The 56347-nt window shown below is 70.6% G+C and carries 54 protein-coding genes and 2 pseudogenes (1 of these 56 cut by a window edge); 24 read left to right on the top strand and 32 right to left on the bottom strand.

All coding sequences use genetic code 11. The annotated features are described in order from the left end of the window. From BIV24_RS11145 to BIV24_RS11135, 3 genes are all read right to left on the bottom strand, one after another. Positions 1-145, bottom strand: the beginning of a protein-coding gene (locus BIV24_RS11145; RefSeq protein ID WP_071366085.1) for a DUF6299 family protein. 275 nt of this gene lie to the left of the window's left edge; only the first 145 of its 420 coding nucleotides appear in the window; it begins with the start codon at positions 143-145; the stop codon falls past the left edge of the window. A 170-nt stretch (positions 146-315) separates the two neighbouring features. Next, a complete protein-coding gene (locus BIV24_RS11140; protein ID WP_071366084.1) occupies positions 316-738 on the bottom strand; it encodes a RidA family protein in 423 nt (140 codons plus the stop codon). Further along, the gene (locus BIV24_RS11135) at positions 735-1973 is read right to left on the bottom strand and encodes an acyl-CoA dehydrogenase family protein (protein ID WP_071366083.1); all 1239 of its coding nucleotides are present in this window, start codon (positions 1971-1973) and stop codon (positions 735-737) included. The genes BIV24_RS11140 and BIV24_RS11135 overlap by 4 nt, the downstream gene beginning before the upstream one ends. Before the next feature lie 99 nt (positions 1974-2072). Between BIV24_RS11135 and BIV24_RS11130 the strand changes: the two genes are divergently transcribed. Beyond that, positions 2073-3824: an AMP-binding protein gene (locus BIV24_RS11130; protein WP_177198683.1), complete on the top strand. Its 1752-nt coding sequence runs from the start codon at positions 2073-2075 to the stop codon at positions 3822-3824. Between the two features lie 14 nt (positions 3825-3838). Then, the gene (locus BIV24_RS11125) at positions 3839-4651 is read left to right on the top strand and encodes a PaaX family transcriptional regulator (protein ID WP_071366082.1); all 813 of its coding nucleotides are present in this window, start codon (positions 3839-3841) and stop codon (positions 4649-4651) included. 301 nt (positions 4652-4952) lie between these two features. On the opposite strand, the gene BIV24_RS11120 is transcribed toward BIV24_RS11125, so the two are convergent. Beyond that, positions 4953-7304, bottom strand: coding sequence for a bifunctional salicylyl-CoA 5-hydroxylase/oxidoreductase (locus BIV24_RS11120; protein ID WP_071366081.1), 2352 nt, complete (start codon positions 7302-7304; stop codon positions 4953-4955). Continuing rightward, entirely contained in the window at positions 7289-8116 is an 828-nt protein-coding gene (locus BIV24_RS11115) for an enoyl-CoA hydratase family protein (RefSeq protein ID WP_071366080.1), read from the bottom strand. Before BIV24_RS11115 ends, BIV24_RS11120 begins: the two co-directional genes overlap by 16 nt. A gap of 313 nt (positions 8117-8429) precedes the next feature. Here BIV24_RS11115 and BIV24_RS11110 point away from each other — a divergent pair, with 313 nt between their 5' ends. After that, positions 8430-8864, top strand: a complete 435-nt coding sequence (locus tag BIV24_RS11110; protein ID WP_245766755.1) for an ATP-binding protein — start codon at positions 8430-8432, stop codon at positions 8862-8864. On the opposite strand, the gene BIV24_RS11105 is transcribed toward BIV24_RS11110, so the two are convergent. From BIV24_RS11105 to BIV24_RS11055, 11 genes are all read right to left on the bottom strand, one after another. Beyond that, positions 8824-10284, bottom strand: a complete 1461-nt coding sequence (locus BIV24_RS11105; protein WP_071366079.1) for an amino acid permease — start codon at positions 10282-10284, stop codon at positions 8824-8826. The genes BIV24_RS11110 and BIV24_RS11105 overlap by 41 nt on opposite strands. A 207-nt stretch (positions 10285-10491) precedes the next feature. Continuing rightward, a complete protein-coding gene (gene argF / locus BIV24_RS11100) occupies positions 10492-11499 on the bottom strand; it encodes an ornithine carbamoyltransferase (RefSeq protein ID WP_071366092.1) in 1008 nt (335 codons plus the stop codon). Positions 11500-11582: 83 nt separating this feature from the next. Continuing rightward, entirely contained in the window at positions 11583-12812 is a 1230-nt protein-coding gene (locus tag BIV24_RS11095; protein WP_071366078.1) for an arginine deiminase, read from the bottom strand. Between the two features lie 184 nt (positions 12813-12996). Continuing rightward, on the bottom strand, positions 12997-15534 hold the full coding sequence (locus BIV24_RS11090) for a polynucleotide kinase-phosphatase (protein WP_071366077.1): 2538 nt from the start codon (positions 15532-15534) through the stop codon (positions 12997-12999). Next, complete coding sequence (locus BIV24_RS11085) at positions 15531-17081, bottom strand: 3' terminal RNA ribose 2'-O-methyltransferase Hen1 (protein ID WP_071366076.1); 1551 nt, start codon at positions 17079-17081, stop codon at positions 15531-15533. The genes BIV24_RS11090 and BIV24_RS11085 overlap by 4 nt, the downstream gene beginning before the upstream one ends. A 284-nt stretch (positions 17082-17365) precedes the next feature. Further along, positions 17366-18289, bottom strand: coding sequence for an LLM class F420-dependent oxidoreductase (locus BIV24_RS11080; protein WP_071366075.1), 924 nt, complete (start codon positions 18287-18289; stop codon positions 17366-17368). Positions 18290-18398: 109 nt separating this feature from the next. Further along, entirely contained in the window at positions 18399-18875 is a 477-nt protein-coding gene (locus BIV24_RS11075; RefSeq protein WP_071366091.1) for a DUF6099 family protein, read from the bottom strand. A gap of 222 nt (positions 18876-19097) precedes the next feature. Continuing rightward, complete coding sequence (locus BIV24_RS11070) at positions 19098-19454, bottom strand: nucleotide pyrophosphohydrolase (protein ID WP_071366074.1); 357 nt, start codon at positions 19452-19454, stop codon at positions 19098-19100. 350 nt (positions 19455-19804) lie between these two features. Beyond that, positions 19805-20197: a cell division protein SepF gene (locus BIV24_RS11065; RefSeq protein ID WP_071366073.1), complete on the bottom strand. Its 393-nt coding sequence runs from the start codon at positions 20195-20197 to the stop codon at positions 19805-19807. Between the two features lie 307 nt (positions 20198-20504). Further along, a complete protein-coding gene (locus tag BIV24_RS11060; RefSeq protein WP_071366072.1) occupies positions 20505-21254 on the bottom strand; it encodes a YcnI family protein in 750 nt (249 codons plus the stop codon). A gap of 38 nt (positions 21255-21292) precedes the next feature. Next, positions 21293-21880 (bottom strand): hypothetical protein, encoded by a 588-nt coding sequence (locus tag BIV24_RS11055; protein WP_071366071.1) that lies wholly within the window; start codon positions 21878-21880, stop codon positions 21293-21295. Between the two features lie 120 nt (positions 21881-22000). On the opposite strand from BIV24_RS11055, the gene BIV24_RS11050 reads away from it, so the two are divergent. The 7 genes and pseudogenes from BIV24_RS11050 to BIV24_RS11025 all read left to right on the top strand — a co-directional run bounded on the left by BIV24_RS11050 (position 22001) and on the right by BIV24_RS11025 (position 26530). Then, positions 22001-22399 (top strand): TOBE domain-containing protein, encoded by a 399-nt coding sequence (locus BIV24_RS11050; protein ID WP_071366070.1) that lies wholly within the window; start codon positions 22001-22003, stop codon positions 22397-22399. A gap of 7 nt (positions 22400-22406) precedes the next feature. After that, positions 22407-22515 (top strand): annotated as a pseudogene (locus tag BIV24_RS36400) (ATP-binding cassette domain-containing protein); the annotation flags it as partial. A 157-nt stretch (positions 22516-22672) separates the two neighbouring features. After that, a complete protein-coding gene (locus tag BIV24_RS11045; protein WP_071366069.1) occupies positions 22673-22852 on the top strand; it encodes a TOBE domain-containing protein in 180 nt (59 codons plus the stop codon). A 231-nt stretch (positions 22853-23083) separates the two neighbouring features. After that, complete coding sequence (locus BIV24_RS11040) at positions 23084-23749, top strand: DedA family protein (RefSeq protein WP_071366068.1); 666 nt, start codon at positions 23084-23086, stop codon at positions 23747-23749. Continuing rightward, positions 23746-24396 (top strand): phosphatase PAP2 family protein, encoded by a 651-nt coding sequence (locus BIV24_RS11035; protein ID WP_071366067.1) that lies wholly within the window; start codon positions 23746-23748, stop codon positions 24394-24396. Before BIV24_RS11040 ends, BIV24_RS11035 begins: the two co-directional genes overlap by 4 nt. 65 nt (positions 24397-24461) lie before the next feature. Continuing rightward, positions 24462-25124, top strand: coding sequence for a response regulator transcription factor (locus tag BIV24_RS11030; protein WP_071366066.1), 663 nt, complete (start codon positions 24462-24464; stop codon positions 25122-25124). Continuing rightward, on the top strand, positions 25121-26530 hold the full coding sequence (locus BIV24_RS11025) for a sensor histidine kinase (RefSeq protein WP_071366065.1): 1410 nt from the start codon (positions 25121-25123) through the stop codon (positions 26528-26530). Before BIV24_RS11030 ends, BIV24_RS11025 begins: the two co-directional genes overlap by 4 nt. On the opposite strand, the gene BIV24_RS11020 is transcribed toward BIV24_RS11025, so the two are convergent. From BIV24_RS11020 to BIV24_RS11010, 3 genes are all read right to left on the bottom strand, one after another. Beyond that, the gene (locus BIV24_RS11020) at positions 26511-27410 is read right to left on the bottom strand and encodes a COG4705 family protein (RefSeq protein ID WP_071366064.1); all 900 of its coding nucleotides are present in this window, start codon (positions 27408-27410) and stop codon (positions 26511-26513) included. The genes BIV24_RS11025 and BIV24_RS11020 overlap by 20 nt on opposite strands. A gap of 143 nt (positions 27411-27553) precedes the next feature. Then, positions 27554-28387, bottom strand: coding sequence for a COG4705 family protein (locus BIV24_RS11015; protein ID WP_071366090.1), 834 nt, complete (start codon positions 28385-28387; stop codon positions 27554-27556). Positions 28388-28694: 307 nt separating this feature from the next. After that, positions 28695-30203: a hypothetical protein gene (locus BIV24_RS11010; protein WP_071366063.1), complete on the bottom strand. Its 1509-nt coding sequence runs from the start codon at positions 30201-30203 to the stop codon at positions 28695-28697. A 250-nt stretch (positions 30204-30453) separates the two neighbouring features. On the opposite strand from BIV24_RS11010, the gene BIV24_RS11005 reads away from it, so the two are divergent. Further along, positions 30454-30864: a BlaI/MecI/CopY family transcriptional regulator gene (locus BIV24_RS11005; RefSeq protein ID WP_071366062.1), complete on the top strand. Its 411-nt coding sequence runs from the start codon at positions 30454-30456 to the stop codon at positions 30862-30864. A gap of 262 nt (positions 30865-31126) precedes the next feature. Here BIV24_RS11005 and BIV24_RS11000 read toward each other — a convergent pair whose 3' ends face one another. The 7 genes from BIV24_RS11000 to BIV24_RS35990 all read right to left on the bottom strand — a co-directional run bounded on the left by BIV24_RS11000 (position 31127) and on the right by BIV24_RS35990 (position 36169). After that, complete coding sequence (locus BIV24_RS11000) at positions 31127-31570, bottom strand: PIN domain-containing protein (RefSeq protein WP_071366061.1); 444 nt, start codon at positions 31568-31570, stop codon at positions 31127-31129. After that, a complete protein-coding gene (locus BIV24_RS10995) occupies positions 31567-31827 on the bottom strand; it encodes a ribbon-helix-helix domain-containing protein (RefSeq protein ID WP_071366060.1) in 261 nt (86 codons plus the stop codon). The genes BIV24_RS11000 and BIV24_RS10995 overlap by 4 nt, the downstream gene beginning before the upstream one ends. A 229-nt stretch (positions 31828-32056) precedes the next feature. Beyond that, positions 32057-32731 (bottom strand): response regulator, encoded by a 675-nt coding sequence (locus tag BIV24_RS10990; protein ID WP_071366059.1) that lies wholly within the window; start codon positions 32729-32731, stop codon positions 32057-32059. A 237-nt stretch (positions 32732-32968) separates the two neighbouring features. After that, entirely contained in the window at positions 32969-33721 is a 753-nt protein-coding gene (locus BIV24_RS10985) for an ABC transporter permease (RefSeq protein ID WP_071366058.1), read from the bottom strand. After that, positions 33714-34676: an ABC transporter ATP-binding protein gene (locus BIV24_RS10980; RefSeq protein WP_071366057.1), complete on the bottom strand. Its 963-nt coding sequence runs from the start codon at positions 34674-34676 to the stop codon at positions 33714-33716. The genes BIV24_RS10985 and BIV24_RS10980 overlap by 8 nt, the downstream gene beginning before the upstream one ends. Positions 34677-34805: 129 nt before the next feature. Then, positions 34806-35939, bottom strand: a complete 1134-nt coding sequence (locus BIV24_RS10975; RefSeq protein ID WP_245766754.1) for a sensor histidine kinase — start codon at positions 35937-35939, stop codon at positions 34806-34808. A 98-nt stretch (positions 35940-36037) separates the two neighbouring features. Continuing rightward, entirely contained in the window at positions 36038-36169 is a 132-nt protein-coding gene (locus BIV24_RS35990; RefSeq protein ID WP_281247725.1) for a hypothetical protein, read from the bottom strand. Positions 36170-36824: 655 nt separating this feature from the next. Between BIV24_RS35990 and BIV24_RS10970 the strand changes: the two genes are divergently transcribed. Then, a complete protein-coding gene (locus BIV24_RS10970; protein ID WP_071366056.1) occupies positions 36825-37250 on the top strand; it encodes a hypothetical protein in 426 nt (141 codons plus the stop codon). On the opposite strand, the gene BIV24_RS10965 is transcribed toward BIV24_RS10970, so the two are convergent. The 3 genes from BIV24_RS10965 to BIV24_RS10955 are packed head-to-tail and all read right to left on the bottom strand — an operon-like array spanning position 37159 to position 39084. Then, the gene (locus BIV24_RS10965; protein ID WP_245766753.1) at positions 37159-37929 is read right to left on the bottom strand and encodes an NAD(P)/FAD-dependent oxidoreductase; all 771 of its coding nucleotides are present in this window, start codon (positions 37927-37929) and stop codon (positions 37159-37161) included. The two genes, BIV24_RS10970 and BIV24_RS10965, sit on opposite strands and share 92 nt — an antisense overlap. 40 nt (positions 37930-37969) lie before the next feature. Next, positions 37970-38836 carry an SAM-dependent methyltransferase gene (locus tag BIV24_RS10960; protein ID WP_071366055.1) on the bottom strand — a complete coding sequence of 289 codons (867 nt, stop codon included), beginning with the start codon at positions 38834-38836 and terminating at the stop codon, positions 37970-37972. Continuing rightward, a complete protein-coding gene (locus BIV24_RS10955; protein WP_071366054.1) occupies positions 38833-39084 on the bottom strand; it encodes an acyl carrier protein in 252 nt (83 codons plus the stop codon). The genes BIV24_RS10960 and BIV24_RS10955 overlap by 4 nt, the downstream gene beginning before the upstream one ends. A gap of 408 nt (positions 39085-39492) precedes the next feature. On the opposite strand from BIV24_RS10955, the gene BIV24_RS10950 reads away from it, so the two are divergent. The 6 genes and pseudogenes from BIV24_RS10950 (at position 39493) to BIV24_RS10935 (ending at position 43844) form a co-directional block, all read left to right on the top strand. After that, positions 39493-40344, top strand: a complete 852-nt coding sequence (locus BIV24_RS10950) for an alpha/beta fold hydrolase (protein WP_071366053.1) — start codon at positions 39493-39495, stop codon at positions 40342-40344. A 65-nt stretch (positions 40345-40409) separates the two neighbouring features. Then, a complete protein-coding gene (locus BIV24_RS35215; RefSeq protein WP_245766752.1) occupies positions 40410-41045 on the top strand; it encodes an acyl carrier protein in 636 nt (211 codons plus the stop codon). Next, positions 41009-41260 (top strand): 3-oxoacyl-[acyl-carrier-protein] synthase III C-terminal domain-containing protein, encoded by a 252-nt coding sequence (locus tag BIV24_RS35210; protein ID WP_245766751.1) that lies wholly within the window; start codon positions 41009-41011, stop codon positions 41258-41260. The genes BIV24_RS35215 and BIV24_RS35210 overlap by 37 nt, the downstream gene beginning before the upstream one ends. After that, positions 41257-41769: pseudogene (locus tag BIV24_RS36395) on the top strand (FAD-dependent oxidoreductase); the annotation flags it as partial. The gene BIV24_RS35210 and the pseudogene BIV24_RS36395, both read left to right, overlap by 4 nt. A gap of 154 nt (positions 41770-41923) precedes the next feature. Continuing rightward, positions 41924-42631: an NAD(P)/FAD-dependent oxidoreductase gene (locus BIV24_RS34310; RefSeq protein WP_071366052.1), complete on the top strand. Its 708-nt coding sequence runs from the start codon at positions 41924-41926 to the stop codon at positions 42629-42631. 103 nt (positions 42632-42734) lie between these two features. Next, on the top strand, positions 42735-43844 hold the full coding sequence (locus BIV24_RS10935; protein ID WP_079168159.1) for an NAD(P)/FAD-dependent oxidoreductase: 1110 nt from the start codon (positions 42735-42737) through the stop codon (positions 43842-43844). Positions 43845-44015: 171 nt separating this feature from the next. Here the strand turns inward: BIV24_RS10935 and BIV24_RS10930 are convergent, their stop codons facing one another. From BIV24_RS10930 to BIV24_RS10920, 3 genes are all read right to left on the bottom strand, one after another. Continuing rightward, positions 44016-46223, bottom strand: coding sequence for an MMPL family transporter (locus BIV24_RS10930; RefSeq protein WP_071366088.1), 2208 nt, complete (start codon positions 46221-46223; stop codon positions 44016-44018). Positions 46224-46663: 440 nt separating this feature from the next. Then, entirely contained in the window at positions 46664-47716 is a 1053-nt protein-coding gene (locus tag BIV24_RS10925) for a 2-oxoacid:ferredoxin oxidoreductase subunit beta (protein WP_071366050.1), read from the bottom strand. Further along, positions 47709-49610 carry a 2-oxoacid:acceptor oxidoreductase subunit alpha gene (locus BIV24_RS10920; protein ID WP_071366049.1) on the bottom strand — a complete coding sequence of 634 codons (1902 nt, stop codon included), beginning with the start codon at positions 49608-49610 and terminating at the stop codon, positions 47709-47711. The genes BIV24_RS10925 and BIV24_RS10920 overlap by 8 nt, the downstream gene beginning before the upstream one ends. A 328-nt stretch (positions 49611-49938) precedes the next feature. Between BIV24_RS10920 and BIV24_RS10915 the strand changes: the two genes are divergently transcribed. From BIV24_RS10915 to BIV24_RS10890, 6 genes are all read left to right on the top strand, one after another. Next, entirely contained in the window at positions 49939-50622 is a 684-nt protein-coding gene (locus BIV24_RS10915; RefSeq protein ID WP_071366048.1) for a phosphoadenylyl-sulfate reductase, read from the top strand. Then, complete coding sequence (gene cysD, locus BIV24_RS10910; RefSeq protein ID WP_177198681.1) at positions 50619-51530, top strand: sulfate adenylyltransferase subunit CysD; 912 nt, start codon at positions 50619-50621, stop codon at positions 51528-51530. The genes BIV24_RS10915 and cysD overlap by 4 nt, the downstream gene beginning before the upstream one ends. An 8-nt stretch (positions 51531-51538) precedes the next feature. Then, a complete protein-coding gene (locus tag BIV24_RS10905; RefSeq protein ID WP_071366087.1) occupies positions 51539-52852 on the top strand; it encodes a sulfate adenylyltransferase subunit 1 in 1314 nt (437 codons plus the stop codon). After that, positions 52849-53940 (top strand): ABC transporter substrate-binding protein, encoded by a 1092-nt coding sequence (locus BIV24_RS10900; RefSeq protein WP_071366046.1) that lies wholly within the window; start codon positions 52849-52851, stop codon positions 53938-53940. The genes BIV24_RS10905 and BIV24_RS10900 overlap by 4 nt, the downstream gene beginning before the upstream one ends. A 70-nt stretch (positions 53941-54010) precedes the next feature. Further along, on the top strand, positions 54011-54808 hold the full coding sequence (locus BIV24_RS10895; protein ID WP_071366045.1) for an ABC transporter ATP-binding protein: 798 nt from the start codon (positions 54011-54013) through the stop codon (positions 54806-54808). Next, the gene (locus BIV24_RS10890; protein WP_071366044.1) at positions 54795-55688 is read left to right on the top strand and encodes an ABC transporter permease; all 894 of its coding nucleotides are present in this window, start codon (positions 54795-54797) and stop codon (positions 55686-55688) included. The genes BIV24_RS10895 and BIV24_RS10890 overlap by 14 nt, the downstream gene beginning before the upstream one ends. Positions 55689-56347 lie beyond the last annotated feature (659 nt).

Here is a 56347-nt window from a genome sequence, read left to right as displayed (position 1 = left end):
AGAGGGTGATCGCGCCGCGGGTGAGATGTCCGATCCTGTCGATCGTCAGTCGGCCGTACGGGTCGGAGGAAGCGCCCGCGGCGGGGGCGGCGCCCAGAAGCAGGGTGGCGCCGACGACCGCGCCGGCAACGTGGCGCAAGGACATGGGAATACCTCCTGGAATGGGGAATTCCACAGGTACCGGGACACCGGGCGCTGGGGTGTGATCTTCACCCCTTCGGTGGCGAGTCCGGCCCGGCCGCCTATGGGGTGTCCGGCCTGCCGCCACGTCTGCGGCACCGGCGGTGATCGCCGTGCCGGCGTAGCCCCGCAGGCCTACGCGAGCACGGCGAAGCCGTCGAGTTCCACGAGGGCCTCCTCGTCCCAGAGGCGGGTGATCCCCACGACGGCCATCGCGGGGTAGTCGCGGCCGGCAAGTCTCCGCCAGATGCCACCGAGTTCGCGCGCGTGGATGCGGTAGGCGGCCACGTCGGTCGCGTAGACGGTGATGCGGGCGAGGTCGGTGGGGGTGCCGCCGGCGGCGCGCAGCGCGCCGAGCAGATTGGCCAGGGCCTGCTCGAACTGCTCGGGCAGGGTGTCGCCGACCACCTTGCCGTCCGTGTCGAGGGCGGTCTGGCCGGCCAGGAACACCACGCGGGACCCGGTGGCGACGACGGCGTGCGAGAAGCCCGAGGGCGGGGAGAGGGTGGGCGGGTTGACGCGCGAGAGGGTGGGCGGGTCGGTGTGCTCGGTGGTCACGGGGCCTCCACGGTGGCGTACAACTCCTTGGCGATGATGCCGCGTTGGACTTCGCTCGCGCCCTCGTAGATCCGGGGTGCACGCACCTCGCGGTAGAGGTGTTCGAGGAGGTGGCCGCGGCGCAGGGCGCGGGCGCCGTGCAACTGGACGGCGGCGTCGACGACGTACTGTGCGGTCTCGGTGGCGAGCAGCTTCGCCATGGCAGAGCGCTTCGGTACGTCCGGGTCGCCCGCGTCGTACGCGGTCGCCGCCGCGTAGACCATGAGGCGGGCCGCCTCGGTGCGCAGGGCCATCTCGGCGACACGGTGGGAGACGGCCTGGAGGTCCTTCAGTCTGCCGCCGAAGGCGTGCCGCCCTGCGGTGTGGACGAGTGTCGCGTCCAGGGCCGCCTGCGCCATGCCGACGGCGAAGGCACCGACGCTGGGACGGAAGAGGTTGAGGGTGCCCATGGCGACCCGGAAGCCGCGGTCGGGCTCGCCGAGGATGTCGTCTGTCGTGACGGGCACGCCGTCGAAGGCGAGGGCTCCGATGGGATGCGCGGAGAGCATGTCGAGCGGGGTGCCGGTCAGCCCCGGACGGTCGGCGGGCACCAGAAAGGCGGTCACGCCGCGGGAGCCCGCACCGGGGGTGGTGCGCGCGAAGACGGTGTAGAAGTCGGCCTCGGGCGCGTTGGAGATCCAGCACTTCTCGCCGGTGAGCCGCCAACCGAGGCGGCCGTCGCGCTCGGCGCGCACGAAGCCGCCGTCGTCCGGGCCTGCCGACGTGGCAGGCCCGGCGTCCCCGCCGCCCGCATCCCTCGGAACGTCGCGCCCGGCAGGCGCCGGGCCGTCGGGCTCCGCCCGCAGGGCGAGCGCCCCCGCGTCCGAGCCTGCGCCCGGCTCGGTCAGGGCGAAGGCCGCCACGGTGGAACCGGCGCGGACACCGGGAAGCCAGCGGGCGCGCTGGGCCGGTGTGCCGTACGCGTGCACGGGATGCGCGCCCAGTCCCTGCAGGGCGAGCGCCGTCTCCGCCTCGGTGCAGGCGTATGCGAGGGACTCCCGCATCAGGCACAGGTCGAGCGCGCCGGAGGTGAACAGACGTTCCAGCAGCCCGAGTCGGCCGAGTTCGGCGACGAGTGCGTGGTTGACGCGGCCCGGCTCGCCCTTCTCCGCGAGCGGTCGCAGTCGTTGCTCGGCCGCCTCGCGCAGCTCGGCGCGCCAGGCGGTACGCGCTGGGTCGAGTGAGAATGCGGTCATGGCCGGTCCCCTCTCCCCGTCGGCGCACCGGGGGTGTACGGGCTGTTCGTCCGACCGTATCGCGAACCATTGACTGTCGTCACCAACACGATACGCTCGATGCGCGAGCCCACCACGACGAGGGGGCGAACCGCCATGGACCAGAGGGACGCCGCAAGCGCCACGGACACCGCGGACCCCGCGCCGGCACCGAAGCCGGCCGAGGCCACCCGCACCGCCCATCTCGACACCTTCGCGCGCGACCACCTCCCGCCCCCCGAACAGTGGCCCGAGCTACGCTTCGACCTGCCCGAGCTGCGCTACCCCGAACGGCTGAACGCCGCCGTCGAGCTGCTCGCCCACACCGCCCCCGGGCGCCCCGCCTTCCGTACCGCGGACGGTGAGGTGTGGACGTACGGGGAGCTTCGCGCCCGCGTCGACCGGATCGCCCACGCGCTCACTTCCCGCCTCGGCGTCGTGCCGGGCAATCGGGTCCTGCTGCGCGGTCCCACCACCCCCTGGCTGGCCGCGTGCTGGCTCGCGGCGCTCAAGGCGGGCGCGGTCGCCGTCACCGTGCTGGCCCAGCAGCGTCCGCACGAGCTGCGCACCATATGCGCGATCGCCCAGGTCGGCCACGCACTGTGTGACGTCCGCGCGGTCGACGACCTGGTCAAGGCCGAGGTCCCCGGGCTGCGCATCACCCCATACGGCGGTGACACCTCCGACGACCTGCTGCGCCTGCCGGCCCCCGAGGAGCCGTACGCCCCCGTGGACACGGCGGCGGACGACGTCGCGCTGATCGCCTTCACCTCGGGCACCACCGGTCGTCCGAAGGGCTGTGTGCACTTCCACCGCGATCTGCTCGCCATCGCGGACACCTTCTCCCGGCATGTCCTCAGGCCGCGCCCGGACGACGTCTTCGCGGGCAGCCCTCCGCTCGGCTTCACCTTCGGGCTCGGCGGGCTCGTGATCTTCCCGCTGCGGGCCGGCGCCAGCGCCCTGCTGCTCGAACAGGCAGGCCCCCGGCAGCTGCTGCCCGCGATCGCCGAGCACCGTGTATCCGTGCTGTTCACCGCGCCGACCGCGTATCGCACGATGCTCGACGAACTGGACGGGTCCGACATCACGTCGCTGCGACGCTGTGTGTCGGCCGGCGAGAACCTGCCCGCCGCGACCTGGCGTGCCTGGCACGAGCGCACCGGGCTGCGCGTCATCAACGGCATCGGCGCCACCGAGCTGCTGCACATCTTCATCTCCGCCGCGGACGACCGGATCCGCCCGGGAACCACGGGAGTTCCGGTACCGGGCTGGCAGGCGCGGGTGCAGGACGCGAACGGCACGCCCCTGCCCGACGGCGAACCGGGACTGCTCGCGGTGCGCGGACCGGTCGGCTGCCGCTATCTCGCCGACCCGCGGCAACGGCAGTACGTGCGGGGCGGCTGGAACGTCACCGGCGACACCTACGTCCGTGAACCCGACGGCTACTTCCGCTATGTCGCACGCGCCGACGACATGATCATCTCGGCCGGCTACAACATCGCCGGACCCGAGGTCGAGGACACCCTGCTGCGCCACCCCGACGTCATCGAGACGGCGGTCGTCGGGCGGCCGGACGAGGCCCGCGGGCAGATCGTGGTGGCGTACCTCGTGCTCCGGGCGGGCGCGCCCCGCGACCCGGAGGCGTTACGCGCGTTCCTGACGGCCGAGCTCGCACCGTACAAGTGCCCGCGCGAGTTCCTCTTCGTGGACGCGCTGCCCCGCACGGCGACGGGCAAGCTCCAGCGCTTCCGGCTGCGCGGGGACCGCGCCCTGGACCAGAACGCGGACGCCGGTGCGGGCGTCAAGTCCGCACCCGCGGAAGGTGATCACTGACGCGGCGATCTACAGTGATCACCGTGTCCGATCAGCACGCTCCCCGGTCCCTCATCGTCACGTTCTACGGCGCGTACGGCCGTTTCGCCACCGGCCCGGTGCCGGTGGCCGAGCTGATCCGGCTGCTCGCCGCGGTCGGCGTCGACGCGCCCTCCGTACGGTCGTCGGTGTCGCGGCTGAAGCGGCGCGGGCTGCTCGTACCGGAGCGCACGGCGGCGGGCGCGGCCGGGTACGCGCTGTCCCCCGACGCGCGGCAACTGCTCGAAGACGGCGACCGGCGCGTGTACGCGACGACGTCCCCCGAGGACGAGGGCTGGGTGCTCGCGGTGTTCTCGGTGCCGGAGTCGGAGCGGCAGAAGCGGCACCTGCTGCGCTCCCGGCTCGCCGGGCTCGGCTTCGGTACGGCTGCCCCCGGGGTGTGGATCGCCCCGGCACGCCTGTACGAGGAGTCCCGGCACACCCTGCAGCGGCTGGCCCTCGACCCGTACGTGGACTTCTTCCACGCTGCGCACCTCGGTTTCGCGCCGACCGCGCAGGCCGTGGCACGCTGGTGGGACCTGGATGCGATCGCCGAACGGCACAATGCCTTCCTCGACCGCCACGCGCCGGTGCTGCAGGCCTGGGAAGCCCGCGAGGACACCCCGCCCGAGGAGGCGTACCGCGACTATCTGCTCGCCCTGGACTCCTGGCGTCATCTGCCGTACACCGATCCCGGGCTGCCGGTCGAACTGCTCCCCGAGGACTGGCCGGGCGCCCGCTCGACCGAGGTCTTCCGGGCGCTGCACGAGCGACTACGGGACGCGGGAGCGGTCTTCGCGGGCGTATGAGCCTGCCTGTCGGGACACCAGTGCCCCGACAGGCACCGTCCGTCCCGTCGCGACGCCCGGCACGCTCCCCCACTCTCGGCTTCTCCCCCACTCTCGGCTTCGCTCGAGCGGGGGGACCCCCAGAGCGGGGGGACCCCCAGAGCGGGAGGTGCCCCAGAGCGGGGGGACCCCCAGAGCGGGGGGACCCCCAGAGCGGGAGGTGCCCCAGAGCGGGGGGACCCCCAGAGCGGGGGGACCCCCAGAGCGGGAGGTGCCCCCACGACGCCGCTCCTTCAAGGGCAAACGTTGCCTACCGGGGACATCAGGCTCCGAGTGTGAGCCGGGGTTTCGGGGCGTCGGTGCGTCCGGTCTGCGGGCGCCGACTGCCCGCGCGGTAGGGCGCGGGCCACGGCGCACCCGGCCCTGCGTATTCCTGCTCGGCCGCCGCGTGCAGCGTCCAGTGCGGGTCGTACAGATGCGGCCGGGCGAGCGCGCACAGGTCCGTGCGTCCAGCCAGGATCAGCGAGTTGACGTCGTCCCAGGACGAGATGGCGCCCACGGCGATCACCGGGACACCGGTCTCGTGGCGGATCCGGTCGGCGAACGGCGTCTGGTACGAGCGCCCGAACGCCGGCCGCTCCTCGGCCACCACCTGCCCGGTCGACACATCGATCGCGTCCGCGCCGCGCGCGGCGAAGGCACGGGCGATCTCGACGGCCTCCTCGGCCGTGGTGCCGCCCTCGGCCCAGTCGGTCGCGGAGATCCTTACGGTCATGGGCTTCTGCTCGGGCCACACCGCCCGCACGGCATCGAAGACCTCCAGCGGGAAGCGGAGCCGCTTGGCCAACGTGCCACCGTAGGCGTCCGTACGGTGATTGGTGAGCGGCGAGAGGAATCCGGAGAGCAGATATCCGTGGGCGCAGTGGAGTTCGAGGAGGTCGAATCCGGCGCGGGCGGCCCGCTCAGCGGCGGCCGTGAACTGGTCGCGGATGTCGACCAGTTGGTCCCGGGTCAGCTCGTGGGGTGTCTGGCTCCCCGGCTTGTACGGGAGCGGGGAGGCGGCCACGAGCGGCCAGTTGCCCTCCTGAAGCGGCTCATCCATGCCCTCCCACATCAGCTTGGTGGAGCCCTTGCGGCCGCTGTGTCCGAGCTGTACGCCGATGGCGGTACCCGGCGCCTGCGCGTGCACGAAGCCGGTGATCCGCTGCCATGCCTCGGCCTGGCGCCCGGTGTAGAGCCCGGCGCAGCCCGGGGTGATCCGGCCCTCGGCGCTCACGCACACCATCTCGGTCATCACCAGACCTGCCCCGCCGAGCGCCCGTGCGCCCAGGTGGACGAGGTGGAAGTCGCCCGGAACGCCTTCGGCCGCGGAGTACATGTCCATCGGTGAGACCACCACCCGGTTGCGCAGGGTCAGATCGCGCAGCCGGAAGGGGGTGAACATCGGGGGCGTGCCGGGCGGGCAGCCGAAGTCCCGCTCCACCGCATCGGTGAATCGGACGTCCCGCAGGCGCAGATTGTCGTGGGTGACCCGGCGGCTGCGGGTGAGCAGGTTGAACGCGAACTGCCGGGCGGGCTGGTCGAGGTAGAGGGCGAGGTTCTCGAACCACTCAAGGCTGGCCCGGGCCGCGCGCTGGGTGGAGGCGACGACCGGGCGCCGCTCCTCCTCGTAGGCGACCAGGGCGTCGCGCAGCGAGACGTGTTCCTCCAGGCAGGCGACCAGGGCCAGCGCATCCTCCACCGCCAGCTTGGTGCCGGAGCCGATCGAGAAGTGCGCGGTGTGCGCGGCGTCGCCGAGGAGGACCAGGTTGCCGTGCGACCAGTGCTCGTTGACGACCGTACGGAAGGTGGTCCAGGTGGAGTTGTTGGACCGTAGCGGCCGACCCTGGAGCGCGTCGGCGAAGATCTTGGCGCAGCGCTCGATCGTCTCGGCGGGCTCCAGCTCCGCGAACCCGGCCGCCCGCCATACCTCCTCGCGCATCTCGACGATCACCGTGGAGGCGCCCGCTGGAGTCTGCGCCCCGGAGCCTGGAAACGGGCGGGAGTAGGGGTAGCCGTGCAGCTGCATGACGCCGTGCTCGGTCTCGGCGATCTCGAAACGGAACGCGTCGAAGGCGAAGTCCGCGGCGAGCCAGATGTAGCGGCAGCGGTGCTCCTCGATCGAGGGCCGGAACACCTCGGCGTACGCCGCGCGCGTGGCGCTGTGCACACCGTCGGCGGCGATCACCAGGTCGTATTCCGCCAAGAGCCGGGCCGGATGCGGAGCCTCGGTCCAAAAGCGCAGGTCGACGCCGAGCGAGCGGCAGCGCTCGTGCAGGATCTGCAGCAGCCGCCGCCTGCCGAGCGCGGCGAAACCGTGGCCGCCCGAGGTGTGGCGCACGCCCCGGTGCACGATGTCGATGTCGTCCCAGCGCACGAACTCGTCCTTCAGCGCCGCGTGGACGACGGGGTCGGCATGCTCGATGCCACCGAGGGTCTCGTCGGAGAGGACGACACCGAAGCCGAAGGTGTCGTCGGGGGCGTTGCGCTCCCAGACGGTGATCTCGCGGGCGGGATCGAGGCGCTTGAGCAGGGCGGCGGCGTACAGCCCGCCGGGGCCGCCGCCGATGACGGCCACCCGCAGCGGCCGTCCCGTCTGCGTCCGTACCGCCGCCATGGCTACCGCCCCCGCCATTTCGGGGCGCGCCTCTCGCCGAAGGCCGCGTGGAACTCGGCGTAGTCCTCGCCGGTCATCAGCAGCGCCTGGGTGGAGGCGTCCAGTTCGACCGAGGCGGCCAGCGGCATGTCCAGTTCCGCGGTGAGCAGGGCCTTCGTCTGGGCATGGGCGAGCGCCGGGCCGTCGGCGAGCCTGCGGGCCAGCGCCTGGGCGGCCTCGTCGGCACGGCCGTTCTCGGTCAGCTCACTGATCAGCCCGATCCGCTCCGCCTCGGCGGCCCGCACCGGTTCGCCCAGCATGAGCAGCCGGGTAGCGTGCCCGAGCCCGACGACCCGTGGCAGCAGATAGGCGGCACCCATGTCGCCGCCGGAGAGCCCGACCTGGGTGAAGAGGAACGCGAAGCGGGCGGAGGGGTCCGCCACCCGGAAGTCCGCGGCCAGCGCGAGTACCGCACCCGCGCCCGCGGCCACCCCGTGCACGGCCGCGATCACCGGGAACGGGCACTCCCGCACCGCTCGTACGACCTGCCCGGTCATGCGGTTGAAGTCGAGCAGCCGGCCGGTGTCCATGGACAGCGTGGCGCCGATGATCTCGTCCACGTCGCCGCCGGAGCAGAAGCCGCGCCCCTCGCCGGCCAGCACCAGGGCTCGTACGGACTTCTCGCGGGACAGTTCGGCCAGCAGGTCGCGCAGATCGGCGTAGGCGCCGAAGGTGAGCGCGTTGAGTTTCTCGGGGCGGGCCAGGGTGACGGTGGCGACCCCGTCGGTGCGTTCGCACCGCAGGTGCCGCCAGTCGGAGGTGCGGGCGGCGGAGCCGGTGAAGGGACTCATGGTGTGCGGCCTCCTCGGACGGGCGCGCTGTCCAGACTGCTGCTCTGAGACGAAGCTATCACTTCTTCGTGACCGTCGTCACGATACCGCGATACGATCCTCGGCCGGAGGAAGATCCGGCATCACGTCACACCTTCTCGACAGCCCGGTAACGACGGGCACTGCCGGATCGGGCGGGGCGTCGGTAGGGGTAGCAGCCGTCCCGGGACCGCCGCGGTTCCGGGACGAAACCCGCCGACCACCCCGTAAGGGGCGCGCCGTACCATGCCCTCATATTCACTGCAGGACACCCTGCGCCAGGAACGGACCCGCCTTGTACGAACCCCCCGCGCCCGCCTTCTGGCGCATCGTCCTGCCGCAGACCGCCGCGGCGGTTCCCGTCGCCCGTGCCCTGGTCCGTACGGCGCTGACAGTGCGGGAACACACGGCCGACAGCGATACCGCGGAACTGCTCACCGCGGAGCTGGTCGCGAACGCCGTGGAGCACGCCGCGGGGGACGGCCCGATAGAGCTGGTCGTCGAACTGCTGCCGACGGGCTGCAAGGTCGAGGTGCACGACACCGACCCGGCGCCGCCCGGCGATCTGACCCACCCGGCCGAGGAGGACCCCGACCCGTGGCAGGAGCACGGGCGGGGCCTGCTGCTGATCCGCAGCCTCAGCTCGTCCTGTGGCCACCGCCCCACCGAGTCCGGCAAGGCGGTCTGGTTCAGACTGCCTGTGTTTCCGCGGCAGTGGCGTCCGGCGTGACCTCGGCCGTGGTCGCGACGAGCCGCGAGTGCCGCCGCCCGTAGAGGACATACACGAGGAATCCGGCCGCCAGGAACACCGCGAACTGCACCCAGGTCGTCCAGCCCGTCTCGTAGATCAGGTAGAGGCAGAAGGCGACGCCGAGCAGCGGCATCACGGGGTAGAGCGGCACGCGGAAGGTGCGGGCGAGGCCCGGTGCGCCGCGGCGCAGGGCGATCACCGCGATGTTGACGACGGCCATCGTGGCGAGCGTGCCGATGGTGCACAGGTTGACCACGGAGTCCAGCGAGGCGAAGGCCGCCGGGACCGCGAAGACGACCGCCACGATCAGGGTGCCGGTCACCGGCGTCGAGGTCTTCGGCGAGACGCGTTCGAAGACCCGCGGAATGAGTCCGTCCCGGGACATCGACATGAGGATGCGGGTCTGGCCGTACATCACCGCGAGGACGACCGAGGCGATGGCGATGACCGCGCCGAAGGCGATGACGCCGCCGCCGATGGTGGAGCCGGTGACCTGGTTGACGACGTACGACAGCGCGGCGGACCGCCCGCCCACCTCCGAGCCGCCGATGGCGCCGATCGCGGCGAGCGCGACCGCGCAGTACAGCACGGTCACCACACCGATGCAGACGAGGATGGCGACCGGGATGTCGCGGCGGGGGTTCCTGGCCTCCTCGCCCGCGGTGGTGATCGCGTCGAAGCCGATGTACGAGAAGAAGGCGGCCGTGGTACCTGCGCCGATGCCGCCGAGCCCGGCGGGTGAGAACGGGGTCAGGTTGCCGTGCTTGAAGGCGGTGAAGCCGATGGCGCAGAAGGCGACGAGGATCGCGAGCTTGAGGATGGCCATCGCGGCGGTGGCCCGGGCGCTCTCGCGCACACCGCGCACCAGGAGGACAGCGGCGAGGGCGATCACGATCACGGCGGGCAGGTTGATCACCCCGCCGTCACCCGGCCCGGCGGAGAGGTCCGCGGGCAGTTGCCATCCGGTGAGGCTGTGCAGCAGTTCGTTGACGTACTGGCTCCAGCCGACCGCGACGGCCGACACCGAGATGCCGTACTCCAGGAGCAGGCACCAGCCGACGAGGAAGGCCGTGCCCTCGCCGAGGCCCGCGTAGGCGAAGGAGTACGAGGAGCCCGAGACCGGGATCGCACCACCCAGCTCGGCGAAGGAGAACGCGGTGAAGACGCAGGTGACGGCGGCGAGCACGAAGGAGACGACGACGGCGGGACCGGCCTGGGCGACCGAGTCGGAGAGCCCGACGAAGATGCCGGTGCCGACGATCGCGCCGATGCCGAAGCAGACGAGCTGGTACAGGCCCATGTGGCGCTTGAGGCCGTGACCTTCGAGATCGGCGCCGGCCTCGGCGACGAGCCGTTCGGGGGACTTGATACGGAAACGGTTGGCGGGAGAGCCGGGCATGCGGGTGGTGCTCTTTCGGTGTGTGGGGGGCGACCGTGGGGTGGTCCCGCTCACGGGGTCCCCCACGTCGAGCGGAGCCGGGGGCGGGGAGGGGCCGAGAGCCTTGGGGGCGGTCGCGTGGCGGACAACGGAGGGGGTGGTTCCGAGCCCGCCGGGATGATCGTTCGGGAGGTTTCGGGAGGGGCGCCGCGAGGAGGGCGGGCCCGGTCAGCCGAGGGTGGCGACCAGGACCGCCTTGATCGTGTGCATCCGGTTCTCCGCCTCGTCGAAGACGACGGAGCGCTCGGACTCGAACACCTCGTCGCTGACCTCCAGCTCGGTCAGCCCGTGCCGCTCGTGGATCTCGCGGCCGACGTCGGTGCCGAGGTCGTGGAAGGCCGGCAGGCAGTGCAGGAACTTCACGTCGTCGTTGCCGGTGGCGCGCAGCACGTCCATGGTCACGGCGTACGGGCCGAGCAGCGCTATGCGCTCGTCCCAGACCTGCTTGGGCTCGCCCATCGACACCCACACATCGGTGGCGACGAAGTCGGCGCCGTGCACGCCCTCCTTCACGTCCTCGGTGAGCGTGACCCGGGCGCCGGAGGAACGGGCGAGCTGCTGGGCCACCTCGACGATCGTGTCGTCCGGCCACAGCACCCTGGGGCCGACGATACGGACGTCCATGCCGAGCAGGGCGCCGGTGACGAGGTAGGAGTTGCCCATGTTGTAACGGGCGTCGCCGAGGTAGGCGAAGGCCATCTGACCGAGCGGCTTGTCGCTGTGCTCGGTCATGGTGAGCACGTCGGCGAGCATCTGGGTGGGGTGCCACTCGTCGGTGAGGCCGTTGTAGACGGGCACCCCTGCGTAGGCGGCCAGCTCCTCGACGACGCCCTGGCCGTGCCCGCGGTACTCGATCGCGTCGAACATCCGGCCGAGCACACGGGCGGTGTCCTTGACGGACTCCTTGTGGCCGATCTGCGAACCGACGGGGTCCAGATACGTCGTGTGCGCGCCCTGGTCGGCGGCCGCGACCTCGAAGGCGCAGCGCGTACGGGTGGAGGTCTTCTCGAAGACCAGCGCGATGTTCTTGCCCTGCAGGTACTGCGTCTCCGTCCCGGCCTTCTTGGCCGCCTTCAGCTCGGCGGCCAGCTCGATCAGCGCGCGGAACTCCTCGGCGGTGAAGTCCAGCTCCTTGAGGAAGTGGCGGCCGGCGAGGGCGGTCGGAACTGTCGCCATGGTGGTGCTCCAGGGTACGAAAGGCAGGGCGAACACGTGAATGAATGTAAGTCTATACGACGCTCCACATTTCTATACGAAGCCTATGCCGTGACGGCATCCCTCTGCACCGGACAGCTCATGCACCGGGGCCCTCCCCTCCCCCGGCCCAGCTCACTCCCGGGGATCTCTATCACCTCGATCCCCTGTTTGCGCAGGTGGGTGTTGGTGGTGGAGTTGCGCTCGTAGGCGACGACGACCCCGGGCTCGACCGCGAGGACATTGCATCCGTCGTCCCACTGCTCCCGCTCGGCCGCGTGCACGTCCTGTGTGGCGGTCAGCACCCGCACCTCGTCCAGGCCGAGCGCGGCGGCGATCGCGCGGTGCATGTGCTCCGGAGGATGATCGGTGACCTTCAGCTCCTTCTCTTCGGCGCCCGGCTCGATGGTGTACGAGCGGAGCATGCCGAGCCCCGCGTACTGGGTGAAGGTGTCGCCGTCGACCATGGTCATCACGGTGTCGAGATGCATGAAGGCGCGCCGCTTGGGCATGTCCAGCGCGACGATGGTCCGGGCCGACCCGGCGGCGAAGAGCTTGTGCGCGAGCATCTCGACGGCCTGGGGCGTGGTGCGCTCGCTCATACCGATGAGCACCGCGCCGTTGCCGATGACCAGCACGTCCCCGCCCTCGATGGTGGACGGATAGTCGGCCTGCCCCTCGGACCAGACTTGGAAGGCCTCGTCCCGGAAGAGCGGGTGGTACCGGTAGATCGCCTCGAAGTGGACGGTCTCGCGCTGCCGCGCCGGCCAGCGCATGGCGTTGATGGAGACACCGTCGTAGATCCAGGCGGAGGTGTCACGGGTGAAGAGGTGGTTGGGCAGAGGCCCGAGGAGGAAGTCGTCCAGGTCCATCACATGGAACCGCACCGAGGTGGGCTCCGGGTGGGCGTCCAGGAACTCCCGCTTGGTCATACCGCCGACGAGGACCTCGGCGAGCGCGGTGGCGGGCAGGGTCTCGAAGGCGGCGCGGAGATGGTCGGTGGCGAGCGGCCCGTACTCCTTCTCGTCGAAGACCCGGCTCAGGACGAGGGATCTGGCCGCCGGGATCTCCAGGGCTTCGGTGAGCAGATCACCGAAGAGATGGACGGCGACCCCGCGGTCGCGGAGCACGTCGGCGAACCCGTCGTGCTCCGCGCGCGCCCGCCGTACCCACAGCACGTCGTCGAAGAGGAGCGCGTCCTTGTTGCTCGGGGTGAGCCTTTTGAGTTCGAGATCCGGCCTGTGCAGGATGACGCGGCGCAGCCGCCCGGCCTCGGAGTCGACATGGAGTCCCATGCCTTCATCCTGACCTTCCAGGCACGCGTTCATCCTCCGTTCGGCACGAACCGGACCGTTTGATTTCGTCTTCATGACGAAATCGGATCCCCGGTTTCCGGTCCGTGTCCCCTGCGCGGTGCTGCGGCCGCGCAGGGGAACGCCCGCGCTGGAGTGGGTGAGGGGCGGCCCGCCGGCGGTCCCGTCACAGACGGGGGTCCACCGGCTCCGACTCCAGCGCCAGCACCGCGAACACCGCCTCGTGCACCCGCCACAGCGGCTCGCCCTCCGCCAGCCGGTCCAGGGCCTCCAGCCCGAGCGCGTACTCGCGGATCGCCAGCGACCGCTTGTGGTTCAGGAACCGCTGCCGCAGACGCGCCAGGTTCTCGGGGCGGGTGTACTCCGGACCGTAGATGATCCGCAGGTACTCGCGGCCACGGCACTTGATGCCCGGCTGCACCAGGCGGCCCGCGGCACTGCGTACCACCGCCTGCACCGGCTTGACGACCATCCCCTCGCCGCCGCGCCCCGTCATCTCCAGCCACCAGTCGACACCCGCGCGCACCGACTCCGGGTCGCCGGTGTCCACGAACAGCCGGCGTGTCGTCTGCAGCAGCCCGCTCCCGTCGTGCTCGACCATCCGGTCGATCAGCGCCAGTTGCTCGTCGTGCGGTACGGACGCCAGGCTGCGGCCCTGCACCGCCAGGATCTGGAAGGGGGCCAGGTGGACGCCGTCCAGACCGCGCGTCGGCCAGCAGTAGCGACGGTAGGCCTTGGTGAACGCCCCCGCGGCCGACGCCCTGTCACGCTGTCTCGCCAGCAGCTCCCGTACGTCGACGCCGCGTACCGCCGCCTCCTCGAGCGCGGCCAGCGCCCCCGGGAACGCCGCCCCGGACGCGGCGCCGACCGCCGCGTACTGGGTGCGCAGCAGCCCGGACGCCTTCAACGACCACGGCATCAGCTCCGCGTCCAGCAGCACCCAGTCCGTCTCCAGCTCCCGCCACAGGTCCGCCGACGACACGGCCTCCCGCAGCCGGCCCAGGATCTCCTCCGTCATCGCCGCGTCGTCGAGGAACGGCCGTCCGGTGCGCGTGTACAGCGAGCCGGTCGGGCCGTCCACACCGAAGTGACGGCGCGCCGCCTCCGCGTCCCGGCACACCAGGGCCACCGCTCGCGATCCCATGTGCTTCTCCTCGCACACGACCCGCGCGACCCCGTCCTCCCGGTACTGCGCGAACGCCTCGGCCGGGTGCTCCAGATAGCCCTCGACGCACGAGGTCGCGGTCGGCGCCATCGTCGGCGGCAGGTACGGCAGCAGGCGCGGGTCCACCGCGAAACGGCTCATGACCTCCAGGGCCGCCGCCGCGTTCTCCTCCCGGACCGAGACCCGGCCCGCGTGCCGCGTCTGGACCACCCTGCGGCCGTGCACGTCCGCCAGATCGAGCGGTCGGCCGTCCTGGCCGCCGGGTGCCTCCGTGGCCAGTGGCCGGGTCGGCTCGTACCAGACCCGCTCGGCCGGTACGTCGACCAGCTCTCGCTCCGGCCAGCGCAGCGCGGTCAGCCGGCCGCCGAAGACGGCGCCTGTGTCCAGGCAGATGGTGTTGTTCAGCCAGGTGGCCTGCGGGACGGGTGTGTGGCCGTACACCACTGCCGCACGACCCCGGTAGTCCTCCGCCCACGGGTAGCGCACCGGCAGGCCGAACTCGTCCGTCTCCCCCGTGGTGTCGCCGTACAGCGCGTGTGAGCGGACCCGGCCGGAGGTGCGGCCGTGGTACTTCTCGGGCAGGCCGGCGTGGCAGACGACCAGCCGGCCGCCGTCGAGGACGTAGTGGCTGACCAGGCCGCCGATGAACTCCCGTACCTGCTGCCTGAACTCCTCGCTCTCGCCCTCCATCTGCTCGATCGTCTCGGCGAGTCCGTGCGTGGGCTGGACCTTGCGGCCCCTGAGGTGACGCCCGTACTTGTTCTCGTGGTTGCCCGGCACGCACAGCGCGTTGCCCGACGCCACCATCGACATGACCCGGCGCAGGACGCCCGGGCTGTCCGGGCCGCGGTCCACCAGGTCGCCGACGAAGACGGCCGTGCGGCCCTCCGGGTGCGCGCCGTCGGCATAGCCGAGCTTGCCCAGCAGCGCCTCCAGTTCCGACGAGCAGCCGTGGATGTCACCGATGATGTCGAAGGGACCGGTGAGATGGGTCAGGTCGTTGAAGCGCTTCTCGGTCACGACCGTCGCGTTCTCGACCTCCTCCACGCCCCGCAGGATGTGCACCTTGCGGAAGCCCTCCCGCTCCAGATGCCTGAGGGAGCGGCGCAGTTCGCGCGTGTGCCGCCGGATGACCCGGCGCGGCATGTCGGCCCGGTCGGTGCGGGCCGCGTTGCGCTCGGCGCACACCTCCTCCGGTACGTCGAGCACGATCGCGATGGGCAGCACGTCGTACTGCTTGGCCAGCTCGATCAGCTGACGGCGGCTGTCCTGCTGCACACTGGTCGCGTCGACGACCGTACGGCGGCCCGCCGCGAGGCGCTTGCCCGCGATGTAGTGCAGCACGTCGAAGGCGTCGCGGCTGGCGCTCTGGGCGTTCTCGTCGTCGGCCACCAGGCCGCGGCAGAAGTCCGAGGAGAGGATCTCGGTCGGCTTGAAGTGCCGGCGGGCGAAGGTCGACTTGCCCGATCCGGACGCGCCGATCAGGACCACGAGGGAGAGGTCGGTGACGGGCAGGGTGCGCCCCTTGGTCTCGGTCATGCCGTCTTCTCCTCCTTCGTGGCGAGCGTGGCCGCGTTCCGTTCGAACGTGGCCATCTGCGTGGGCGGTCCCACCTCGGGGTCGTCGGGGCCCACGGGCGTGAACTCCACGATGTAGCCGTGCCGTTCGGCGACCTGACGTGCCCAGGTCCGGAACTCCTCCCGCGTCCATTCGAAGCGGTGGTCGCCGTGGCGGGCGTGGCCGGCCGGGAGGGTCTCCCAGCGGACGTTGTACTCGACGTTCGGGGTCGTCACGAGCACCGTGCGGGGGCGGGCCGAGCCGAACACCGCGTACTCCAGGGCGGACAGCCGGGGCAGGTCGACGTGCTCGACGACCTCGCTCAGCACGGCGGCGTCATACCCCTTGAGCCGGTTGTCGGTGTAGGTGAGCGAGCCCTGGACCAGCGTGACGCGCGACGCCTGCCGCTCCCCCATGCGGTCCAGCTTCAGCCGCCGCGAGGCGATGGTGAGCGCCCGCATCGACACGTCGACGCCCACGATCTCCGTGAACCGCGGGTCCTTGAGCAGTTCCTGTACCAACTGGCCCTGTCCGCAGCCGAGGTCGAGGACCCGTCCGGCATCAAAGGCCCGGAGCGCCGCGGCGATGGCGTCCCGCCGCTGCATGGCGAGGGACGGCGTCCTCTCCTGCGTCCCGGTCTCCTTGCCGGCCCCGGTCGCCTCCTCGGCCTGGGTCACTTCCTCGGCGCCGGACTCCTCTCCGGCCGCGTCGCGGATCTCCTCGACCGCGTTGTCGATCTCCTCGACCTCGCTGTCGTCCGCCTGGGCCAGGCGTACCAGTTCCAGGCGTTCCCTCACCTGCCGGGTCAGGGACCAGCGACGCGACAGATAACGGTTGGTGATCAACTGCTGCTCGGGGTGGTCGGGCAGCCAGCCCTCACCGGCTCGCAGCAGCTTGTCGACCTCGTCAACGGAGACCCAGTAGTGCTTGGCGTCGTCGAGCACCGGCAGGAGGACGTAGAGATGGCGCAGGGCCTCGGCCAGCGTCAGTTCCGAGGACTCCAGCACAAGGCCCACGTAGCGGGAGTCGCCCCATTCCGGGAACTCGGCGTCCAGCGCCACCGGTTCGGCGGTGACCGTCCAGCCGAGCGGTTCGAACAGGCGGCGTACGAGATCAGCGCCGCCGCGCGCGGGCAGCGCCGGTACCTCGATCCGCAACGGCATTGCCATGCCCGCGCGTTCGGGCCGCGCCGCGCAGACGCCCTTCATCGCGCTGGAGAACACGCTGCTCAGGGCCACCGCGAGCAGTGAGGAGGCCGCGTACGGGCGATCGTTGACGTACTGTGCGAGCGCCGCGTCGGGGGCGCCGCCGCGGCCCTTGCCCCTGCCCTTGCGCACCAGCGCCACGGCGTCGACCTCCAGCAGCAGCGCGGCCGTGCAGCGCTCGTCGTCCGCCGCGGGGTAGAGGACGTGCGCCGTGCCGTAGGAGGTGGGGAACGCCTGAGCCCGATCGGGATGCTTGTGCAGCAGGAAGCCGAGGTCGGTGGCCGGACGCGCTGGAGTGCCGGTGGTGGTGATGGTCAGGAACATACGGGTACCCCTCCGACGGGGTGGACGAGTGCTGGCGCCGTACGCGCCAAAGCCCCCAGGAAGGGTGATCCTGGGGGCTCGGCAGGACGACGCTCTCACCTTCGCACACCCCGGCCGACGGTCGCCTTCCTTTATCGCGAAGAGGGCAGTTCGGGCCGGTGACCGGCCGTCAGTCCGGTTGCCATGACGCTCCGCTCGGCCGCTCCCCGGGCCGGGCTGCACCAGCGCCCGGGACGCGGCCGTGGCCGGTCACGTCATCGGGGACCGGACCCGCGAGGAGACCGTCACGCCAGCTGGGACTGGACCTGCGAGGAGATCAGCTCCAGGTGGTCCAGGTCCTCGAGGTCGAGGATCTGGAAGTAGATGCGCCGGCAGCCGATCTCCGCGTACCGGCCGATCTTGTCGACGACCTCGGCCGGGGAACCCGCCAGGCCGTTGGTCTTCAGCTCGTCCACCTCGCGGCCGATCACGGCGGCACGGCGCGCCACCTCCTGGTCGTCCCGGCCGACGCAGGCCACCAGCGCGTTCGAGTACGTCAGGGCGTCCGCGGCACGTCCGGCCTCCTGCGCGGCGGCACGGACCCGGCCGAACTGGCGCTCGCTGTCCTCGATCGACGCGAACGGCATGTTGAACTCGCTCGCGTACTGTGCGGCCAGCCGCGGGGTGCGGGTCGCACCGAAACCGCCGATGAGCACCGGGATCTCGGCCTGGGCGGGCTTGGGCAGCGCGGGCGAGTCGGTGAGGTCGTAGTGCTTCCCGTGGAAGCTGAAGGTCTTGCCGACCTCGGTCGCCCACAGCCCGGTGACGATCGCCAGCTGCTCCTCCAGGCGGGGGAACTTCTCCTTCGGGAACGGGATGCCGTACGCCTTGTGCTCCTCCTCGAACCAGCCCGCGCCCAGGCCCAGCTCGATGCGGCCGCCGGACATCTGGTCGACCTGCGCCACCTGGATGGCGAGGACGCCGGGCAGGCGGAAGGTGGCAGCGGTCATCAGGGTGCCCAGGCGGATGCGCTTGGTCTCGCGGGCGAGGCCGGCAAGGGTGATCCAGGCGTCGGTGGGGCCGGGGAGGCCGTCCACGTCACCCATCTTCAGATAGTGGTCGGACCGGAAAAAGGCGTCGAAGCCCAGGTCCTCGGTGGCCTTGGCGACAGTGAGGAGGGTGTCGTAGGTCGCCCCCTGCTGGGGCTCGGTGAAAATGCGGAGATCCATGCCTCTATCCTGCACGTCCGGCGACCCGTCAGCCCCATCGGTCCCGCCGGTCCCACCGGTCGCCGATCGGGTGAAGATGCGGCGGCCGACCGGGCCGGAGCGCGCGAGCTCAGCCCGCCGTCCTGTTCCGTTCCCTGGTCTCTCCGTCCCTCGCCGCCAGTCTGCGCAGCATCTCTCTGACCCGGTCCCCCGATTCGTCCGCCGCGTCTATGGCCTCCATGCACTGCCAGTACGTGCCCTCGTCGTCCGCCGCGCTCGCGACCGCGACGAGAGCCATGCCCAGCTCCACAAGGAGGGTGCCGAGGTCGAGGAGGGCCTTGCGGGCATCGCCCAGATCCGTCAGCTGGGCGGCGCGCAGGTCGGCCACATCGATGCACGGCGTGTCCAGGACACCGCAGCCCCTGCCCGCAAGCTCCGTCAACCCCAGTGCCTCGCCGCGCAGTTCGGGCGGGCCCGATACCGCGAGGCGGCTACCGATCGCCTGCGCCAGTGCGTACGCCTGCCACGCCTCCGTCATGATCCTCAGCCCGTCGCCGCTCCCCGCCAGGGCGCACCTGCTCGCCATGATGAGCCGCACCGCGTCCATACGCTGCCCCCGCTCCGTCCCGACGCGCACCCGCACGTCTCCCCGAACTCCATTGCTCACTACCCAGAGTGAGGGCAGACGAGACGAAAAGCCAGTGCTAGCCCGAAATCTGTGGATAACTGGGGCGGCATAGGCAACTTCGTAACTCCGGAGAGTGACAATTTGGCGTCCGGGGTCCGGCCGCGGAACTGCCGAGCCACCGCTACTCGGCGCGCTTCCCGATCATTCCGCCCCCGGCTTCGGGAACCTCTCCTCATTGCGGTCGATCTTCGCGTCCAGCGCCGCCAGCGCGTCGATGCCCAGCACCTCGCACAGTTGGAGCAGATACGCGAGCACATCCGCGACCTCGTCGGTCACCCGGCGTGCCGTACCCGGGTCGTCCATCACCCGCGTCGACTCCTCCGGCGTCAACCACTGGAAGATCTCGACCAGTTCGGACGCCTCGACGCTGAGCGCGGCGACCAGGTTCTTGGGGGTGTGGTACGGCTGCCAGTCGCGCGCCGCGGCGAAGTCCGCGAGCCGCCGCTGCAACCGCGCCACGTCCAGGTCTTTCCGCTGCCGTCCGGGTTCCTCTGTCACGGGCTCAGGTCTACCACCGTCACCTCGTCCATCCCGCTGCCCAGGACCTGTCGCTCACCGCATCCACCAGCCGGACATGACCCCGTTCGCACATCCGCGCCACGCAGCGGGAACCCGGGCCCGCCGGTGTCCGAAGCACGATGACAGCCGCAGTGCGGTGACGCGGGGCCGGTGCGGACCCGGGTCCGCGACACCGGCATGGTCCGACGGAGACAGGGCGGAAGGCATGGTCACGGCCGAAACCGTGGGCTCGAGACCGCGGGCCCGAGACCGCAGGCCTGCGGCGTCGGGCGAACCCTTCCGTCCCGCGTTCTCCCCACTATCGGGCGACCGGATTTCCGAGCCGGATCTCAGACGCCGGGGACGCCCACACCCTCCATCAGCCCCCGCACCTCGGTTCCCGGAGGCGTCAGCAGGAAAACATTGCGGTCGACCCGGTGCATTCCGCTGCCCAGACCGAAGACCACCCCGGTGCTGAAGTCCAGCACCCGCTTGGCGACCTCGGTCTCCGCGCCCGTCAGGTCGAGCAGCACGGGCACCCCGGCCATCAGCGTCTCGGCGACCTCACGGGCGTCCGCGAACACGTTGACCCGCAGGACCACGAAACGGCGCCGCCGCGCCTCGGTCTCGGCCTCGGGGATCGATCGGTGGCCGACCGCGGACGGCCAGGCGTCCCGGCCCCGCAACGGAACGACCTGAGCGAGCCCTTCCCACTGTTCGTCGGTGACATCGTGACTGTTCACCGGCCCTCCCCGCACTGGCTCGCACTCAAAGTCTGCACCGCCCAATTCTTACGCACATCACCCGTTCGGCCGAACAGCGACACGGACCGCGGCAGCCCCGAGGGCCTCGTCGGCCGGATGGACGCGTACACCGATGCCGTTGCTGCCCGGCGTGTGGGGACCACGAAGGAAGGCGTCCTCGTCGCCGTCGAGCGCGACCCCACCGTCGCGTGGACGGCCTCTCTCGTACGGGCGGCTCGCGAAGATCGGGAGTGTGGGACTTCCCGTCCCACCGACGGCGATTGACGCCGGTGGGACGGGGATCGGATCACTGGGGCCGGGAGGTGCGGGTGCCACGACCGCGAGCGATCGCGAAGCCCGCGGCGGCCAGGCCCAGGACTCCGACGGCCAGGCCCGCGATGCCGAGCCCACGGGCGGCGGAGTCGCTGGTGGAGGCCGCCTTCGCGGTCGAACTGCCGGACTTCTCCGGTGTGGTGGCGGAGGAGTCGGCGGAACCGCCCTCGCTGTCGGCGCTCTTGGCGGCGAGTTCGAGGACCGGCGCCGGGTTCTCCGGCTCCGCCCCGCCCTTCTGGGCCTCCTCGATCCAGCGGACGACCTTTCCGTCGGAGTAGGTCTGCAGCGTCTTGAAGCTCAACGCATCGACATCTTTGGGAAGTTGACCGAAGGCGACATCGAAGTCCTGGTACTGGCCGGGCCCGATGCGCCCGCCGGTCCAGGTGATCTCGGAGACGGCGTCGGTGAGGGTGCCGTCGTCCGTCTTGACCGGCTTCTTGAGCTTGGTGGTGGTCACCTTCGCGTTCCAGCCGTTCTGCGGGCTGACCATCACGCCCAGGAGCGGGTGGTCGGTGGGCAGGTAGACCTGCACCTTGGTGGTCGCGGCGGTGTCCTCCTCATTGGGCACCCGGAAGGTCAGCACGCCGTCCGTGGCACCCTTGGCGTAGCTCTCGGGGTGGACGCCGACGTGCGCGAAGGCCGCGCCCGCCGCGGTGAGGACGCCGGCGGCGGCGAGGGCGGCGACGGCGGTGGTGCGGCGCAGGGTGGTACGCATCGAAGACATGGGTGATCTAGCTCCGTACTCGTACTCGGGGTTGGGGGTCAGATCGCGTACGGGGCCGACGGGGGCGGGCCACGCCGCGACAACGAGTGGCGGAGCAGCGCCTGCCGGACGAGGCGGCGCCCGCAGGTCCGCTGACGCGGCGATCCGGCGTACGCGGGCAGCGGTGCCGCACGCCACCAGGCGGCGAGGCCCGGGACGAAGGCAACCGCCCTGCGCAGCAGCGACCACAGGGCGGCCTCGCCGCACCGCAGGCACCAAGAGGCGAGCAGGGCGGCGATCAGATGCGCGGCAAGGGCGTTCGAGGTCATCACGTGCGACGGGCCGTCCATGCGCATGCCGTACGACATGCCCGGCATGTGCATCGGCGTCCGAGGCGGCCCGGCCGCGTCGAAGGCGAGGTGCAGTCCGCCCTGCACGGCGAGCATCGCCGTGGCGATCCCGGGCAGCGAGCGCTCACGCCCGGCGAGCGCAGCGGCGGCCGCGAACACGGGCGGGAAGCCGGCCGCCTCCACCCACACCGGGGGTACGGCGCCGGTGGCCAGCGTATGTCCGCTCGCGGCCAACAGCACACACACGACGGCGAACACCGCCGCGCGCAGGCTCCGCACCGCCCAGGACACGCCCATGGGCCCGGATCCTGCCATACGGGGACGGACAACCGAGCCGGTTTCCGCCAGATCCGGCGGGGGAGGAACCCGCCTGGGCGTGTTTCGGCCAGGGCGGCGCGGGCGCCTATCGTGGCGCCCATGCAGTCCTACACAATCGGCCAGGCCGCCCGCCTGCTGGGGGTGAGCCCGGACACCGCGCGGCGGTGGGCGGACGCCGGCCGGGTGGCGACCCGGCGCGACGAGAGCGGGCGCCGGGTCATCGACGGCAAGGATCTGGCCGCGTTCTCGGTCGAGTTGGCCCGCGGCGGCACGGGCGAGGAGGACGCCCCCTCGTACACCTCGGTCCGCAACGCGTTCCCGGGGATCGTCACCGCCGTGAAGCTCGGTGATGTGGCCGCCCAGGTGGAGATCCAGGCGGGGCCGCACCGTCTGGTCTCGCTGCTGACCCGGGAGGCCGTGGAGGAACTGGGGCTGGAGGTCGGGATGGAGGCCACCGCCCGCGTGAAGTCGACGAACGTACACATCGACCGCGCCTGAGCCGCCGCTCGGTCCGAACGGCGCGGGCAAGACCACCGCCCTGCGCGCTCGCCGGTCTCGTCCCGCTCTCCGACGGCCATCTGCGGCTGGACGGCACCCCGCCCGCGAACTGCCCCTCGCCGCGGACCTGACCACCGTCGCCGCGGCCGAGCTGTTCCTGCATCCGGGCGCGGTGGTCTGGGCGACCGTGCAGGCGGCGCGGGCGCACACATACCCGGCCTGACGCGCCCCTGCCCAAGTCCACGGCTGCCGCCCTCGCCGCTCGCCACTGCCATGGAAGCGGGCATTTCCCTCCAGAACCGGCTTCCCGGTACCGTCGAGGACGCCGCCACGGGCGAGGCCATGGCATCGGTCAAGGTCACCATCGTGGGCGTCGCACTGACGGCCGCGATCACGCAGGACGCCGCGCCGACGACCTCGGTCCGACACCAGGCCCCTCGGCCGTGGCCCTGATCAAGGCGACGGAGGTCACGCTCGCGACGACCCAAGCGCGAGGCGCGGTCACCGACGGGATCCGGCCGCTCCACCCGTCACAGTGACCAGTCACGTTCACCCGTCACGGTGAACGGGGAACGCTCGCCACCCGATCATCGTCTACAGTTCGGTAGACGGTCTACGTGTTTGTAGTCAACCGCCGGGCGACGCCGCGTCGCGCCCGGCCCCCTCACGGAAGGGCTCGCGACGATGGCCACATCCCTGTCACTGGGATCACAGCTGGCGGTCAATGTGCTGGACGCCCAGTCCCTGCTCGCCGCCTTCGGCGTGCTGGGAGTGGGCGTCGTGATGTTCGCCGAGACGGGCCTGCTCATCGGCTTCTTCCTGCCCGGCGACTCGCTGCTGTTCACGGCGGGCCTGCTGTGCACGGGCTCGGGCCAGCACGGGGTGAAGCTGTCGCTGCTCCCGCTGCTGGTGGCCGCCGTCGTCGGCGCGCTCACCGGTTCCCAGTGCGGCTATCTGATCGGACGCAAGGCGGGCAGCGCGCTGCTGGCCCACAGCCGCTCGGCCCGGCTCCATGAGGGCGCGAAGCGCGCCGAGGAACTCCTGGAGCGGTACGGACACGCGAAGGCGATCGTCCTGGCCCGCTTCGTCCCCGTGGTGCGCACGGTACTGAACCCGGTGGCCGGCGCCCTGCACGTGCCCGCACGGACGTTCACCCTCTGGCAGGTGATCGGCGGCCTGGTGTGGAGCATCGGCCTGACCCTGGCCGGGTACGCCCTCGGCTCGTCCGTACCGAACGTGGACAAGTACCTGCTGCCGATCATCGCGGTGATCATCGTGGTCTCGCTGATCCCGCTCGGCCTGGAGCTGCTGCGCTCCCGCCGGGCCACCAAGGAGGGTGTCCGCGGATGATGTACGCGTTCGACGGTTCGACGATCGACGGCTCGGCCTACACGGACGTGGTGGACCTGGCCGGTCGCGCCCCCTCCTGGCTGGACTCCGTCGTCTCCGCCTGGTCGACGTACGGGCTCGGGCTGTTCGCCGTCCTGATGGTCCTCGCCTGGTGGCGGGCGCGCCGCAAGGGCTCCGGCGCCGCGCTGGTGGCCCTGGCGGTCCCGCTGGTGGTCGTGCTCGCGTACGCGGTGAACTCCGGGCTGAAACTTCTGGTCCGCGAGGACCGCCCCTGCCAGAGCCTGCACGTGACCACGCTGGAGGCGTGTCCGGCGCCGGGCGACTGGTCGTTCCCCAGCAACCACACGGCGATAGCCGCGGCCGCCGCGGTGGCCCTGTTCTTCGTCTCACGCCGGATCGGTTACGTCGCCCTGGTGGCGGCGGCCGCGATGGCAGCCTCCCGGGTCTGGGTCGGCGCTCACTATCCGCACGACGTGGCGGTGGGGTTCATCGTCGGGGCGCTCGTCGCGGCCGTCACGATGATTCCACTGGGCCGCCGCCCGGACCGCCTGGCCCTGCGGCTGGAGGCCACCCGGCTGCGCCCCCTGCTCTCGTCGTCCATACCCCGGCGGGAGCCCGACCTGGAGCGGGTGAGCACGCCCCGGTAGCCCTACGGGACCAGTTCCCGCGAGATGCCGGCGGACCGGACGAGCGAGCCCACGGAGAACAATGCATGCGCCACAAGATCCTGGTCGTCGAGGACGACCACGCACTGCGGGACGTGCTGCTGCGCGGCCTGCGCGACGAGGGATACGACACCGCGCCGGCTCCCGACGGCGCAACCGCCCTGCGGCTGGCCGGTGACGACATCTCCGCGGCCGTCCTCGACATCGGGCTGCCCGATGCGGACGGCCGGGATGTGTGCCAGGCCATCCGGGCGAACGGGTTCCTCGCCCCGGTGATCTTCCTGACGGCCCACCACCGGCTCACCGACCGGCTCTCCGGCTTCTCCGCCGGCGGTGACGACTATCTGCCCAAGCCCTTTCACCTGAGCGAACTCACCGCCCGGCTGCGGGCTGCGCTCAAGCGGGCCGCGCCCCGCCCGGCCGCCGCCGTCGGAGACCTGGTCCTGGACGCCGTCCAGCACGGCTTCAGCGTGCACGACCGGCAGGTCGACCTGACGCCGACGGAGTTCCGTCTCCTCGCGGCGCTCATGGCGGCGTCCGGGGACATCGTGCGCCGCCGCGAGCTGATCCGGGCCAGCTGGCCCGACGGAGCCCTGGTCAGCGACAACACGCTCGACCAGTATCTGACCCGGCTTCGTCGCAAGCTGCGCGAGTCGGGCAGCGCCCTGACGATCGGCACCGCGCGCGGCATCGGCCACCGGCTGTCATGACGGCCCGGTCCGCCCAGCCCGGTCCGGCCGCACGGACGGCGGCCCTGCTCGCCCGGCTCGCGCCGCGCACCCTGCGCGGCCGGCTCTCCCTGGTGGCGCTCACCACCGCCACGCTGCTGATGGTGATCCTCACCATCGCGTTCAACACCGTGGTCCGGCAGCACCTCGAGCGCCAGGCGGACGACGAGCTGCACACCCGGGCCGCCGCGGTCGCCGCGACCATCGACACCCGCGGCCCGCAGGTACGCGTCCTGGAGGCCGGCGACGATGCACTGCTCGACACGAACGTATGGATCTACGCCGGCGGGCATCTGCTCGAACAGCCCTCGTCGACCGCGGCGCGCGGGTCGCTGACCGGTATCGCGGACGGGCTGGTGGCCCGCGGCGGACAGCGCTGCGTCACCACCGACGGCCACGTCCACGGCCCGGTCCGCCTGTGCGCCCAGCCCGTACCCCACCGCGCCTCAGGCAGCGCGGCCACGGTCGTCACCGCCCTGGACCTGTCCCCGTACCGCAGTTCGGCGGACACATTGCTGCTGGGGTCGTTCGTCCTGGACGCGGTGATGCTCGCCTGCACCTACGCGCTGACACGCCTGGCCGTGGGCCGGGCGCTGCGCCCCGTGGGCACGATGACCGAGCAGGCCACGCACTGGAGTGCGGTCGCCTCCCAGGAACGGTTCGGCACGGAGCGGCCTGCCGAACTGGCCCGCCTCGGTGCTTCGCTGGACGCCCTCCTGGACCGCATCCGGGCGGTGCTGCGCCACGAGCGGCAGCTGACCGCCGAGTTGTCGCACGAGCTGCGCACACCGCTCAGCCGGATCGTCGCCGAGCTGGACTGGTGGCAGGCCCGTCCGCGTTCCGACGCCGACACCCGGGCCACCCACGCGGTGATCGCGGACGCCGCCCGATCAATGCGCGGCATCTGCGACACCCTCCTGAACGACGCCCGCGAGGGCACGCCCACGGTACCCGGCACGGCCGAGGTCCTGCCGACGCTTCGGCATCTCGCCGCGGGCCTGGACGCCCCGGACAGGGTGACGATCGAGGTCCGCGCACAGGATGCGCGCCTGGAGGCCGGAATCCAGGCCGCCCTCCTCGAGCGGATCGTCAGCCCGCTGCTCGCCAACGCCCTGCGGTACGCCCGCTCGTACGTCGCCGTCGAGGCCCGGCGCACCTTTGACGGCGTACGCATCGACGTCACGGACGACGGACCCGGCGTACCGAAGTCGTTCACCGGACGGCTCTTCCAGCCCGGACAGCGGGCCGATCCGGATGACGGGCACAGCGGAGCGGGCCTGGGGCTGCCGCTCGCGCGACGCCTGGCCCGCTCCGTCGGCGGCGAGGTGCGTCACGAGCCGGACCACACCCCGGGCGCGCGGTTCGCGGTCAGCCTGCCCGCCGGGTGACCCGATCCCGCTGACCGGCCGCAGCCGGGAGCGCCGTGCGGTCCTTGCGCTCCCGGACGTGGGCGTACGCCATCAGGCCGAACAGGATGGCAAGCAGTACGGCCGAGGAGCCCGCGGTGCCGAGGTTCAGGCCGCCCTTGGCGATCGGCTTGGTGAGGAAATCGCCCGCGGTGGCGCCGAGCGGACGGGTGAGGACGAAGGCGATCCAGAAAAGCAGCACATTGGGCACCGCGGGAACCGGCATCAGGGCGACAAGCACCATCAGCAACCCGGTCACGAGGAGCGCGCCGCCCGCGTAGCCGAGGCCGGAGCTGTCGGAGAGGAAGTCGCCCATCGATGTGCCGAGGGTGTTGGATACGAGGATCGCCGACCAGAACAGGGCCTCGCCCTGGAGGCTGACGATGTCGCGGATCACGAACGTCATGCCGGTCAGCTTCCAGACCGCGAAGATCGCGACCAGGATCGAGCTCAGGATCGCGGCGCCGGCCGGATACCCGAGCCCCAGGCCCTGGGGTCCCCAGCCGAGAGACGTGGCGCCGTCGGAGAGGTATGCGGCGCTGGCGTCGCGGTTCATGAAGTCGGACATCGTGGTGCCGGCCATGCTGGTCGACAGGATGACGGTCCAGTAGAAGAAGGGGTTGTAGCGCCGGGAGCGAAGCTGGACGAGCAGGGTCACCACGAAGATCAGGAACAGTGCGATCGTGGTGAGGAAGTAGCCCAGTCCGAGCGTCTGGGCGAAGAGGTCGCCCGCCGTCTCGCCCAGGGTCGTCGCTGCGATCTTCATGATCCAGAAGGCCAGGGTGACCTCCGGCAGCTTTTTCACCACGCTCTTGCGGACCTCCACGACGTCGGCGTCGGCGAGGGCTTCGGACTTCTCCACAGGGCGGACACTCCTGTTCATGCCGTGGGGCGCTCGCCGCGACGAACGCCCCATGACGGTGGGGAACGACCGCCCACGGCGGCCGCGTCGTGTCCGACCCTCTCAGCGGAGATCCGAACCGATCCCGAATGCCTGACCGGCGTTCACGCCGCGTGTCGCGCGGCCCGTTCGGACTTGGTGACGTCCGTGCGGGTCTTCGACAGGTAGATCACCAGGCCGAGGATGACCGCGAGGAACAGCACGCTGGTCACCGTGGTGCCCAGCCCCAGGCCTCCGTCGCCGGTCGGCTGGGAGAGGTAATCACCCATCGAGGCGCCGAGCGGACGGGTGAGGATGTAGGCGATCCAGAAGCTCCATACGGCGTTCAGACCGAGCGCGAAATGGGCCACCGCGACCGCGGCGATCGCCAGGGCGAACATGACGGCGGAGACCCAGTAGCCCAGGTTCATCTGTTCGGCGACCAGGTCGCCGGCCGCGGTGCCGAGGGCGAACGTGAACAGGACTGCCAGCCAGTAGAAGGACTCACGGCGCACGGAGTCGATGTGGTGGATCGACAGGGTCCGCTCGGTGCGGTACCAGGCGGCGAACACGATCGCGAGGACGATCGCGAACACCGTGGTGCTGGTCGTCAGCGGGACACCCATGTTGTCCGTGAGGTTGTCGCTGATCAGGGTGCCGACGACGCTGATCAGGGCCACGGCGAGCCAGTACACGCCGGGGCGGTAGGCCTTCATGCGGAACTGCACCACGAGCACCACCGCGAGCAGCGCGCTCATCAGCAGCGACACACCGGTCAGGCCCAGGCCCATGTTCGAGTTCAGGAAATCGGCCGCGGTCTCGCCGACCGTCGTGCACAGGACCTTGATGACCCAGAAGTAGACGGTGACTTCGGGCACCTTGTTCCAGCTGAAGCGGGGAGCGGGGGCGGCAGCGGCGGTGCGCTGCGGCCCCGCCGTCTCGGACGTCTCATAGGTCATGAGGCCCGACGGTGCCATCGGGAACCTGAACGCATCCTGACCGCAGCGACGCGCCCACCAGTGCCCCGGCAGGCAACGGCTGCCCGTCAAGGAGCGGCGTCGTGGGGGAGCGTGCTCTGGGGGTCCCCCTACTCGAAGAGCTTGGGGGAGCGTGCCGGGCGTCGCGACGGGGCACATGTTGCCCGCTGGGGCACTGGCACGGCGAGGGTGACGGCCGCATGCCGACGAACCGGTCGGCGCAGGGCCGCCGCCCGGATGCCGGGCGACACCCGCGTGACGGGTGCCGGGCCGGTGCCTGCCTCGGGAATCATCCGCGTCCGCCCTGCCCGGCCGTGGGGGCCACGAGGATCCGAACGCCGTCGACGGTGTGCGCGGTCCAGTCACGCGCGTACGCAGGCGGACGCTCCGTGGGGGTGCCCAGATGGGCGGCGGGCATGCGCTGTGCGGTGCGCGCGATGTCCGCGGCGGTGCTGTTGGCGTTGTTACCGCTGGTCGCGGCGGAGGAGCAGCCGGCGTAGAAGGCGATCGGAATGGCCTCGTTCCCGGTCAGCAGGCAGGGCGGCCGGACCCCGAGCCGGTGGAGTTCTGCGGTGATGCGGGACCAGGCGCGGTGGTCGGCGGTGGTGCGGTCCACCGTGCCGTGCAGAACCGCGAATTGCACCCCCAGATGCACGACGAGCCCGAGCGCCACCACGGTCGAGGTGATCGGCCGCCACCTGCCGTCCTTCGCGGTGACCAGGTGCAGGAGGGCGTCGGCTACGGGGATGGCGAGCAGGGCGTAGGCGGGGAGCAGGAAGCGGGGCGCGGCGTACCCGATCAGGAACAGGTAGGGGATCGCCGCCGTTGCCGCGCAGGCCAGTGGCACCAGGGTGCGGGCCGCGCGCCCGGCCCGGCGGACCGCCACGGCCGCCGCGAACGCGGCGAGGAGGGGCAGCACGTACCACCACGCGGTCACCAACGGGTTCGGCATCGCGACGGTGCAGGGGCGGCACAGGGCGCGCCCGCCGAGGCTGCGCATCTGGTCGACGACGGCGAGGTGCCAGCCCAGGCCGCCCTGGACCCGGGACCCGTCGGACAGACGCTGCGCGAGGCCCCCGTAGGCGACGTACGCCTCGACGATCCACTCGAACGCCCCGGCGGCCAGCCCGCCCACCAACGCCAGCAGCAGCGACAGACGCCGCCACGTCCGTACGAGAACCACCATGACGAGCAGCGGCAGGGTCGCCCAGACCGCGTCGGTGGGCCGCATCCACGCCATCAGCGCAGCGTTCACGGCGACACCCCACAGTGCGGCCCGGTCGCTGCTGTCCGCCTGGGCGCGCAGGAAGCAGCCGGTACAGGCCAGGGCGCCGATCGCGACCCAGTAGTTGGGCATGGCCTGCGGGCCGTAGAACAGAGTCACCCACAGGCTCGCGAAGAGCGCGCCGCCGAGGGCGAGGACACGGGCCGGGAACAGGCCCCGCCACACACGCAGGGCGAGGAACAGCGCGGCCCCCGACAGCACCGCCAGATGGACCCGGAGCAGGACGGTGGACGAGGACCATGAGGTGATCGGGGCGACCAGCAGCGATATGCCCCGGGCGCGCGGCGCGCTGAAGAACGCGGCGGGGGCATGGGCGCTGACCTGGCTGACGTAGACCGTCTCGTCCCAGCCGAGCCCCATGCCCGGCCGCACGAGGACGAGTTGGACCAGCATGAAGGCGGCCGCCACGAGGGCGATCGGACTCTGGCTGCGGTCGCGCCACGACATACCGGCGACCGACGGCGCCACAAGGCGGCGGACACCCGCCAGCGTGGTGTTGGAATTGTTGGCCATAACCCACCCCCCACTCCCAACAGACCCTAGAGGAAGCACACTTCACAAGCCGTAGGGTCGATGGTGGAGATCGGGAAAGACATCCCCGGAACACGGTCACGTTAACGCGGGCACCCCGAGCACGCAGGACGGACCGGCGACACCCGGTCGCCCCGCGGACCAGGACGAGCCGATCGGGTGAGGGCGGGAACACTCCGGCAGCCTTCGCGGCCAGCCGTACCGCGCCCCTACGCACTGTAAGGTTACGGGCATGGCTGGCAGGGGCCCGCAGGGCAGGGCGGAACGACGTAGCGCCGGTGAGCTGGAGAGCGAGGTCCTCGCCACGCTGTGGGCCACCGACCAGGCGCTCACACCGGCCGAGATCCAGACCGAGATCGGCGGCGGCCTCGCCTACAACACCGTGCACACCATCCTCAAACGTCTGTACGACAAAGGACTCGTCCTGCGTGATGTGGACGGGCGGCGCGGCGCGTACCGTCCCGCGAAGAACGCTGCAGAGCTGACCGCCGAGGCCATGCACGAGGCCCTCGACCGCGGTCCGGACCCGATCGCCACACTCCAGCAGTTCGTGTCCGGGCTCAGCACCGAGGAGAAGCAGGCCCTGCGCGACCTCCTCGGAGGCGGTGCGCGACGGCACCGGGTCCCCGGAGACAGCGCCTGAGAGTCTACGTCTCAACCCGATCCTGAAAGCCGTTGCTCAGGTCAGCCAGGGGCGTAGGTGCTGATCTCGATCAGGTTGCCATCGGGGTCCCGCAGGTAGGTGCTGGTGATCGGACCTTGGGCGCCGGTGCGCGGCACAGGCCCCTCCTCTACCTGGACAGCCGTGCAAGCGCCGCTGGTGCTCCAGTGCGACCTGCGGCGGGAAAGAACGGGCGCCGCCTACCGTCGCCGCCAACGCCCGACGCGACGGGACACCGCAGGCGTCAGAGCGGAAGGTCGTCGGGCAGCACCCGGAACGCTTTATGGCGGCTGAGCGGGCGCAAAGCCCGGAAGTCGCGAGGGTCGAGAGTAAGCACGGCATCGGTGTCGTAATCCGCGGCGAGGGCCACGTTGACCGCATCCGCGAGATCCAGGTCAAGGTCGCGGTAGCGAGCACGTACGGCCTGGGCGACCCCCAGGTGATCTTCCGTGACCTCCGGGACGGCGATACGTCCACGGCGCATCCAATGCCGCATGTCATCGACCGCACTGAGCGCCGCATCACGGCCGAGTTCGCGGGTGGCGACGTGGTCGATCTCAGCAAGCAGCAAGGGGGACATCACCAGCAGACCTGCAGCCATGATCGCTTCGTTTGACGCCTGGTGTTCGGGATGGGTGGAGTCGAGCGCCGCAATGAGCCCGGACGTGTCCGCAATGACGATGATCACGCGGCAGTTCCGGTCTCGGTCTCGCGGCGCACCGCGTCGGCGACGGTGTCACGCACCTCGCGCTTGCTGAGGGTGCGACCGGCCCCCTCGAAGGTGCGGGAGAAGAGGGGCTCGTCCCAGACGCGGTTGGCCATGGCGGCAAGGTGGATGCCCTGGCGGATGATCTCGGCCTCACTGATCCCGCGCCGCTTGGCGGCCTCCTTGATGATGGCGAGGTCTTCAGGGTCGGCGTAGACGTTGGTTCGCTTCATGGACATGTACCAAGTTTAGCGTATGTACCAGAATGATGTATGTTTCCTCGCAGATGGGCCGCCGGTGAGGCCTCTCCAGCCGTCTGACCAGCCTCGGTGGGTCCTTCGCCGACCGGACGAAACACACGCCGCTGCGCCACGGGTGCCTTGGTCGCCGCGGCCGCCGTCCGGCACACGCCCGAGGCGACCGAGTCCGTGAGGAACACACGGGGCCTTGTCGAGAGCGCGGCCACCATCACGTCGGCATACCACGCTCGGCCAAGCCGCTCTCGTAGGCGATGATGACCAGCTGCGCGCGGTCCCGGGCCTGCAGCTTGGACAGGAGGCCGCCGACATGGGTCTTCACCGTCGGCATGCTGATGCCGAGGCGTTCGGAGATCTCCGTGTTGGACAGCCCGTTCGCGATCAGTACGAGGACTTCCTGTTCACGCTTGGTCAGTCCGACGAGTCGCGGTGCCGGCCGTGTCGCCTCGCCGCGTCCGGAGAAGTTCCCGATGAGGCGCCGGGTGACCGTCGGCGCCAGTACGCCCTCCCCGGTGGCGATCACCCGGATGCCGTTGACCAGGTCGGCCGGTGAGGCGTCCTTCAGCATGAAGCCGCTGGCGCCCGCCTGGAGGGCCGGGTAGACGTACTCGTCCATGTCGAACATGGTGAGGGCCAGCACCCGGACACCTGCCAGCGTTTTGTCAGAGCAGATCTCCCGGGTGGCGGCGATGCCGTCGAGAACCGGCATGCGCAGGTCCATCAGGACGACATCCGGGGTGAGTTCGCGAGCGAGCCGGACCGCCGTCACGCCGTCCCCCGCCTCGCCGACGACCTCCATGCCGGGTGTGGAATCGACCAGGACCCGGAAGCTTCCACGCAACAGCGCCTGATCGTCCGCGATCAGCACCCGGAGCCGCTCGACCATTCCGGTGTCCTCGTCTGCCCATGAAGATTGCTCGTGAAGGTTGCTCGTGAAGGTTGCTCGTGAAGGTTGGCGATCTGCGCCGGATCGAATCGGCTGGGTGAGGTGTCAACTCGCCTACGTCGCAAGGAGCTTCAAGGTACCTCGACCAGCAGCTCTCCGGTGCCGTCGCTTGCGGCCGTGGCCGTCGTGCCATGCGGGGCGGACAACCGGCTGCCGTGGCCGCTGAGGGCGGTCCTGTCAGGTGTCCCAGCGAAGGTGGCGAACCAAGCCCCACACGAGAGCCGCGACGGTCCAGGCGAGCAGCACCGTGAAACCGAAGGCCGTATGCGGCGAGTCGACATTGAGCAGTTCCCTTCCGGCCTGGTCGGGAAAGTACCGCGTCATCTCCTTGGCCGCTCCGATGAGGGACAGAAGGTGCGTCCCGGCGAGCACCATCGGCAGCAGAACAGCCAGCGGGATGACGGCGTTCCGGGCGATCGCCGCCGTACCGGCCGCGAAGAGGCACATCAGGGTCAGGTAGACGACCGCGCCCGCCAAAGCGCGAGGGACACCGCTCGCGCCGAGCGAGGCGCCGTGGGATCCGAGCGCCAACTGGGTTACCAGGTAGGCGAGGACGGTGACCGGGGCGGCGACGGCTACCGCGGCCACCGCCGTGACGGTCATTTTCGCGGCGTAGAGCCTGCCGCGCCGGGGCACGGCGAGCAGCGAGACCCGCATCATGCCGGACGTGTACTCACTGGTGACGACGAGCACGCCGAACACGATCAGCGCCAACTGGCCGTAGAGGACGCCGACCAGGCCGGCCTGCTGGGGGGTGAAGTCGGCGCGCAGGCTGGGGTTGCCGGAGTCCAGCGCGCCCTTCGCGGACCAGCCGTCGAGGGCGGCGATGAGGATGCTGACCAGGGCGAACAGCAGCAGCGAGAGGTGCGCGCCGCGGATGCCACGCAGCTTGATGGTCTCGGCGCTGACGGCTGCGAACGTCTCAGACACGGGTATTCCTTCCGTCCTCACCGATGGCTCCTCCGCCAGCGGCTGCTCCGTCAGCGGCTGCTCCGTCAATGGCTTCTTCGCCGATGACTTCGAGGAATGTCTCCTCCAGGGACCCCGCGTGGGTGCTCAGTTCGTCGAGCGGGAAGCCGACCGCCGCCGCGAGCCGGCTGATCCCCGCGGCCTGCATGCCGACGACGTCCATGCCGCCGTCCGGGCTACGGGTCACGGAGGCACCGTTGCGCTGCAACTCCCGGGCGAGCCTTTCGGGTTCCGGGGTGCGCACGCGTACGTACGGCCGCCCGTGACGCTGGATGAAGTCCGACAGGCCGGTGTCCGCGAGGAGTCGGCCGCGGCTGATGACGATCAGTTGGTCGGCGACCATGGACATCTCGGTCATCAGGTGGCTCGAGATGAGTACGGTCCGACCCTCGGCAGCCATCGAGCGCAGCAGCTCGCGCAGCCACCGGATGCCCTCCGTGTCCAGGCCGTTGACCGGTTCGTCGAGCACCAGCACGGGCGGGTTGCCCAGCAGGGCGGCGGCCAGGCCGAGCCGCTGGCCCATACCGAGGGAGAAGGTGCCGATCCGTCGCCGGGCCACGCCCGCGAGTTCGACCATCTCCAGGACCTCACGGACCCGGCCCCGGGCGATCCGGTTGCTCCGGGCAAGCCAGAGCAGATGGTCGCGTGCGGTCAGGCTGCGGTGCGGAGCCGAGGTCTCCAGCAGGGCGCCGACGTGCCGGAGAGGGTAGGTCAGTTCGTGGTAGGCATGCCCGTCGATCCGTGCGGATCCTGTGTCCGGGCGGGTCAGGCCGAGCATCATTCGCATCGTCGTCGACTTCCCGGCGCCGTTGGGGCCGAGGAAGCCGGTGACGGCTCCGGGGCGCACCGTGAAGGTGAGGGCGTCCACGACGGTGGTCTGCCCATAGCGTTTGGTCAGGTTCTGGACGTCGATCACGGGTCGATTCTGGCCTCGGCTGCCTCCCCACACATCGGACCCGGGTCTGGATCGGCCGGGCCTCTTTCGCGAGCCGGAGCCATACCTGGGTATGAGTGCGGTCTCAGACGTACGTGGGGCGATCCGGGTTCAGTAGGGCAGTGTCGCGACGACTTGGAAGCCGGCGCCGGGGCGGGGTCCGGCGGTGAGGGTTCCACCGTGCGCGGCGGCCCGTTCCTTCATCCCGATGAGGCCCATTCCGCCACCGGGCACGCTCGCCCGGTGCCCCGACCCCGGGCCGTCGTCAGTAACGTCGATGGTCAACACACCTTCTTCCGCAGTTACTTGGACCAGGCATCGGGTGGGGGCGGCGTGCTTGGCGACATTGGTCAGCGCCTCCTGGACGATCCGGAACGCGGCCAGCGCGACACCGTCGGATGGTTCCTCCGCACAGTCGCAGCGCAGGTCGATACGGACACCTGCCGCCTCGGCCGACCGGACCAGCAAGGGCAGGTCCGACAGGCCGTGGACCGGCCGGAGGTCCCGCGCGCCGTCGCCCTGCTCCCGGCGCAGCACCTTGAGGGTGGCCCGCATGTCTCGCAGAGCCCTGCGGCTGATGTCCTCGATGACTGTCAGGGCTTCCCTCGCCTCCTCGGGGTGGGTGGCGACCACGTGGTTGGCGACACCGGCCTTGATCGCGATCAGGCCCACGCTGTGCGTGACGACGTCGTGGATGTCCCGGGCGATCCGTATGCGCTCTTCGACCTTTGCCTGCTCGGACGCCTGCTCGATGGCCCGCCGCAGGCTCTCCCGCCGCTCCCTGACGGCCGTCCCCGCGGCCCAGGTGGCACCGAGGACCAGCAGCCCGAACAGCAGTTGCACCGCCCGGGTCCCGCCCTCGTAGTGCTGCCCGCCGGTCACCGTCAGCAGGGCCGCGGCCGCGGCGCTCGCCCCGCCGACGAGGACGGCCGACCGCCCCGTCTGCCGCCGCTGTGTCGTTGCGACCAGGTACAGAGCGTAGGCGGCGGCAAGGAAAACGACCGGGCCGAGACCAGCGGCCAGCGCCGCGCAGGAGGCGATCAGGACGATCACGAAGACCGGAACGGGCCACAACCGTCGTACGGCAAGAGGAAGCGCGGTGGCTAGCGAGAGCAGCCAGGCGGTCGTCCCGCTGAGCGCTCCGCCGGTGTCCGGCCGCACCACCTCCAGTTGAGGGAGCAAGGCGAACCCGAGCATGGCCGCCCCGTCGAACGTGATCAGCCGTCTTCGCGAGACTTCTCCCATGCCGCGAACCTAGGCGCCTGGCCGGCCGACCGTCCAACTCCCCTGTTCTGGCTGGCCGGTGGAGTTCGGAACCGCGGCCAGAAGCAAGCTGGCCCTGATCATGGCGACCTTCGAGTTGGCCGCCGAACTGCAGGGAGGCCCTTGAGCTTCTTGGTCTGATCGAAGCGGGGGGCGTCCGCCTCGAAGAACTGGTCGCACTCGTCGAGCAGGATCAGCAGCGTTTTCGTCACTTTGCGATGGTTGCCGGCGGCTCACGCCGAACGCATCCACGCGCCTGCGGTTCACGCGCAAGGCTGCGGCGGCCCGAGAGGGGACGCTCCGAGCGATCTTCGGAAGCCGGAGGCCTGGTGAACTGCCGGTTGTCACTGGTGCCCCCTGTCGTTCTCGGTGACCGCGATGTGCACACCCACCGACTAACCCTGGGGTCACTGCCGCAGCGGTCCAAAAGGCGAAAACCACGGGATCGGCGGTGAGATCCAGCCATCTGAAGCTGGCGACCACAAGGGCGGGAAAAGATCGCCACGCACTCCACATGATGCGACATCGGAAGCAGGTCGATCATCCAGATGTTCCAGGAACTGCCTCTCTCCCGCGAGTTCATACCCACCCAGGCCGAACCAAGCGATCACGTTCAAAAAGCGGACGGCACAGCGGAACCGATCGTCCATCGGTCGGCCGCTCAGCGACCGCGCTCCACGTCAAGCGGCGTCAGGGGCCGGCAGACCGCGCGAACCACCACATGGCCTGTCCGGCACCGGACATGTCCGGCACCGGACATGTCCGGTGCCTGCCACCCCGCAAGCCTTCCACTGGCCTGCTCAGCGTCGTTTGAATGCCGATCAAGCCCAGGCACACCGAGCCTGGCGACATTGAGGAGTCAGTACGATGAAGCGCCCCATCCTGGCGACCCTGGCCGTCGCGTCGCTTGCGACCATGTCACTCACCGGCGCGACAGCAGCCAACGCGATCTCCCCCGCCGCGGCCACCGTCGCCGCGGCCGCGCCCAACGCGGCAGCCCAGTCCGCAGACATCTCGCAACTGCGCCAGGAGTTCAACGACTACATCGCCGGACTCGATCTCGATGCCGACACTCGAGCAGCCGCCGAGGAGGCAGGCTCATCCGACGACGCACTCGTCGCGGCCGCTGCGAAGTCCCTGACCCAGGTCAAGGCAGCGCTCGCCGATGCCGGCGTCGACAACGAGTGGACCTCCGGGGCCCTCAACCCCGACGACTACAAGTGCTCGACCACGGACTTCCGCGAGTGGGCCCGCGGTCAGATCGCGCAGATCGACCCTCCTTGTCGGCCTTGACCTGCCCGCCGGCGGTCACGACGGTCGGCCGCACTCCCGGCTCCACCCGCAGGCAGGGCGAGTTGTCGTAGATCGTCACGCCCTTCTCGCGCACCACGCGGGCGATGCGGCGGGAGAGTTTGAAGGGGTTCACGAGTGCGCCGCCGGTGCGCATGCTGCCGATCACCGCGGGCGAGCCGATGACGGCCTGGGACTCCTCGCGCGGGAGGATCTCCGCCTGCGCGGCACCCATCCGCTCGGCGAGGCCTCGGTCCTGCTCCAGCCGCTTGAGCTGGGCGGCGTCGGTGGCCACCATCAGGTAGTCGTTGGCCTCGTACTCCGCGTCGACGCGGTTCTTGCGGGCGAACCTGCCGATTTCCAGGATCGACCGGCCGACCGCCTGCGACGCCTCGAGCGCGCGCTGGAGTCCGAATTCCTTCACCAGAGCCTGGATGTCTTTGCCGATGGTCGGCGTGACGAATCCGTCGGCGCGGCCCGAGGCGCCGTAGCCGGAGTAGTTCGCCTCGACAATGCGGATGTCGAGCGCGGGCTCGGTCTCTTTGAGGAAGTAGGCGGTCCAGAGTCCCGTGAAACCGCCGCCGACGATGCAGACGTCGCAGTCGACGCGTTCCCGGAGAGGGGCCTCGAAGGTGACCTTTTCGGTGTCGTGCCAATAGACGACGTGCTTGTACGCGTTCAAGTGAGTGCTCCTCGAGAGGACCCGCCGGTGGAGCTGTCGGTCACACGGCTTCGAGGACGATCCTCGACAGGCCCAGATGGCGGTTCCTGAAGTGACCGACCGTGGACCTCAGATACCGCTCGTAGTTGGCGACGTTTTCCTCGCCGGCCACCTTCACGGCCTGATCGCGGTTGGCCCGCAACCGGTCGAACCATTCCTGGCAGGTGCGGCTGTAATGGTCCGGGTCGTTGCGCAGATGGACGACGCCAAAGTGCTTCTCGCTCGATTCGATAACCTCGGAGAGCGCCGGAATCTCGGATTCCGGGAAGATCATGTCGATGATGAAGAGCAGATCCCGCACGGTCTGCTTGTCCATCTGGACGTTATTTCCCTTGATGTTCGTCTGGAGCGCGATTCTGCCGCCCTTGGGCAGCCAGGCGCGACAGCGCTCGAAGAACTCGCGGTACGCGGCGACCCGCTCGGCACGGGACAGGCCGGTGCGCGCGAAGTGCTCGAAGGCACCGATGGAGATGATCGCGTCGTACGGCTCGGCGGGCTCGTGGTCGAGCCAGTTCTCCACCCGCACCTCGGTGCGCTCGAGCGCCAGCTCACGCAGGCGTTCCGCCTGGTTGTCGCTGAGGGTGAGGCCGACGGCCTGCTGCACCCCGTGGGTGCGGACCAGCCGTTCGAGCAGGCTTCCCCAGCCGCAGCCGACGTTGAGGACACGGCGCGCGCCGGCCGCCCGCGCGCCCTCGATGAGGTAGTCGAGCTTGCGCATCTGGGCGCTTTCGAGCGTGTCGCCCTCGTCCCACAGCGCACACGTGTACGTGAGGTTCGTGTCCAGCCACAGCGCGAAGAAGTCGTTGGAGACGTCGTAATGATGTCTGATGGACTCCGCGGTGGCGCCCCGGTAATCGATGGCCGTCACGCGGCGGCGCTGCCCTGCTTGGTCTCCTCGGCGAGCTTCACCAGGTCCGCGACCGTCTTCACGCTCGCGGCCTTGCTCTCGTCGAATTCGATCCCGAGGTCGTCCTCGATGGTGTGGACGATGTCGGCGATCTGCAAGCTCGACAGGCCCACGGATTCGAAAGCGGTGTCCTCGTTCAGGGTGTAGGCATTCGCCTTGCTGCCGAGCTTCTTGGCAATGCGGACACATACTTCTTCAGCAGTGATCACAGGGCAGCCTTTCCGATGCACGGTGATGGGATGACCGAGGTCCTGTGAGCCCGCGATCCGGCTACTGCGCCAGAGGATCGAGGGATTCCGGAGTGACGACCTCTGAGGTGTGGACTGAAGCCGCACGGCGTACCTCGTCCGTGCGCGCGTCCTTCACCTTGCGGCAGACGGATCCGGCACAGGAGTTGCCACGGTACTCAGTCGGGCGTCGGCCGACTATTGCCCTAAAGGGTGGTGATCATTCCGGGGTCAAGTTGTTGGTGGCGAAACAGAGTCTGAGATGTTTTGCTTACCTCGGCTCACCCGTCCGGGCGGCTGCAGCGCAGCCCAACTGGGCATCGTCTGCCGCGTCCGGTGCGGCCAAGCCATCGCGACCTCTCGAACCCGCAGGATCCGAGGAGATGTGAAATGGCTGAAGTAGACCTTTCGGCCGGCACGGTGGAGTATCTCGATACCGGCGGTGAGGGGCCGGTCGTGGTCCTGCTGCACGGTGTCGCGATGGACGGCTCCCTGTGGCGGAACGTGGTGGCGCCTCTGCGCTCTCAGTTCCGTTGCGTGGTGCCGACGTTGCCGCTGGGTGGTCACCGCCGGCCGATGAAGCCGGACGCGGACCTGTCGATCGCCGGCGTGGCCCGGCTGGTCGCGGAGTTCCTCGACCGGCTCGACCTGCACGACGTCACGCTGGTGATGAGCGACTGGGGCGGTGCGCAGGCCTTGGTCTCCGAGGGCAGGGACGAGCGGATCGGGCGCCTCGTCATCACCTCGTGCGAGGCGTTCGACAACTTCCCGCCGGGCGTGCCCGGAAGCAACCTCTTCACCTCGGCGAAGCTGCCGGGCGGCATCAACTTCGCCTTCAAACTGCTGAAGTGGAAGCCGATGCGGCGGCTGCCCATGACCTGGGGCTGGATGAGCAAGCGGCCGGTCCCGCACGAGGTGATGAACGCCTGGTTCGAACCGCTGTGGACTTCCAAGGAGATCCGCCGCGACCTGCGCAAGTACGTGCTCGGGGTGCCGCCGAAGAGCGAACTGCTGGACTGGGCCGAGAAATTGCGCGACTTCGACCGTCCCGCGCTCGTGGTGTGGGCCGCCGAGGACAAGGTGATGCCGCCCGAGCACGGGCGCAAGCTCGCCGAGCTGCTGCCCAAGGGCCGGCTTGTCGAGATCGAAGACAGCTACACCCTCATTCCCGAGGACCAGCCGGAACAACTCAGCGCGCACATTCGGGCGTTCCTGCTGACGGGCGAGGCCGCCTCCTCGTAGGAGGCTCCCGCAAGCGGGAGCGGCGGCTGGACGCGGGGCGGCAGGGAGACGACATGGAGGACGGCATGGCTGACCCGATGGACGAGCGGACCCGGCGAGCAGGGCCGGCCGAGGGCGTGGTGGCCGGGGAGTCCGGGCCGGCCGAGGGCTTGGCAGGGTGCCTGGCCAGGCTGCCGGCCGACCACCGCTCGGCGGCCCTGCTCGACCTGGTCCGCGAGGAGACTGCGGGCCTGGCGGGCACGGACCCGCTCGACATCGACCCGGAGATGGCCTACCGCGACTACGGCTACAACTCCCTCGCGGCCGTGGAGCTGACCGGTCGGCTGAGCCGGGCCACCGGCCTCGAACTGCCGCTCACCCTGCTCTTCGACCACCCGACGGCGGCCGCAGTGGCGGAGCACCTGCTCGGCCTGCTCGGCTTCGCGCACCCCGAGGACGACGCCCCGGAGGCGGAAGCAGCGGACGCCGACGGGGGCCCGGACCCCGACGACGACGCCATCGCCGTCGTGGGCATGGCCTGTACTGGGAGCCGGGCGAAGGCCAGATGGACATCGGCTTCGACGCCGGCAAGACGACGGAGATCCTCCAGCGCGGCAACACCCTCGTGCCCGAGCTCGTCGGCAAGCTCTGCTCCGACATCGGGGAGCAGCCGTCCGACATCGACGTGCTCGTCACCAACCAGCCGAACCGGATCTTCCTGAAGAACTGGCGCCAGGCCCTGAAGCTGGACGAAGCACAGCACCTGGACACCTTCGACCGCTACGGGAACCTGTACGGCGCCGCCGTGCCCGTCACCCTCGACCGGGCGGCCCGCGCCGGAGCGCTGCGCGACGGCGACCTCGTGGTGATGTCGGGCTTCGCGCACGCCGGCGACTTCGCGGCCGCCGCGGCGGTGCGCTGGAACGGCGCCTCATGACCGAGGAGTTCGACGTGATCGTAGTCGGAGCGCGCTGCGCCGGGGCCACGCTCGGCGCGCTCCTCGCGCGTCGCGGTCTGCGGGTCGCCGTGCTCGACCAGGCCACCGAGATCCGCTCGACCCTCTCCTCGAACATCCTCCAGGCCGACTCCCTGGCGTTCCTGAACCGCCTCGGCGTGATGGAACGGCTGCGCGCGGCCGGGGTCACCACCATGAGCCATGTCGACATGCGCCTGGAGGATTTCCGCTGCCGGGCCGCGTTCCCGCAGGAGCTCGGCGACGTGGGCGGGGCGGCGTGCATCCGGCGCGAGGTCCTCGACCCGGTCCTGGTGGACGCGGCACGCACGTCCGGCGCCGAGGTGCGGCTGGGCACCCGGGTCGTCGGGGTGATCCGTGAGGGCGGCCGCGTCACGGGGGTCCGTGCGGTGTCGGGCGGCGTCGAGACGCGGCTGCAGGCCCGCCTGGCGGTCGGCGCGGACGGGCGGAACTCGAAGGTCGCCGAGGCGTGCGGGTCCCGCATGTACCACGTGAGTCCCGGCGAACGCAGCTACTACTGGACGTACTTCGAGGGCGTGGACCCCGGTCCGCGGCCGACGTTCGTCTTCCACCGCTGGGGCGACCGGCGCATGCTGGGGCGGCCCCGCCGACAACGGCCTCTACATCGTGGGTGTTTCCCCTCAGCAGCACGAGCGGGAGAGCTTCCGCGCCGACCTCGACGGCAACGTGCGCGCCCACGCGCTGCGCTGCGCGCCGATCGCCGAGGCCCTCTCCGGCGCCACCAGGGCGAGCAGGATCTACGGCATCCGGCGCTTCTTCGGCTACTTCCGCGAGGCGGCGGGCGCCGGCTGGGTGCTGCTCGGCGACGCCGGGCACTTCAAGGACCCGGCGGGCGGCCGCGGCATCGGCGACGCCTTCCACCAGGCGGAACGGCTCGCCGACGCGGTCGGTGACGCCATCGGGTCGGACGTCCGACTCGACCACGCTGTCGCGGAGTTCGGCCGCTGGCGGTACCGCACGTACGCCGAGTACTACGGCCTGGCCGCGGACCTCGGCGTGGCCGGACCCATCGCGGGCATCGTCCCGCGGGTCGTGCGCGGGCTGCACGCACGCGGCAGGATCGACGGCGTCCTGAACTTGCTGAGCCACCGTGCCTCGGTCCTGGACGTCCTCACCCCGGCGCGGGTGCTCGGCGCCACGGGCGGGCACCTGCTGCGCGCCCCCGGCCGGCGCCACGCCACGCTCGGCGAGCTGGGGCGGCTCGCGACGACCGAGATCCGGCGCAGGAACGCGATGCGCAAGCCCGTCTTCCAGAGCGGCCCGGCGCCGCGCCCCGTACAGCAGGAGACGCCAGAACCGGAGCTGAGCCGATGACCCGCACGACCCCGCACACCGCCGTGCGCGGCCAACTACCGCCCCCGGGCTTCGAGCTGGCCTTCGAACAGACGGTGCCCCGCTCCCTCGCCCACCGCCGGACATCGATCTGCCCGGACAGGAAGACTTCGCGGGTGAGATCCTCCACTCGGCCCACTACCGGAACGCCGAACCGTTCCGCGGAAAGCGGGTCCTCTGTGTGGGAATCGGCGAGACGGCGGCGGATGTCGTCAACGAGATCGCCCAGGTGACGGAGAGCTGCACCCTGTCCGTGCGCCGTTACCAGCCGATCGTCGAGAGGTACCCGGCCGGCCGACCGTACACCAACGACACCTACACCTCGCAGCTGCTGCATTCGGTTCCCCTGGCCGCCGCCGGTACCTTCATGCGGCTCGGGATGAACCGGAACAAGAGCCGGGGCAAGACGGCCGCCGCCTGGGCCGTGGCCGAGTGGAACTCGAAGAACCCGCACTTCTTCAACCACTTCCTGACGAAGAACGACGCCTTCATCCGCCGGATCGTCGACAACACCCTGACGGTCAACGCATCGGGGATCGAGCGGCTCGGCAAGGACTACGTCCTCTTCAAGGACGGCCGGCGCAAGAAGATCGACACGATCATGCTCAACACGGGGTACATCGAGGATTTCAGCATCCTGAAGGATGTGAACATCACCGATGTGCACAGGCTGTACAAGCACATGATCCATCCGGATCTCGGCCTCGGCGCGGTCCTCATCGGCTGGGCACGGCCGGCCGCCGGCGGAGTGCCGGCGTGCTCCGAGATGCAGAGCCGCTACTTCGCTCTGCTGTGCAGCGGCAAAAAGGCGCTGCCGGACCGGGTGCGGCTCCAGAACCTCATCGAGCGGCAGGCCGCGTACGAGAACGAGGTCTTCCACGGCAATCCCGACCTGCGGACCCTGGTGCACTACAACCACTACATGCTCGATTTCGCCAAGGCGATCGGGTGCCTCCCGTGGCACCCGGCCCTCGTCCTGGATCCGCAGCTGGCCCATCGGCTCTGTTGCGGCTCGCAGACTCCCCACGTCTACCGGCTGTTCGGCCCGCACAGCAGTCACAGGGCGGCGCGGAAGACCGTCATGAGCCTGCCGCCGGCGTTCAAGACGTCCCAGGTTCTGGGGATCACGGCGGTGAGCGTCGCCTCACGGGTGCTGATCGCCATGGGCCTGATGAGGCCGGACCCCGTCTACTGAGCACCATGCCCGGTCTCCGTGGCGGTCGGCGACGCACGCGCGCCGGCCGCCACGGTCGTGTCCGAGCACGAGGCCGTACTGCTTCAAGGTCACCGGTCGAACGGCGAGATCCTCCCCGGGCGGCCGGGCGGCCGCCGGGAAGGACCTCGTGTGTGCCGAGCGACGAGCGGCTCAGGCGGCCGGGACCTGCTGCCGCTCGGCGTCGTCCGCCGGGTCGCCCTCGCTGAGGCCGACGCGGTCGTGCAGCTTGCGCAGACCCCGCGGGGCGTACCAGGCGGCTCCGCCGAGGAGCCGCATCGTCGCGGGCACCAGCACGCCGCGCACGAGGATCGCGTCGATGACGACGGCAAGACCGCTGCCGATGCCGAACATCATCAGGAAGCTGATGGCGCTGGTGCCGAAGGCGAAGAAGCTGACCGAGAGCAGACCAGCGGCGATGGTGACGATCCGTCCGGTTCTGGCGAGTCCCTGCGTCACGACGGTGTCGCGGTCGTGACCCGCGTCGTGGAGCTCCTTCATCCGGCTGGTCACGAACACCTCGTAGTCCATCGAGAGTCCGAAGGCCACGCAGAAGAACAGCACGGTCATCGAGGTGTCCAGCGGCTGCGGCGTGAAGCCGAGCCAGGAGGAGAGATGGCCGTCCTCGAAGATCCAGACCATCACGCCGACCGAGGCGGTGAGGCTGACCGCGTTCAGCAGGAGCGCGCGCAGGGGCTGGACGACGCTGCCGGTGAAGAGGAAGAGGAGGATGAAGGTGGTGACGCCGATCATTCCGGCGGCGATGGGCAACCGGACGCCGATGGAGTGCTTGGAGTCGACCAGTCGGGCGTCCTGGCCGCCGACGAGCACCTCGGTGCCGGCGGGCGGGTCGACCGCGCGGATCTCCTTGGCCAGGCTCTGGGCCTCCTCCGACTTGGTCTCGTAGCCGATGGTGACGATGAGCCGCTGGGCGTCGTCGCGGCCGAGGGCCGCCGCGGCGGGGCCGGGCCGGCCGGGGCTGCCGTCGCGGTACGAGCCGGTGCTGGTGGCCACCTGCTCGACGCCGTCCAGGCGGGACACCTCCTTCGCGTACTCCTGGAAGGCGGGTCCCGTGGCGCCGTTCAGCGCGACGATCTGTACGGCGTTGTTGTCGTCGCCGGGGAAGTCCGCCTGGAGCTGGGTGGCCACCTGGCGGCTGCCCGCGCTCTCGGGCAGGACGCGCTCGTCCGGCGTGCCGAAGGTGACGGAGAGCAAGGGGCTCGCGGCCAGCAGCATAAGGGCGAGGACCGGGAGCGCGGTCAGGGCGGGCCTGCGCATGACGAAGGCGGCGAGCTTGCCCCAGAACGGCGTGTCGGTGCGCTGTACGCGTCCGACCCAGGGCAGGCGGCCCTTGTTCACACGGGCCCCGAGGGCCGCGAGCAGCGGCGGGATGACGAAGAGGGCGCTGAGCGCCGAGATGAGGACGACGCCGATGCCCGCGTAGGCGAAAGAACGGAGGAAGAAGGGCGGGAAGATGAGGAGGGCGGCGAGCGCCGCGATGACGGTGGCCGCCGAGAAGACGATCGTCCGGCCGGCGGTCTGCACGGTGCGGCGCAGGGCGTCGTCGATCTCCGCGCCCGCGGCCAGCTGCTCGCGGAAGCGGCTGACGAGCAGCAGCGCGTAGTCGATGCCAAGGCCGAGGCCGAGGGCGGTCGTCAAGTTGATCGCGAAGACGGAGACCTCGGTGACGCTGCCGATGACGAAGAGTTCGGCGAAGGTCCCCATGACCGCGAACATCCCGATGACCAGCGGAAGGAGCGCCGCGACGACGCTGCCGAAGGCGAGGACGAGCAGGATGAGGGTGATGGGTACGGCGATGGCCTCGGCCACAGCGAGGTCCTTGCCGACCTGGGTGGTGACGTCGTTCATGATCGCGGAAAGGCCGCCGGCCTGGACGTCGACGCCATTCTTGTCGCCGCCGTACTCCTCGATCAGGGCCTTGGCGAGGTCGGCGCGTTCGTTCTCGTCGCCGTTCACGTGGGCGAGGACGAGCGCCTTCTTGCCGTCGTGCGAGGTCAGGGCCTCGGCTCCGGTGTCCCAGTACGAGATGACATTGGCGACCGTCGAATCCTTCTTGAGCCCCTCGGTGAGGGTACGGCCCCGCTCCTCGACGGCCGGCGAGTCGAGCGGGCTTCCGTCCACGGCGCGGACGAGCAGGACGAGGTCCGTCTCGCCGCCGAACTTCTCGTCGATGACGCTCTGGGCGCGCGCTGAGGGTGCGTCGGGGTCGTCGAAGCCGCCGCTGAGCAGCTTGCCGAAGGCCCCGACACCCAGCGCGCCCATGAGCACGACGGCGACGGCGGCGATCACAAGAACTAACCGGGTCCTGCGCAGTGCGAGTTCGGCGATCCTGGTGAGCACGGTGGGCACTTCCCTTGGGTGAGTCGAGGGTGGAGACGCGGTAGGACGTGGGGGCGGTGTGGCCCCGGCGGCACATAAGGGGCCACACCAGGAGCCGGAAAGAGCGGCAAGACGAACTGCCTCCGCACAAAGAGGGTGCGACCCAGAATAGACAGCGGCACTAGCCGTTGTCTACTGAAAGCCGTGCGTGTGGCGGCCACCCTCCGTCCGTGTCGCCCCCTGCTCCTCTCCGCTGCGCCCCCGCCCCAACTCACCCTTCCGGAACGGCATTTCCCCACCCGGACGCGCGCCTCCCGCGGTGAGCGCCGGCGCGTCTCGATCGCCCGCGCGATCCTGAAGGAGGCGCCGGTGGTCCCGGCCTCTCCCCGCTGCCGGCCGAGGTCGCGAACCCGGGCCCCGCTCGTGCGGGGCCCGGGTTCGTCGTGTGCGCGGGTCCTCGGTCAGCCGACGACGGTCCAGCTGTCGTTGCCGGTGAGGAGCTGGCGGAGATCGGCCTTGCCGTACCGCTCGATCGCGCTGCCGAGCTGCTCGGCCATGAGCGTGTCGTAGACGGGGCGTTCGACGGAGTGGAAGACGCCGATGGGGGTCTGGTGGAGGGTGTCGGGGTCGGCGAGGCGGGAGAGCGCGAAGGCGGTGGCGGGGGACGGGGTGTGGGCGTCGTGGACGAGGATGGTGTGCTCGTTGTCGGGTGTCACCTGGACGACTTTCAGGTCGCCGGTTGCGGGGTCGCGGATGACTCCCTTGTCGTTGTCGGTGCCGAAGCGGATGGGCCAGCCGTGTTCGAGGCGGATGACGGCTTCTTTGACCTGGTCCTTGTCCTGGAGGACCTCGAAGGCGCCGTCGTTGAAGATGTTGCAGTTCTGGTAGATCTCCACGAGTGCGGTGCCCGGGTGGTCGGCGGCCTGGCGCAGGACCTCGGTGAGGTGCTTGCGGTCGGAGTCGACCGTACGGGCCACGAACGAGGCCTCCGCGCCGATCGCCAGCGAGACCGGGTTGAACGGCGCGTCGAGCGAACCCATCGGCGTCGACTTGGTGATCTTGCCGAGCTCGCTGGTGGGGCTGTACTGCCCCTTCGTCAGCCCGTAGATCCGGTTGTTGAAGAGCAGAATCTTGAGGTTGACGTTCCGGCGCAGGGCGTGGATGAGGTGGTTGCCGCCGATGGACAGGGCGTCGCCGTCACCCGTCACGACCCAGACCGACAGGTCGCGGCGCGAGGTGGCAAGACCGGTCGCGATGGCCGGGGCGCGGCCGTGGATGGAGTGCATCCCGTAGGTGTTCATGTAGTACGGGAAGCGGGAGGAGCAGCCGATGCCGGAGACAAAGACGATGTTCTCCTTCGCCAGGCCCAGTTCGGGCATGAAGCCCTGGACGGCGGCGAGGACGGCATAGTCGCCGCAGCCGGGGCACCAGCGGACTTCCTGGTCGGACTTGAAGTCCCTCATCGACTGGGCCGCTTCGGCCTTCGGCACGAGGTTCAGGAGCGTCTCACTCATCGATGGTCTCCTTGAGCGCCGAGGCGAGCTGCTCGGCCTTGAACGGCATGCCGTTGACCTGGGTGTGCGAGCGGGCGTCGACGAGGTACCTGGCCCGGACGAGGATGGCGAGCTGGCCGAGGTTCATCTCGGGGACGATGACCTTCTCGTACCGCCCGAGGACCTCCCCGAGGTTCTTCGAGAAAGGGTTGAGGTGGCGCAGATGGGCCTGGGCGATGGGCCGGCCCGCGGCGCGCAGGCGGCGTACGGCCGCGGTGATCGGGCCGTAGGTGGAGCCCCAGCCGAGGACGAGAGTCCTCGCGCCGTCCGGGTCGTCGACCTCGACGTCCGGGACGGCGATGCCGTCGACCTTGGCCTGCCGGGTGCGGACCATGAGGTCGTGGTTGGCCGGGTCGTAGGAGATGTTGCCGGTGCCGTCCTGCTTCTCGATGCCGCCGATGCGGTGTTCCAGGCCGGGGGTGCCGGGCACGGCCCACGGCCTTGCGAGGGTCTGCGGATCGCGCTTGTACGGCCAGAAGACCTCGGTGCCGTCCGCCAGCTCGTGGTTCGGCCCGGTGGCGAAGTGGACCCGCAGGTCCGGGAGTTCGTCGACGTCCGGGATCCTCCAGGGCTCGGAGCCGTTGGCGAGGTAGCCGTCGGAGAGCAGGAAGACCGGCGTGCGGTAGGTGAGCGCGATCCGGGCGGCCTCGATGGCCGCGTCGAAGCAGTCCGCGGGCGTCTGCGGCGCCACGACCGGCACCGGGGCCTCACCGTTGCGGCCGTACATCGCCTGCAGCAGATCGGCCTGCTCGGTCTTGGTGGGCAGGCCGGTCGACGGGCCGCCGCGCTGGATGCCCACAATGAGCAGCGGCAGCTCCAGGGAGACCGCGAGGCCGATCGTCTCGGACTTGAGCGCCACACCGGGGCCGGAGGTGGTGGTGACGGCGAGCGAGCCGCCGAAGGCCGCGCCGAGCGCGGCGCCGATCCCCGCGATCTCGTCCTCCGCCTGGAAGGTACGGACGCCGAAGTTCTTGTGCCTGCTCAGCTCGTGCAGGATGTCCGAGGCCGGCGTGATCGGGTACGAGCCCAGGTAGAGCGGCAGGTCCGCCTGGCGGGAGGCGGCGATCAGGCCGTACGAGAGCGCCAGGTTCCCCGAGATGTTCCGGTACGTACCAGTGGGGAACGCCTTCGTGGCCGGCGCGACCTCGTAGGAGACGGCAAAGTCCTCCGTCGTCTCGCCGAAGTTCCAGCCGGCGCGGAACGCGGCCACGTTCGCCTCGGCGATCTGCGGCTTCTCGGCGAACTTGTGGCGCAGGAAGGTCTCGGTGCCCTCGGTCGGCCGGTGGTACATCCACGACAGCAGCCCGAGCGCGAACATGTTCTTCGCCCGCTCGGCCTCCTTCCGCGACAGACCGAAGTCCTTCAGGGCCTCGATCGTCAGCGTCGTCAATGGCACCGGATGCACCCGGTAACCGTCCAGCGAACCGTCCTCCAGCGGCGACATCGCATAACCGGCCTTCGCCATCGTCCGCTTGGCGAACTCGTCCGTGTTCACGATGACCTCGCCGCCACGCGGCACATCACCGATGTTCGCGTTCAGCGCCGCCGGGTTCATCGCGACCAGCACGTTCGGGGCATCCCCCGGAGTCAGGATGTCGTGATCGGCGAAATGCAGCTGGAAGGACGACACACCCGGCAGCGTTCCGGCGGGGGCCCGGATCTCTGCCGGGAAGTTCGGCAGCGTAGAGAGGTCGTTCCCGAAGGACGCCGTCTCCGAGGTGAACCGGTCACCCGTGAGCTGCATACCGTCACCCGAGTCACCCGCGAAGCGGATGATCACCCGGTCGAGCCGGCGGACCTCTTTCCCTGGCTCCCCCGGACGCGTGCGCGTGCTCGTCCCTGTCTCGGACTTCATCTCCGCACCCTCAATCCCATGCCCTCGTCGGCGCTTTGTGCGGCTGATCGTGACAGGTGCCGCTTACGGTGCACTGACGGGCGCCTGAGCGTCGCCCTACCGCACCCGTGCCGCACCGCCGTGCCGCACCCCTGCACCGCACCCCGCACCACCCCCCACGCCGTACGACCGGACCGACCCGTACCGCTCGCGGGTCAGCGCCTCGTCAGCGTCGTGTACGGCGGCCCCGTTAGCCTGCGCCTGCCATTCAGCACTCAGGTGGGTGCAACGCGCTCTTTCCCTGTCATTTCTCGGCTGCTCACGCAAAGAGACATCGAGAGGACTTCGGATGAACGAACTCAAGGAAGTCGCCACCCGGGCCGGGCGGGAGCTGGAAGAGGCCCCGGCGCTGGACATCCTGCGCTGGGCCGCCGACACCTTCGGCTCCCGCATGTGCGTCACCTCCTCGATGGAGGACGCTGTCGTGGCCCATCTCGCCGCGCGCGTGCTGCCCGGAGTGGACGTCGTGTTCCTCGACACCGGCTACCACTTCCCCGAGACCCTCGGGACGCGGGACGCGGTGGAGGCGGTCGGCGGCGTCAGGATGATCACCCTGCTCCCCCGCCAGACGGTGGTCGAGCAGGACGCGGTGTACGGTCCCGAACTGCACCGCCGGGACCCCGACCTGTGCTGTCGGCTGCGCAAGACCCAGCCGCTGGAGGAGGGGCTCGCCCCGTACAGCGCCTGGGTGACGGGGCTGCGCCGGTTCGACTCCCCGGGGCGCGCCGCGACGCCGGTCGTCGGCTGGGACGAGGCGCGCGGGAAGGTGAAGATCTCCCCGATCGCACGGTGGTCGCGCGAGGACGTGGATACGTACATCGCCGAGCACGGGGTGCTGGTCAACCCGTTGCTCTCGGACGGCTACGGCTCAGTGGGCTGCGCCCCCTGCACCCGACGCCTGCTCCCGGGCGAGGACGCCCGGGCGGGCCGGTGGGCGGGGAGCGCCAAGACGGAATGCGGGATCCACACATGACGACCGAGACAGACATACCGCTGCGGCATATGGAGGCTCTTGAATCCGAGGCGGTGCACATCTTCCGCGAGGTGGCGGGCGAGTTCGAGCGCCCCGTGATCCTCTTCTCGGGCGGCAAGGACTCCATCGTCATGCTCCATCTGGCGCTGAAGGCCTTCGCCCCCGCTCCGCTGCCGTTCTCGCTCCTGCACGTCGACACCGGGCACAACTTCCCCGAGGTGCTCGACTACCGCGACCGCACGGTTGCCCAGCACGGGCTGCGGCTGCACGTGGCGTCCGTACAGGAACTCATCGACCGCGGGGAACTGCGCGAGCGGCCGGACGACACGCGCAACCCGCTGCAGACGGTGCCGCTCGTCGAGGCAATCCGCACGCACCGCTTCGACGCGGTGTTCGGCGGCGGGCGCCGGGACGAGGAGAAGGCCCGCGCCAAGGAGCGGGTGTTCAGTCTGCGCGACGAGTTCGGCGGCTGGGACCCGCGCCGGCAGCGTCCCGAGCTGTGGCAGCTGTACAACGGCCGGCACGCCGCCGGCGAGCACGTGCGGGTCTTCCCGCTGTCCAACTGGACCGAGCTTGACGTGTGGCAGTACATCGCCCGCCACGGCATCGAGGTGCCGTCGATCTACTACGCGCACCTGCGCGAGGTCTTCCTGCGGGACAACATGTGGCTGACCCCGGGCGACTGGGGCGGGCCGAAGGACGGCGAGCCGCTGGAGATCCGCACGGTGCGCTACCGCACCGTCGGCGACATGTCCTGCACCGGCGCCGTCGACTCGTCCGCCGCCGGCCCCGAGGCCGTCATCGAGGAGATCTCGGCCTCCCGACTGACCGAGCGGGGCGCCACCCGGGCCGACGACCGCATGTCGGAGGCCGCCATGGAAGACCGCAAGCGCGAGGGATACTTCTGATGCCGATCATGCCGACGAGGCCGAGCGGATCCGAGCACCACTCCACCCTGCTGCGTTTCGCCACGGCCGGCTCCGTCGACGACGGCAAGTCCACGCTGGTCGGCAGGATGCTGCACGACTCGAAGTCGCTGCTCGCCGACCAGTTGGAGGCCGTGGAGCGGGCGTCCCTGGCCCGGGGCCAGGAGACGCCGGACCTGGCGCTGCTCACGGACGGCCTGCGGGCCGAACGCGAGCAGGGCATCACCATCGACGTGGCCTACCGATACTTCACCACGGGGAACCGCAGCTTCATCCTGGCCGACACCCCGGGGCACGTGCAGTACACCCGGAACATGGTCACCGGGGCCTCCACCGCCGAGCTGGTGATCATCCTGGTGGACGCGCGGCAGGGGGTCGTGGAGCAGACCCGCCGGCACGCGGCGGTGGCCGCGCTGCTGCGGGTGCCGCACGTGGTCCTGGCCGTGAACAAGATGGACCTGGTCGGCCACGCCGAGTCCGTGTTCGCGGGCATCGCGGACGACTTCATCGCGTACGCCAGGGGGCTCGGCGTCCCCGAGGTGACCGCGATCCCGGTGTCGGCGCTCAACGGCGACAACGTGGTCGGTCCGTCGGCGAACATGGACTGGTACGGCGGGCCGACGGTCCTGGAGCACCTGGAGACTGTGCAGGTGAGCTCGGAGCCCGCCGGGGCGCCCGCCCGTCTGCCCGTGCAGTACGTCATCCGGCCGCAGACGGCCAAGGACCCCGACTACCGCGGCTACGCGGGCATGATCTCGTCCGGATCGCTGCACGTCGGCCAGGAGGTTACGACGCTGCCCTCCGGCCGTACGTCGGTGATCAGCGCCATCGACCTGCTGGGGCAGCGGGTGGAGTCGGCCCGCGCGCCGCAGTCCGTGACCGTGCTGCTCGCCGACGACGTCGACATGTCGCGCGGGGACCTCCTGGTGCCCTCCGACCAGGCCCCCGCATCCTCGCAGGACATCGAGGCCACGGTCTGCCACCTCGCCGACCGGCCGCTCGTCGCCGGCCGGCGGGTGCTGCTCAAGCACACCACCCGCACCGTGCAGGCGGTCGTGAAGGAGCTCGTCAGCCGGGTGACGCTCGATCCGCTGTCCCAGCACGGCTCCCCCGAGCGGCTGACGGCCAACGACATCGGCCGCGTCCGGATCCGTACGGCCGCTCCGCTCGCCCTCGACCCGTACGCAGTCTCCCGTCGCACCGGATCGTTCCTGCTGATCGATCCGGCCGACGGCACCACACTGACGGCGGGCATGGCAGGCGACTCGTTCGTCACCCGGGCCCCCTGGGAGACCGGCACATGAGGCCGGTCCGGCGGCTCGGCGCCGTTCTCGCGGGGCTCGCGCTGTGCGCCGCCCTCAGCGCGTGCGGCTACGGCTCGCAGCGCGTCGGCAGCACCGTGAAGGTGGTGCCGGCGGGCCCCGCGCTCTCCACCCCGGAGGTGCGGGTCGGCTACTTCCCCAACCTCACGCACGCCACCGCACTGGTCGGCGTGCGCGAGGGCATGATCCAGAAGGAACTCGGCGGTACGAAGCTGTCGACGGCGACGTTCAGTGCCGGGCCCACCGCCATCGAGGCGCTCAGCGCCGGCTCGGTCGACCTCGCCTGGGTCGGCCCGTCACCCGCGATCAACGGCTACACCAAGCTCGGTGGCAAGGGCCTGCGCATCGTCGCGGGGGCCGCGTCCGGCGGAGTCAAACTGGTCGTCGACCCGAAGAAGATCCGTACGGTGGCCGATGTGAAGGGCAAGCGGATCGCGAGCCCCCAGCTCGGCAACACCCAGGACGTGGCCCTGCTGCACTGGATCACCACGCAGGGCTGGCAGGTGGACCCGATGTCGGGGCGCGGCGAGGTGTCCGTCGTCCGCACCGACACCAAGATGACGCCCAACGCCTACAAGTCCGGTTCCATCGACGGGGCGTGGGTGCCCGAGCCGACCGCCTCGATGCTGGTCGCCCAGGGAGCACGCGTCCTCCTCGAAGAGGCGCAGCTCTGGCCCGACCGGCGGTTCGTGACCACCCACCTCATCGTGTCGCAGCGCTTCCTCGACAAGCACCCCGACGTCGTCGAGGCGGTCATCCGGGGAGCGGCGGCCGCCAACGCGTGGATCAACGCGAAGCCCGAGGAGGCCAGACGGTCCGTCAACGAGGCCCTGCGGGAACTGACCGGGACGGCACTGCCCGCCGGCATCATCGAGGCGGCCTGGCCCTCCCTCACGTTCACCGACGACCCCCTGGCCGCCACGCTCGGCACCCAGGCCGCCCACGCCACCGAGGCGGGCCTGCTGGACCATTTCGTGCTGCGCGGCATCTACGACCTCGGCCCCCTGAACCGGGCCCGTACGGCGGCAGGCCGGCCCCCGGTCGACGACGCCGGGCTCAGCACGCCATGAGGGACGACGTCACGCATGCCGTCCGCCCGTCCTGCACTGCACCCAGGAGTTGACTCGAGTGCATCCGCCAATGACCACGGAACAGGTCGCCGCGCCCGGTGCGGCCTCCCTCGCGCCTCGCGTGCCCGCTGTGCGCGTGGCGGGGGTCCACAAGACGTTCCGCCGTGCCGAGGGCATGCAGACAGTGCTTCAGGACATCAACATCGATGTCCTGCCCGGCGAGTTCGTCTGCCTGCTCGGGTCCTCCGGGTGCGGCAAGTCCACCCTGCTCAATCTGATCTCGGGCCTCGACCAGCCGTCCTCGGGACGGATCGAGGTGCCCGCCGGCCGGCCCGCGCTGATGTTCCAGGAGCACGCGCTCTTCCCGTGGCTGACGGCCGGCAAGAACATCGAACTCGTCCTCAGACTGCGGGGGGTCCCCAAGGCCGAACGCAGGACCCGGGCCGAGGAACTCCTCAACCTGGTACGGCTCCAGGACGCGTACGGCAAGCGGGCCCACGAGCTGTCCGGCGGCATGCGGCAGCGCGTCGCGCTGGCCCGTGCCCTGGCGCAGGATTCCCAGGTCCTGCTGATGGACGAGCCGTTCGCCGCGCTCGACGCCATCACCCGGGACGTCCTGCACGAGGAGCTGACCCGGATCTGGGAGACCACCGGGATCTCCGTCGTCTTCGTCACCCACAACGTCCGCGAGGCGGTCCGGCTCGCCCAGCGCATCCTGCTGATGTCCTGCCGGCCCGGCCGGGTCGCCCACGAATGGGGGATCGACCTGCCGCAGCCGCGCCGCCCCGAGGACCCGGACGTGGCCGCGCTGTCCGTGGAGATCACCGACCAGCTGCGCGAGGAGATCCGGCGCCATGCCCGAGACTGAGGCCCGCGCGGCGGAGGCCGGAGGACGCGCCGACGCCGATCTCGCCTGTCTGGAGGCGAGCCTGGACTCCCTGGAGACGAAGCCCGTACGCCGGGACTCCGCCGGACGGGTGCTGCGACGGACGGTGGCGCCGCCGCTCCTCGGCATCGTCCTCGTCCTGACGGTCTGGGAGTCGCTGCACCTCAGCGGGCTCGTGTCCGAGGACCGGCTGCCGACTCCCGGGGCGACCTGGGACAGCCTGCGCACGCTCTGGCTGCGCGGCACCCTGTTCGACATCATCTGGACCAGTCTGGAACGCGGACTGCTGGGCTTCCTGGCCTCCGTGGCCATCGGTACGCCGCTGGGCCTGATCGTCGCCCGGGTGCCACTGGTCCGGGCGGCGGTCCGGCCCGTCCTGTCCGGGCTCCAGTCGCTGCCGTCGGTGGCGTGGGTGCCGGCGGCCGTCATCTGGTTCGGCCTCACCGGCGGCGCCATGTACACGGTCATCCTGCTCGGCGCGGTCCCTTCGATCGCCATCGGTCTCGTCTCCGGCATCGACCAGGTGCCCCCGCTGTACCTCCGCGCGGGACGCATCATCGGCGCCACCGGTCTGCGCGGGGCCCGCCACATCCTGTTGCCGGCGTCCCTGCCGGGCTACACGGCGGGGCTCAAGCAGGGCTGGGCCTTCTCCTGGCGCTCCCTCATGGCGACCGAACTGATCGCGTCCTCCCCGGAACTGGGCATGGGCCTCGGCCGCTACCTGGAGAACTCCCGCGAGAGCATCGACTTGCCGGGCGTCTTCCTCGGCATCCTGCTCATCCTGACCGTGGGCGTGCTGATCGACCTCCTTGTCTTCAGCCCCCTGGAGCGCCGCGTGCTCCGCAACCGCGGCCTGGCCTGACCGGCCGCCGCCCTTGAGCCCGGAGGCGGGCTCGGTGCCTCATTCACGGCGCGGGAGCCGCGGTGCACTCGATGCACCGTGCGGCCCGCGTCCGCCTCCGGCCCCACCTGTGAGGGGACGCCGAGACCCCCGTACCGTTCCTTGGCAGTGAGCGGGAGTGAGTCCGCTCACCGGCACGCCCCGAACCGTCCTGGGCGCACTGGTCCTCCGCTTTCGCAACCGGGCGGCGACACGGATCCTGTCCGTGGTCCGATCCGGAAGAGCGACCTGCGGCCGGAGGCCGCTGATGGGCACCGTCTCACGACCTGGCCATGTGGATGCGGCCAGAGGCGACGGGGAGGCCCTGAACCATCTCGCTGGTGGAGCAGGGGCCCCGCACGCCGGCACCGCACCCGGCGTCCCAGATCGCACCGCTCACGCTACCCCCGCCCCCAGACAGCACCGCAAGCCGGGAAGCCGACCATCACACGATCGAGCTAAACCGCCCTCAAGCAGGCTTCCCGATTGGCCTGACGGCCAGCGGAAGGCCCTCCGTCCGCCCTGCCGGGGGCTGGGGGCGGGGTCCGAGACGCGGGACGCCCGGAACGCCGCCGGAAGGGAATCTGCCGCCCAGGACGCGGCGGGCTGGGCGGCAGCGGCAGCGGCAGCGGCAGCGGCAG

It is taken from the genome of Streptomyces colonosanans, assembly GCF_001866645.1.
Classification (GTDB): Bacteria; Actinomycetota; Actinomycetes; order Streptomycetales; family Streptomycetaceae; genus Streptomyces; species Streptomyces colonosanans.
The sequence above is the reverse complement of the archived record's forward strand: the minus strand, read 5'-3'. Positions and strand labels throughout refer to the sequence as shown.

Coding starts and splice junctions, on each gene's coding strand:
- BIV24_RS11030 (WP_071366066.1), top strand. CDS start 24,462: ATGCGCCACAAGATCCTGGTCGTCGAGGACGACCACGCACTGCGGGAC.
- BIV24_RS10920 (WP_071366049.1), bottom strand. CDS start 49,610: ATGAAGTCCGAGACAGGGACGAGCACGCGCACGCGTCCGGGGGAGCCA.
- BIV24_RS10925 (WP_071366050.1), bottom strand. CDS start 47,716: ATGAGTGAGACGCTCCTGAACCTCGTGCCGAAGGCCGAAGCGGCCCAG.
- BIV24_RS11055 (WP_071366071.1), bottom strand. CDS start 21,880: ATGGGCGTGTCCTGGGCGGTGCGGAGCCTGCGCGCGGCGGTGTTCGCC.
- BIV24_RS10990 (WP_071366059.1), bottom strand. CDS start 32,731: ATGGTCGAGCGGCTCCGGGTGCTGATCGCGGACGATCAGGCGCTGTTG.
- BIV24_RS11045 (WP_071366069.1), top strand. CDS start 22,673: ATGGAAGCGGGCATTTCCCTCCAGAACCGGCTTCCCGGTACCGTCGAG.
- BIV24_RS10900 (WP_071366046.1), top strand. CDS start 52,849: ATGAGGCCGGTCCGGCGGCTCGGCGCCGTTCTCGCGGGGCTCGCGCTG.
- BIV24_RS10905 (WP_071366087.1), top strand. CDS start 51,539: ATGCCGACGAGGCCGAGCGGATCCGAGCACCACTCCACCCTGCTGCGT.
- argF (WP_071366092.1), bottom strand. CDS start 11,499: ATGGCGACAGTTCCGACCGCCCTCGCCGGCCGCCACTTCCTCAAGGAG.
- BIV24_RS11025 (WP_071366065.1), top strand. CDS start 25,121: ATGACGGCCCGGTCCGCCCAGCCCGGTCCGGCCGCACGGACGGCGGCC.
- BIV24_RS11015 (WP_071366090.1), bottom strand. CDS start 28,387: ATGACCTATGAGACGTCCGAGACGGCGGGGCCGCAGCGCACCGCCGCT.
- BIV24_RS11105 (WP_071366079.1), bottom strand. CDS start 10,284: ATGCCCGGCTCTCCCGCCAACCGTTTCCGTATCAAGTCCCCCGAACGG.
- BIV24_RS11130 (WP_177198683.1), top strand. CDS start 2,073: ATGCGCGAGCCCACCACGACGAGGGGGCGAACCGCCATGGACCAGAGG.
- BIV24_RS11085 (WP_071366076.1), bottom strand. CDS start 17,081: ATGTTCCTGACCATCACCACCACCGGCACTCCAGCGCGTCCGGCCACC.
- BIV24_RS10995 (WP_071366060.1), bottom strand. CDS start 31,827: ATGTCCATGAAGCGAACCAACGTCTACGCCGACCCTGAAGACCTCGCC.
- BIV24_RS11090 (WP_071366077.1), bottom strand. CDS start 15,534: ATGACCGAGACCAAGGGGCGCACCCTGCCCGTCACCGACCTCTCCCTC.
- BIV24_RS11120 (WP_071366081.1), bottom strand. CDS start 7,304: ATGGCGGGGGCGGTAGCCATGGCGGCGGTACGGACGCAGACGGGACGG.
- BIV24_RS11035 (WP_071366067.1), top strand. CDS start 23,746: ATGATGTACGCGTTCGACGGTTCGACGATCGACGGCTCGGCCTACACG.
- BIV24_RS11075 (WP_071366091.1), bottom strand. CDS start 18,875: ATGGACGCGGTGCGGCTCATCATGGCGAGCAGGTGCGCCCTGGCGGGG.
- cysD (WP_177198681.1), top strand. CDS start 50,619: ATGACGACCGAGACAGACATACCGCTGCGGCATATGGAGGCTCTTGAA.
- BIV24_RS10890 (WP_071366044.1), top strand. CDS start 54,795: ATGCCCGAGACTGAGGCCCGCGCGGCGGAGGCCGGAGGACGCGCCGAC.
- BIV24_RS11095 (WP_071366078.1), bottom strand. CDS start 12,812: ATGGGACTCCATGTCGACTCCGAGGCCGGGCGGCTGCGCCGCGTCATC.
- BIV24_RS10895 (WP_071366045.1), top strand. CDS start 54,011: ATGACCACGGAACAGGTCGCCGCGCCCGGTGCGGCCTCCCTCGCGCCT.
- BIV24_RS11010 (WP_071366063.1), bottom strand. CDS start 30,203: ATGGCCAACAATTCCAACACCACGCTGGCGGGTGTCCGCCGCCTTGTG.
- BIV24_RS35215 (WP_245766752.1), top strand. CDS start 40,410: ATGGCTGACCCGATGGACGAGCGGACCCGGCGAGCAGGGCCGGCCGAG.
- BIV24_RS10915 (WP_071366048.1), top strand. CDS start 49,939: ATGAACGAACTCAAGGAAGTCGCCACCCGGGCCGGGCGGGAGCTGGAA.
- BIV24_RS10970 (WP_071366056.1), top strand. CDS start 36,825: ATGAAGCGCCCCATCCTGGCGACCCTGGCCGTCGCGTCGCTTGCGACC.
- BIV24_RS11080 (WP_071366075.1), bottom strand. CDS start 18,289: ATGGATCTCCGCATTTTCACCGAGCCCCAGCAGGGGGCGACCTACGAC.
- BIV24_RS11115 (WP_071366080.1), bottom strand. CDS start 8,116: ATGAGTCCCTTCACCGGCTCCGCCGCCCGCACCTCCGACTGGCGGCAC.
- BIV24_RS11040 (WP_071366068.1), top strand. CDS start 23,084: ATGGCCACATCCCTGTCACTGGGATCACAGCTGGCGGTCAATGTGCTG.
- BIV24_RS11050 (WP_071366070.1), top strand. CDS start 22,001: ATGCAGTCCTACACAATCGGCCAGGCCGCCCGCCTGCTGGGGGTGAGC.
- BIV24_RS10975 (WP_245766754.1), bottom strand. CDS start 35,939: ATGGGAGAAGTCTCGCGAAGACGGCTGATCACGTTCGACGGGGCGGCC.
- BIV24_RS11005 (WP_071366062.1), top strand. CDS start 30,454: ATGGCTGGCAGGGGCCCGCAGGGCAGGGCGGAACGACGTAGCGCCGGT.
- BIV24_RS11060 (WP_071366072.1), bottom strand. CDS start 21,254: ATGTCTTCGATGCGTACCACCCTGCGCCGCACCACCGCCGTCGCCGCC.
- BIV24_RS10950 (WP_071366053.1), top strand. CDS start 39,493: ATGGCTGAAGTAGACCTTTCGGCCGGCACGGTGGAGTATCTCGATACC.
- BIV24_RS11135 (WP_071366083.1), bottom strand. CDS start 1,973: ATGACCGCATTCTCACTCGACCCAGCGCGTACCGCCTGGCGCGCCGAG.